The sequence below is a fragment of the Streptomyces sp. NPDC006283 genome (assembly GCF_040613325.1).
Classification (GTDB): Bacteria; Actinomycetota; Actinomycetes; order Streptomycetales; family Streptomycetaceae; genus Streptomyces.
The window spans coordinates 1-57,671 of sequence record NZ_JBEXRZ010000012.1 but is presented as its reverse complement, the minus strand read 5'-3'; the positions used below and the strand labels follow the sequence as shown (position 1 = coordinate 57,671).

Annotated in this window: 44 protein-coding genes and 1 pseudogene (1 of these 45 running past the window's edge); 24 read left to right on the top strand and 21 right to left on the bottom strand. The window is 70.6% G+C overall.

The window, feature by feature from the left end; genetic code table 11:
- The 4 genes from ABZ070_RS04805 to ABZ070_RS04790 all read left to right on the top strand — a co-directional run.
- Positions 1-1,958 carry the 3' portion of a hypothetical protein gene (locus ABZ070_RS04805; protein ID WP_356629934.1) on the top strand. It extends 211 nt beyond the left edge of the window, so 1,958 of the gene's 2,169 nt are visible here — the last part of the coding sequence; the start codon falls outside the window, past its left edge; the stop codon is at positions 1,956-1,958.
- Between the two features lie 48 nt (positions 1,959-2,006).
- Positions 2,007-3,572, top strand: a complete 1,566-nt coding sequence (locus ABZ070_RS04800; RefSeq protein ID WP_356629932.1) for a DUF6519 domain-containing protein — start codon at positions 2,007-2,009, stop codon at positions 3,570-3,572.
- Positions 3,573-3,597: 25 nt separating this feature from the next.
- Positions 3,598-4,470, top strand: coding sequence for a peptidoglycan-binding protein (locus tag ABZ070_RS04795; protein WP_356629930.1), 873 nt, complete (start codon positions 3,598-3,600; stop codon positions 4,468-4,470).
- A 121-nt stretch (positions 4,471-4,591) separates the two neighbouring features.
- Positions 4,592-5,410, top strand: coding sequence for an alpha/beta hydrolase (locus tag ABZ070_RS04790; protein WP_356629928.1), 819 nt, complete (start codon positions 4,592-4,594; stop codon positions 5,408-5,410).
- 24 nt (positions 5,411-5,434) lie between these two features.
- Here the strand turns inward: ABZ070_RS04790 and ABZ070_RS04785 are convergent, their stop codons facing one another.
- The 7 genes from ABZ070_RS04785 to ABZ070_RS04755 form a co-directional block, all read right to left on the bottom strand.
- Entirely contained in the window at positions 5,435-5,791 is a 357-nt protein-coding gene (locus ABZ070_RS04785; protein WP_356629926.1) for a hypothetical protein, read from the bottom strand.
- Between the two features lie 169 nt (positions 5,792-5,960).
- On the bottom strand, positions 5,961-6,884 hold the full coding sequence (locus ABZ070_RS04780) for an anti-sigma factor RsbA family regulatory protein (protein ID WP_356629924.1): 924 nt from the start codon (positions 6,882-6,884) through the stop codon (positions 5,961-5,963).
- On the bottom strand, positions 6,881-7,237 hold the full coding sequence (locus ABZ070_RS04775; protein ID WP_356629922.1) for an STAS domain-containing protein: 357 nt from the start codon (positions 7,235-7,237) through the stop codon (positions 6,881-6,883). The genes ABZ070_RS04780 and ABZ070_RS04775 overlap by 4 nt, the downstream gene beginning before the upstream one ends.
- Before the next feature lie 155 nt (positions 7,238-7,392).
- A complete protein-coding gene (locus ABZ070_RS04770; protein WP_356629920.1) occupies positions 7,393-7,929 on the bottom strand; it encodes an isochorismatase family cysteine hydrolase in 537 nt (178 codons plus the stop codon).
- Between the two features lie 9 nt (positions 7,930-7,938).
- Positions 7,939-8,904, bottom strand: coding sequence for an LLM class F420-dependent oxidoreductase (locus tag ABZ070_RS04765; RefSeq protein ID WP_356629918.1), 966 nt, complete (start codon positions 8,902-8,904; stop codon positions 7,939-7,941).
- Positions 8,905-8,915: 11 nt separating this feature from the next.
- Positions 8,916-10,310, bottom strand: a complete 1,395-nt coding sequence (locus ABZ070_RS04760; RefSeq protein ID WP_356629916.1) for an NADP-dependent succinic semialdehyde dehydrogenase — start codon at positions 10,308-10,310, stop codon at positions 8,916-8,918.
- Positions 10,311-10,399: 89 nt separating this feature from the next.
- The gene (locus ABZ070_RS04755) at positions 10,400-10,786 is read right to left on the bottom strand and encodes a hypothetical protein (protein ID WP_356629914.1); all 387 of its coding nucleotides are present in this window, start codon (positions 10,784-10,786) and stop codon (positions 10,400-10,402) included.
- 343 nt (positions 10,787-11,129) lie between these two features.
- Between ABZ070_RS04755 and ABZ070_RS04750 the strand changes: the two genes are divergently transcribed.
- The 6 genes from ABZ070_RS04750 to ABZ070_RS04725 all read left to right on the top strand — a co-directional run bounded on the left by ABZ070_RS04750 (position 11,130) and on the right by ABZ070_RS04725 (position 19,613).
- Positions 11,130-12,707 (top strand): MFS transporter, encoded by a 1,578-nt coding sequence (locus ABZ070_RS04750; protein ID WP_356629959.1) that lies wholly within the window; start codon positions 11,130-11,132, stop codon positions 12,705-12,707.
- 118 nt (positions 12,708-12,825) lie between these two features.
- On the top strand, positions 12,826-13,611 hold the full coding sequence (locus tag ABZ070_RS04745; RefSeq protein WP_356629912.1) for a gamma-glutamylcyclotransferase family protein: 786 nt from the start codon (positions 12,826-12,828) through the stop codon (positions 13,609-13,611).
- A gap of 227 nt (positions 13,612-13,838) precedes the next feature.
- Entirely contained in the window at positions 13,839-14,792 is a 954-nt protein-coding gene (locus ABZ070_RS04740) for a sensor histidine kinase (RefSeq protein WP_356629910.1), read from the top strand.
- Positions 14,789-15,454, top strand: a complete 666-nt coding sequence (locus tag ABZ070_RS04735; RefSeq protein WP_356629908.1) for a response regulator transcription factor — start codon at positions 14,789-14,791, stop codon at positions 15,452-15,454. Before ABZ070_RS04740 ends, ABZ070_RS04735 begins: the two co-directional genes overlap by 4 nt.
- Positions 15,455-16,074: 620 nt before the next feature.
- Positions 16,075-18,303: a protein translocase subunit SecD gene (secD, locus tag ABZ070_RS04730; protein WP_356629906.1), complete on the top strand. Its 2,229-nt coding sequence runs from the start codon at positions 16,075-16,077 to the stop codon at positions 18,301-18,303.
- Between the two features lie 224 nt (positions 18,304-18,527).
- On the top strand, positions 18,528-19,613 hold the full coding sequence (locus tag ABZ070_RS04725) for a PP2C family protein-serine/threonine phosphatase (RefSeq protein ID WP_356629904.1): 1,086 nt from the start codon (positions 18,528-18,530) through the stop codon (positions 19,611-19,613).
- A 121-nt stretch (positions 19,614-19,734) separates the two neighbouring features.
- Here the strand turns inward: ABZ070_RS04725 and ABZ070_RS04720 are convergent, their stop codons facing one another.
- On the bottom strand, positions 19,735-20,184 hold the full coding sequence (locus ABZ070_RS04720; protein ID WP_356629965.1) for a hypothetical protein: 450 nt from the start codon (positions 20,182-20,184) through the stop codon (positions 19,735-19,737).
- A 106-nt stretch (positions 20,185-20,290) separates the two neighbouring features.
- A pseudogene (locus ABZ070_RS04715) lies at positions 20,291-20,551 on the bottom strand (DUF6629 family protein); the annotation flags it as partial.
- Positions 20,552-21,273: 722 nt separating this feature from the next.
- On the opposite strand from ABZ070_RS04715, the gene ABZ070_RS04710 reads away from it, so the two are divergent.
- Entirely contained in the window at positions 21,274-22,191 is a 918-nt protein-coding gene (locus ABZ070_RS04710) for a S1 family peptidase (protein WP_356629902.1), read from the top strand.
- A 129-nt stretch (positions 22,192-22,320) separates the two neighbouring features.
- On the top strand, positions 22,321-22,554 hold the full coding sequence (locus tag ABZ070_RS04705) for a hypothetical protein (protein WP_356629900.1): 234 nt from the start codon (positions 22,321-22,323) through the stop codon (positions 22,552-22,554).
- A gap of 601 nt (positions 22,555-23,155) precedes the next feature.
- On the opposite strand, the gene ABZ070_RS04700 is transcribed toward ABZ070_RS04705, so the two are convergent.
- Entirely contained in the window at positions 23,156-23,668 is a 513-nt protein-coding gene (locus ABZ070_RS04700) for an ATP-binding protein (protein WP_356629898.1), read from the bottom strand.
- A gap of 216 nt (positions 23,669-23,884) precedes the next feature.
- Between ABZ070_RS04700 and ABZ070_RS04695 the strand changes: the two genes are divergently transcribed.
- Positions 23,885-26,284 (top strand): ATP-binding cassette domain-containing protein, encoded by a 2,400-nt coding sequence (locus ABZ070_RS04695; RefSeq protein WP_356629896.1) that lies wholly within the window; start codon positions 23,885-23,887, stop codon positions 26,282-26,284.
- A gap of 356 nt (positions 26,285-26,640) precedes the next feature.
- Here the strand turns inward: ABZ070_RS04695 and ABZ070_RS04690 are convergent, their stop codons facing one another.
- From ABZ070_RS04690 to ABZ070_RS04665, 6 genes are all read right to left on the bottom strand, one after another.
- On the bottom strand, positions 26,641-27,924 hold the full coding sequence (locus ABZ070_RS04690) for a streptophobe family protein (protein ID WP_356629895.1): 1,284 nt from the start codon (positions 27,922-27,924) through the stop codon (positions 26,641-26,643).
- A 154-nt stretch (positions 27,925-28,078) separates the two neighbouring features.
- The gene (locus tag ABZ070_RS04685; RefSeq protein WP_356629893.1) at positions 28,079-28,519 is read right to left on the bottom strand and encodes a hypothetical protein; all 441 of its coding nucleotides are present in this window, start codon (positions 28,517-28,519) and stop codon (positions 28,079-28,081) included.
- The gene (locus ABZ070_RS04680) at positions 28,516-29,196 is read right to left on the bottom strand and encodes a Rieske (2Fe-2S) protein (RefSeq protein ID WP_356629891.1); all 681 of its coding nucleotides are present in this window, start codon (positions 29,194-29,196) and stop codon (positions 28,516-28,518) included. The genes ABZ070_RS04685 and ABZ070_RS04680 overlap by 4 nt, the downstream gene beginning before the upstream one ends.
- Positions 29,193-29,807, bottom strand: a complete 615-nt coding sequence (locus ABZ070_RS04675; RefSeq protein WP_356629889.1) for a 4Fe-4S dicluster domain-containing protein — start codon at positions 29,805-29,807, stop codon at positions 29,193-29,195. The genes ABZ070_RS04680 and ABZ070_RS04675 overlap by 4 nt, the downstream gene beginning before the upstream one ends.
- A gap of 8 nt (positions 29,808-29,815) precedes the next feature.
- Positions 29,816-32,116 carry a molybdopterin oxidoreductase family protein gene (locus ABZ070_RS04670; protein WP_356629887.1) on the bottom strand — a complete coding sequence of 767 codons (2,301 nt, stop codon included), beginning with the start codon at positions 32,114-32,116 and terminating at the stop codon, positions 29,816-29,818.
- Positions 32,113-33,216 (bottom strand): MFS transporter, encoded by a 1,104-nt coding sequence (locus tag ABZ070_RS04665; RefSeq protein ID WP_356629885.1) that lies wholly within the window; start codon positions 33,214-33,216, stop codon positions 32,113-32,115. The genes ABZ070_RS04670 and ABZ070_RS04665 overlap by 4 nt, the downstream gene beginning before the upstream one ends.
- A gap of 450 nt (positions 33,217-33,666) precedes the next feature.
- Between ABZ070_RS04665 and ABZ070_RS04660 the strand changes: the two genes are divergently transcribed.
- Positions 33,667-34,857: a NarK/NasA family nitrate transporter gene (locus ABZ070_RS04660; protein WP_356629883.1), complete on the top strand. Its 1,191-nt coding sequence runs from the start codon at positions 33,667-33,669 to the stop codon at positions 34,855-34,857.
- A gap of 1 nt (position 34,858) precedes the next feature.
- Here the strand turns inward: ABZ070_RS04660 and ABZ070_RS04655 are convergent, their stop codons facing one another.
- Positions 34,859-35,323 (bottom strand): nuclear transport factor 2 family protein, encoded by a 465-nt coding sequence (locus ABZ070_RS04655; RefSeq protein WP_356629881.1) that lies wholly within the window; start codon positions 35,321-35,323, stop codon positions 34,859-34,861.
- Between the two features lie 259 nt (positions 35,324-35,582).
- Here ABZ070_RS04655 and ABZ070_RS04650 point away from each other — a divergent pair, with 259 nt between their 5' ends.
- The 5 genes from ABZ070_RS04650 (at position 35,583) to ABZ070_RS04630 (ending at position 45,823) form a co-directional block, all read left to right on the top strand.
- On the top strand, positions 35,583-36,173 hold the full coding sequence (locus ABZ070_RS04650) for a DinB family protein (RefSeq protein WP_356629879.1): 591 nt from the start codon (positions 35,583-35,585) through the stop codon (positions 36,171-36,173).
- Positions 36,174-36,487: 314 nt separating this feature from the next.
- Complete coding sequence (locus tag ABZ070_RS04645; protein WP_356629878.1) at positions 36,488-37,492, top strand: helix-turn-helix domain-containing protein; 1,005 nt, start codon at positions 36,488-36,490, stop codon at positions 37,490-37,492.
- A gap of 209 nt (positions 37,493-37,701) precedes the next feature.
- Positions 37,702-41,562: a S8 family serine peptidase gene (locus tag ABZ070_RS04640; RefSeq protein WP_356629877.1), complete on the top strand. Its 3,861-nt coding sequence runs from the start codon at positions 37,702-37,704 to the stop codon at positions 41,560-41,562.
- A gap of 467 nt (positions 41,563-42,029) precedes the next feature.
- Positions 42,030-43,814 carry an N-acetylglutaminylglutamine amidotransferase gene (locus tag ABZ070_RS04635; protein ID WP_356629957.1) on the top strand — a complete coding sequence of 595 codons (1,785 nt, stop codon included), beginning with the start codon at positions 42,030-42,032 and terminating at the stop codon, positions 43,812-43,814.
- Positions 43,787-45,823, top strand: a complete 2,037-nt coding sequence (locus ABZ070_RS04630; protein WP_356629875.1) for an alpha/beta fold hydrolase — start codon at positions 43,787-43,789, stop codon at positions 45,821-45,823. The genes ABZ070_RS04635 and ABZ070_RS04630 overlap by 28 nt, the downstream gene beginning before the upstream one ends.
- 305 nt (positions 45,824-46,128) lie before the next feature.
- Here ABZ070_RS04630 and ABZ070_RS04625 read toward each other — a convergent pair whose 3' ends face one another.
- From ABZ070_RS04625 to ABZ070_RS04615, 3 genes are all read right to left on the bottom strand, one after another.
- A complete protein-coding gene (locus ABZ070_RS04625; RefSeq protein WP_356629955.1) occupies positions 46,129-49,158 on the bottom strand; it encodes a glycoside hydrolase family 38 C-terminal domain-containing protein in 3,030 nt (1,009 codons plus the stop codon).
- 35 nt (positions 49,159-49,193) lie between these two features.
- A complete protein-coding gene (locus tag ABZ070_RS04620) occupies positions 49,194-49,484 on the bottom strand; it encodes a hypothetical protein (protein WP_356629963.1) in 291 nt (96 codons plus the stop codon).
- Between the two features lie 183 nt (positions 49,485-49,667).
- Complete coding sequence (locus tag ABZ070_RS04615; protein WP_356629873.1) at positions 49,668-51,125, bottom strand: cytosine permease; 1,458 nt, start codon at positions 51,123-51,125, stop codon at positions 49,668-49,670.
- A 69-nt stretch (positions 51,126-51,194) separates the two neighbouring features.
- Between ABZ070_RS04615 and ABZ070_RS04610 the strand changes: the two genes are divergently transcribed.
- On the top strand, positions 51,195-51,845 hold the full coding sequence (locus ABZ070_RS04610) for a TetR family transcriptional regulator (RefSeq protein WP_356629871.1): 651 nt from the start codon (positions 51,195-51,197) through the stop codon (positions 51,843-51,845).
- Between the two features lie 32 nt (positions 51,846-51,877).
- A complete protein-coding gene (locus ABZ070_RS04605) occupies positions 51,878-53,500 on the top strand; it encodes an amidohydrolase (protein WP_356629869.1) in 1,623 nt (540 codons plus the stop codon).
- Between the two features lie 223 nt (positions 53,501-53,723).
- Here the strand turns inward: ABZ070_RS04605 and ABZ070_RS04600 are convergent, their stop codons facing one another.
- The gene (locus ABZ070_RS04600; RefSeq protein WP_356629867.1) at positions 53,724-55,016 is read right to left on the bottom strand and encodes a wax ester/triacylglycerol synthase domain-containing protein; all 1,293 of its coding nucleotides are present in this window, start codon (positions 55,014-55,016) and stop codon (positions 53,724-53,726) included.
- A gap of 358 nt (positions 55,017-55,374) precedes the next feature.
- Between ABZ070_RS04600 and ABZ070_RS04595 the strand changes: the two genes are divergently transcribed.
- The 3 genes from ABZ070_RS04595 (at position 55,375) to ABZ070_RS04585 (ending at position 57,182) form a co-directional block, all read left to right on the top strand.
- Positions 55,375-55,629 (top strand): hypothetical protein, encoded by a 255-nt coding sequence (locus ABZ070_RS04595; protein WP_356629865.1) that lies wholly within the window; start codon positions 55,375-55,377, stop codon positions 55,627-55,629.
- A gap of 446 nt (positions 55,630-56,075) precedes the next feature.
- Complete coding sequence (locus tag ABZ070_RS04590) at positions 56,076-56,555, top strand: VOC family protein (protein ID WP_356629863.1); 480 nt, start codon at positions 56,076-56,078, stop codon at positions 56,553-56,555.
- Positions 56,556-56,717: 162 nt separating this feature from the next.
- Positions 56,718-57,182, top strand: coding sequence for a hypothetical protein (locus ABZ070_RS04585; RefSeq protein ID WP_356629861.1), 465 nt, complete (start codon positions 56,718-56,720; stop codon positions 57,180-57,182).
- The last annotated feature ends 489 nt before the right edge of the window (positions 57,183-57,671 follow it).

Genomic DNA, 57,671 nt, shown 5'->3' with positions numbered 1-57,671 from the left:
ACACGCCGCTGCCCGGCTACGAGCGGGTGCCGACGCAGGGGCTGGGGGACGCGGGCGAGGACGAGTCGCGCAGGCGGCTCGCCGAGGCTCTCGCGCCGCGCCGTGACGTCGCCCGGACCGTCGCCAACCGGCGGCGCAAGGGCACCCTGCATCTGCTGGAGGAGCTGGCGCAGGAGGTCGCGGGATGGCCGGCCCGCGCCGTCGAGTTCTCCCGGCTGCTGTCCCACCAGCAGCCGGTCAGGCTGTACGGGTCGGGCACGGCCGCGGCCGATGCACGCCGGCTGGGGCGCGGCCGGACGGCCGACGTACGGGACGGCTTCGGACTCGACCTGGCGGGCGGCCCGTTCGGCACGGCCGCCCGGTCGGTCGATGTGCGCAGGGCGGGCTCCGCCCGGCGTCGGGGCGGCTGGTCCCCCGCCGGCGTGGGGCTGTTCGTATGGCGGCTGAAGCCGTACCACGTCACGCGTGCGCCGGCGTACTGCATCGACCGGGCGCGGAGCCTGTACACGTTCTCGATCCTCGGCAACGACAGCCCGTTGGTGACCAGGCCGGTGCCGGAGCCGTCGGCGACGCACATCGCGACGATCGACAACGTGCCCGCGTACATCCGCCGCCGGCAGCTCGCCGAACGGCTCGCCGACCATTACGGGCCGGGCAAGAGCTTCACGATCTGGCGGGACGGCCAGGACGAGCCGGTGCCGATGTCGGACCTCGTCGTGGCGGACCTCTCCCAGTGGCGCTACCGGCCCCGGCGCGGTCAGGTGGCCGTCGACCCGGTGCTCGGGCGGATCGCCTTCGGTTCGCGCTCCGCGCCCCGGCAGGGGGTGTGGGTCACGTACCACTACGCGTCCGGCGACGACATCGGCGGCGGCGAGTACCCGCGCGAGCGGGACGCCTCGCCGGCGGCGGAGTTCTACCGGGTGGGCCCCGGGCAGCGTTTCCAGCGGATCATGGACGCGTACGAGCAGTGGCGCGGCGACCGGCGGGCCGGCCGCTGCGGTCCGGAAGGCGTCATCGAGATCACGCACAGCGGGGCCTACCAGGAGCAGCTGGACTTCGACCTGGAGCGCGGCGACCGGCTGGAGCTGCGGGCCGCCGAGGGCTGCCGCCCGGTGATCCGGCTGCTCGACTGGTACAGCAACCGGCCGGACGCCCTCAACATCCGTGCCCGCGAGGACGACTGCGGCCCCGGCCCCGACGCACCGCGGATCGTGCTGGACGGTCTGCTCGTCACCGGCCGGGGGCTCAACGTCAGCGGTCCGGTCGGCGCGGTGGTGCTGCGGCACTGCACGCTGGTGCCCGGCTGGTCGCTGGAGCCGGAGTGCGATCCGCACTCCCCCGAGGAGCCGAGCCTGGTCCTGGACCGCACCACGGCGTGCGTGCAGATCGAGCGCAGCATCCTCGGCACGATCGAGGTGATCGGCGACGAGGTGAACCACGATCCGCTGCCCGTCCACATCCGGGACAGCATCCTGGACGCCACGGGGCACGACCGCGCCGCGCTGTCGGCGCCCGACTGCCGGCACGCGCACGCGGTGCTGCACGCGTACCGCACCACGGTCATCGGCGAGGTGCACACGCACGCGGTCGAGATCGGCGAGAACAGCATCTTCACCGGCCGGATGCGGGTGGCCCGGCGGGGCGTCGGCGCTCTGCGCTTCTCGTACGTTCCGGCGGGCTCGCGCACTCCCCGCCGCCACCGTTGCCAACCGGATCTCGCGGGCGGCGGGGACGCGCCGCCGGTGCGGCCGCTGCTTGCCGGCGAACGGTACGGCACTCCCGACTACGGCCGGCTGTCGGACGGTTGCCCCGAGGAGATCCGGCGGGGCGCGGACGACGGTTCGCAGATGGGCGTCTTCCACGATCTGTACGAGCCGCAGCGCGAGGACAGCCTGCGGGCCCGGCTCGCCGAGTACACCCCGGCCGGGACGGACGCCGGGATCATCCCCGTCACCTGACACCACTTTCTTCCGACTGGCGAATCTCATCTAGGGGGACCCCTCCTCATGCACGCTGACATCTCCCGTGACACCTTCCGGCCGGACCGGCACTACTCGGCGGTGGTCGCGCAGCAGGGCCGTGTCCAGCTGGACGCGGACGCCAACGAGCAGGCGGCGATCCAGCTGCACCAGGCCCGTACCGTCGCGTCCGACCTGATCGGCGCGCACGGCGGCCCACGCGGCGCGGCCGGTTTCGAGGTGCGCTTCCTCGGCGGCAGCCGGGAGCTCGACGATCTGTCCATCGGCGGGGGCCGCTATTACGTCGACGGCATCCTCGTCGACGCGACCCGCCCCGCACCGGGCGTCCCCGTGGTCGACGACGACGGCAGGGACGAGACCGCCCCGAACACCCCGGAGCAGGCGGCCACTTGGACGTACTGGGACCAGCCCGACGCGCACCGCGACCCGGAGCGGCCGGGCGACCGGCTGCCCGTCCAGTTCCCGTATCTGGCCTGCCTCAAGGTGTGGGAACGGACGGTCACCGCGGCGGAGGACCCGCTGCTGCGTGAAGTGGCGCTCGGGTCCGCGATGCCGGACACGGCCGCCAGGCTGAAGGTGGTGTGGCAGGTGGTGCCCGTGCCCGCCTCGGAGCTGGACGTGGAGGACGGCGCCACGAAGGACCAGGTGCGCGAGGCGTTCGACAAGTGGGCGGCGGCGCAGGCTCCGACGGCCCGGCTGGCCGCACGCAGCGAGCGGCCGGACCACGCGGACGAGGACCCGTGCCTGGTGAAGCCGGACGCCCGCTACCGCGGCCCGGAGAACCAGCTGTACCGGGTGGAGGTCCATGAGGGCGGCGCGGCGAAGGACGCGACGTTCAAGTGGTCGAGGGAGAACGGCTCCGTGACCTTCCCGGTCGACGAACTGGACGGCACCTGGGCTGAATTGGCGTCGCTCGGGAGCGACGACAAACTCGATCTGAACGTGGGCGACTGGGTCGAGTTCGTCGACACCGCCTACACCAGCCGCCGGGAGCCCCTGCCGCTGCTGCGAATCGAGGAACTCGACCTGCCCGGACGCAGGGTTCGGCTGTCGGGTGAGCCGCACCCGACGGTGGGCCGCCGTCTTGAGCTGCACCCGTACCTCCGCCGCTGGGACCACCGCCCCGGTTCGCGCCCTGCGGGCTCCGGACGGTCCAAGGGCGGCGCGCCGAAGTCGCGGGGCGGTGCGCTGCGAATCGAGGAAGGCACGTGGCTACCCCTGGAGGACGGGGTGTTCGTGTACTTCGAGCCGGGACGCACATACCGCAGCGGTGACTTCTGGACGGTGCCGGCGCGGACGGCGACGGGCAGTGTCGAGTGGCCGACGGACGCCGCCCGGCGCCCGCTGCTGCGCTCCCCGCACGGTGTCCGGGTGCACCACGCACCGCTGGCGTGGGTGCTCGGCGAAGGGTCGGTGGCCGATCTCCGCCTGGTCTTCGGACCGTTGGCCGCGCCGATCCCCGCGGCGGACGCGGAGGCGCTCGCCGCGGAGGCGAGTGCGGAACAGGAGGCCGTCGCGGCGGAGCGTTCCGCCGCGGGGAGTTCGGCCGGGCCCGCCACCGGGCAAAACGATCAGGGACGGCCCGAGAACTGACCGTCTCCCGGGAAGGAGCACCACGATGGCAACGCCTCTGACCGCCGACAAACTACTCAGAGCCTTACGTAACGAGGGACTGCGTGTGGTCGAGCACCGCAGTTGGCGCACACACAACCGCAACCACAAGGGCCCCTGGGGCCCGGTGAACGGTGTGATGATCCATCACACCGTGACCTCGGGCACCTCGAGCTCCGTCGAGCTCTGCTACAACGGCCACTCGAGCCTGCCCGGCCCGCTGTGCCACGGGGTGATCGCCAAGGACGGCACGGTGTACCTCGTGGGCAACGGGCGCGCCAACCACGCGGGACTCGGTGACGACGACGTGCTGCGTGCCGTGATCAACGAGTCGGCGCTGCCCGCGGACAACGAGGCCAACACGGATGGCAACCGCCATTTCTACGGCTTCGAGTGCATCAACCTCGGCGACGGCAAGGACCCGTGGCCGGCGGCGCAGCTGGAGGCCGTCGAGAAGGCGGCGGCCGCGATCTGCCGGGCCCACGGCTGGACGCACCGCTCGGTGATCGGGCACAAGGAGTGGCAGCCGGGCAAGGTCGATCCGCGCGGGTTCACGATGGACTCGATGCGCAGCCGTATCAGTGAACGGCTCGGCGGCAAGCCGCCGGGGCCGACGAACCCGCCCGCTCCGACGTACGAGCCGTTTCCCGGTGCGGCGTTCTTCCAAGTGGGGCGGCGCAGCGCCATCATCACGGCGATGGGCAAGCGCCTGGTGGCCGAGGGCTGCGGCCGGTACGAGGTGGGCCCCGGACCCGACTGGTCCGAGGCCGACCGCAAGTCGTACGCCGCGTGGCAGCGCAAGCTCGGCTACTCGGGCAGCGACGCGGACGGCATTCCGGGCAGGACGAGCTGGGACAAGCTCAAGGTGCCCAACGTCTGACCGGCGGCCCCCCGCCGAACGGCCGGGCGACCCTGTGCGCTGTGCACGGGGCCGCCCGGCCGTCGCACGCCACGGCTCCCGGCCGTAGGCTTTCCACAGGAGAGCCGACACGAGACGCGCCATGATGAGAGCAGCGGACGGGCACACGGCCGAAGAGGGCCGCTTCACGCATCGCCGGGCCGAGCTGGTCTACGACGACTGCGGTGAGGGGCCGCTCGCCGTGTACGCACACGGCGGTTTCGTCAGTCAGGCCGCCGAGGACCGGATGGGGCTGTTCGAGTGGGCGCCGGTCCTCGAAGCGGGGCAGCGTCTGGTCCGTTACGACGCGCGGGGGCACGGCCGGTCGACCGGCGACCCCGTGGGCTCCGACTACACCTACCCGTCGCTCGCCGCCGACCTGCTGGCCCTGCTCGACCACCTGGCCGCCCCCGAACCTGTCAGCGCGATGGGCTCCTCGATGGGTTGCGGGACGGTACTGCACGCGGCTGTGCACGCACCGGACCGGTTCTGTCGCCTGGTCCTGCTCATCCCACCGACGGCGTGGACGACGCGGGAGGCCCATGCGCGGGCCGACCGTGAATCCGCCGACACCATCGAAGAACAGGGCCTGGACGCGTGGCTCGCCGCCAAGGCGCAGCAGCCCCGCCCCGCCGTCGTGGCGGACGTCCCCGAGGTCCCCCCGACGCCGACCGAGCGGACACTGCCCGCGGTCCTCCGCGGGCTGTCGGTGTCCGACCTGCCCTCCCCCGGCGCGATCGCCGCGCTGCGTCAGCCCACCCTGGTCCTCAGCTGGGTGGACGACCCGGGCCACCCCCTGTCGACCGCGGAAGCACTGGCCGGTCTGCTGCCCCACGCCGTCCTGCACGTGTCCGCGACACGCGCCGACATCCGGACGTGGGGCGCCCGCATCGCAGAGCATCTGACCCGTCCCAGGCCCTAGCGAACCTGCTCCCGGTGCGCGCGCTCAGCCCTTCGCGGCGGCCGGGCCCGACGGCTGGGTCTCGAAGTCCCAGGAGCCGCGCTTGAACGCGGGCCGGAAGTCGGGGTGGTCCTCCCAGTGCCGCGCGACAGCGACCAGCTGGTCCCAGTTGCAGGCGAGTGTCTGGTCCATGACCTTTCGGAGCTCCGTCTCGGCCGTGCTGCGCTGTTCGAGGATCCCCTTCACGGCCGCTGCGCTCGAAACCGTGCCGCGCAGGGCGCGCAGGGCCCGGGAGGTGTCGTCCATTCCGAAGCCGTGCTCGCTGCCGGTCTCGGCGTCGAAGAGCGGACGGAGCCGGTCCTCGACGAAGGAAGTGATCTTCTCGAAGTGCAGCTGGTCCATGACGGCTCCGTTTCCGCCGTGCCACCGAACAAGGCCCCGGCATGTCGGGTGGTTCACCCGTTGCCGGGCGTGCTGAACGCGCGTCGGCGCGCGCCCCACAGGATAGCCGCAGACTCCGTCACGTACGCCGCCACCTGGGTCTTCGCCCTGGGGCCGTCGCCGGGGGCCGTCAGGTCGTGAGGTGGAAACGGATCGCGGTGCCCTCGGGGCCGGTATGGACGCGTACCAGGTCCGAGAGGTAGTGGACCATCAGCAGGCCCCGGCCGCCGATCTGGTCGCGCACGGGCGGGCGCCGGCCGGCAAGTGGGTCGTTCAGCTGCCCGAAGTCCCGGACGTCGCACAGGATCTGGCCGTCCTCCGCCCACACCGCCACGGTGCCGGATCCGCCGCCGTGCACCACGCTGTTGGTGGTCAGCTCGGCGACGGCCAGGGCGAAGTCGTCGAGGCGTTCGCCGGCCAGGCCCAGGGCCTTCGCCTGGTCGACCGCGAAGTTCCGTGCGACGGGGAGGCGTTCGGCGTCGAACGTCAAGATGTCGGCGTGCGGCGGTCGGATCAGCGGCCGGTTGTAGGCGGCCACGACGCCGTCGGGGTCAAAGGTGCCGCTGCGCTCCTGTCTGCCTCCGTCGACGACGACGGGGTGCGTGGCGTACGCGTCGGCGAGGACCTCGGCATCGAGCTCCGCGGCGTCGTACGGGCAGAGGATGGTGACGCTCCTGCCATGGAAAGCGGCATTGATCAGCGCCTCGTGCTGAACACAGGCGGGGTATTCGACCGGCGTACGGCCGGGCCAGATCGGTTCACCGATGATGTGCACCCGCCCGTTCGGGTGGGCGTCCGCGAAGGCCCGGAGCACCCGGGGAATGATGCGCCCGGGGTTGCGGCCGGCGTCCTCCATGTCGACGAGGTGCACGGCATCGGCGTCCGCCCCCAGCTCGGCCCTCAGCAGTGCCAGCTTGTGGCCGGGGACCGCCACGGCCACCGGCTCGCCCGCGGCGAGCCCGTCCTGGATGAACGGCACCGTCCCGGCCAGATACTCCTCGGTACCCCGGTAGAACAGCGCGGGGTGGACGAACGAATCGGCGACGCGGGTCATCGCGTCACCTCGATCACCGACAGATCCGGCCAGAACATCTCCAGCGCGCGGCGCAGTGCACGCGGCGGCCTCTGCAGGACCATGCGTCGTCCCGTGCCGAGGTGCTGGGCCGCGACGGCCACCGCGGACGCGCCCGCGACGTCCACGAACGTCACACTGGACAGGTCCAGGTGGACGTCGCCGTCCCCTGCGACCAGGTCCTCGAGGGCATGCTCCCACGCGTCGTGCGTGGTCAGGACGACCTCACCGGTCACATGCATTCCCGGCGGGTCCGTCATCCGGCGGATCTTCAATGCGGCCACCCTTTGGGGCAACGGTGCTTCCTGCGGGTCCACGTCGTACGAGTCAGTCACCCGCGGACCTCCGAGACCATGGGGTACCGGGGCATCATCGCACGGCACAGGCCGGGCCGGCGCGGGTATCCGTGTCCTCGGCGGGCGGCTCACGGTCCGGCGGGCACGGCCGGGCGAGTTGCTGCCGCGTCGCCCGGCAGTACCCAACACGGTGTTCAGAACCGGACGGTGTCGACGGTGACGATCTCGGCGCCCATGTTGCGCCGCATCATCCGCAACGCGGCGTCCGCCAGGTCCTGGTGGATGTGGGCGACGGCGTCCCGGGGAACGCTGACGTCCAGGTGGCGGATGTGGGCGTCGAGGGCGGAGTACAGGATGCACTGTTCGGTCACCTGACCGCAGAGCACGACGTGCCGTACGTCCAGCTGACCCAGCAGATAGGCAAGCGGCGTCTCGTAGAAGATCGAGTGGCGGGCCTTGACGACGAAGAGCGAGTTCTCGTCGGGCTGCACGGGCTCGACGAGGTGCGCGTGGTCGCCGGACAGGGCGGTCCGCAGGATCTCGCCGTGGTGGGAGCGCCACTCGCCGAAGTTGTCGTTGACGTAGATGACCGGCACGCCTTGGCCGCGCGCGGTCTCCAGCAGCCGCACGACGGCGGGTACCGCCTTCTCGGCGGAGGGCAGCAGCAGGTCGGCGTCGGCATGGTCATAGGTGTTGATCATGTCGATGACGATGACCGCGCTGCCGCCCATTTCACCGACTCACAGTGCGCGCAGTGCGGGCAGCAGTTTGCTCTGCGCCCAGTCCAGGAAGGGCTGTTGCTGGTCGCCGCCGATCTGGACTAGGGCGACCTCGTCGAAGCCCGCTTCGACATAGGGGCGCACGGCCTCGGTGAAGACGCCGATGTCGTCGCCGCAGGGGATCGCCTCGGCCACGTCGTCCGGCGTGACCAGTGAGGTGGCCTGTTCGAACGAGGGGGGTCCCGGGAGCTCCGCGTTGACCCGCCAGCCGCCGAGGGCCCAGCGGAACTGGTCGTGCGCCCTTTTCACCGCGGCGTCGCGGTCGGTGTCGTATGCGACGGGCAGCTGTCCGATGCGAGGCTTGCCGGAGCCGCCGTACTGGTCGAAGGCCTCGAGGAGTTCCCGCTTCGGTTCGGTGGCGATGGCCAGGTCCGCCGTCCGGCCGGCGACCGCGCAGGACTTGTCGCCCGACACGGCGACTCCGATCGGCACCCGCTCCTCGGGCACGTCCCAGAGCTTGGCGTCGACGACGTCGAAGTGCGCGCCGTGGTGGGTGACGTGCTCGCCGTCGAGGAGCCTGCGGATGATGCCGGCCGCCTCGTCGAGCATCTCGAGGCGCACATGCGCGGCCGGCCAGTCGGCGCCGACGACATGCTCGTTGAGGTTCTCGCCGGAGCCGAGCCCGAGCCGGAAGCGCCCCTCGGACAGCAGTTGCACCGTCGCCGCCTTCTGGGCGACGACCGCCGGGTGGTAGCGGATGGTCGGGCAGGTCACGAAGGTCATCAGCGGGATGCGCGAGGTGGCCTGGGCGGCCGCTCCGAGGACGCTCCAGGCATACGGCGCGTGGCCCTGCGAGGCCAGCCACGGGAAGTAGTGGTCGGAGATGACGGAGAAGTCGAAGCCCGCCTTCTCCGCGGCGACCACATGGCCCACGAGCTCCCGCGGGCCGGCCTGCTCGGTCATCATCGTGTATCCGAACCGCACCATGCTCAGTCTCCTTACTGCGCGCCGTGCCACAGGGTCGTGACGTTGCAGAACTCGCGGATGCCGTGACCGGACAACTCGCGCCCGTAGCCGGACCGTTTGACTCCGCCGAACGGCAGCGCCGGGTGGGACGCGGTCATCCCGTTGAAGAACACACCGCCCGCCTCGAGATCCCGGGCGAACCGCTCCACCTCGGCCTCGTCGCGGGTCCACGCGTTCGAGCTGAGGCCGAAGGGGCTGTCGTTGGCGACGGCGACGGCCTCGCCGACACCGGAAACCCGGTAGACGGAGGCGACCGGACCGAAGGCCTCCTCGTGATGGATGCGCATCTCTTGGGAGATACCGGTCAGCACGGTGGGCTCGTAGTACCAGCCGCGGTCGAAGTTGCTCGGCCGGCGGCCTCCGCACCGTGCCGTCGCCCCGCGGTTCACGGCGTCGTCGACGAGCTCCTCGAGATCCTGTCGGCCCTGCTCACTGGCCAACGGGCCGACATCCGTGGCCTCGTCCATCGGGTCGCCGACGGTGAGTCCCTCCATGGCGGCCGAGAAGCGGTCGCAGAAGTCGTCGTACACGTCGGTGTGCACGATGAACCGTTTGGCGGCGATGCAGGACTGACCGTTGTTCTGGACGCGGGCCGTCACCGCGGTGCTCACCGCGCGCCCGAGGTCCGCGGAGGGCATGACGACGAAGGCGTCGCTGCCTCCGAGCTCCAGCACGGTCTTCTTGACCTCGTCCCCCGCCACGGTGGCGACGGCCCGGCCGGCGCCCTCGCTGCCGGTGAGTGTCGCGGCGGCCACCCGGGGATCGCGCAGGACGGACTCGATCGCGCCGGAGCCGACGAGCAGAGTCTGGAAGCAGCCCTGCGGGTATCCGGCGCGGCTGAACAGGTCCTCCAGGTACAGCGCGGTCTGGGGCACGTTCGACGCGTGCTTGAGCAGGCCCACGTTGCCGGCCATCAGGGCGGGCGCCGCGAAGCGGACGACCTGCCAGAGCGGGAAGTTCCACGGCATGACGGCGAGTACCACGCCGAGCGGCCGGTAGCGGACGGTGGCCCGTGCGGCTCCGGAGTCCTCGACGTCGTCGGCCGGCGGATGTTCGTCGGCCAGCAGCTGTTCGGCACGGTCGGCGTACCACCGCATGGCCTTGACGCACTTGGCCGCCTCCGCGCGGGCGGCGCCGATCGGCTTGCCCATCTCCGTGGTCATCACCCGGGCGATGTTCTGCTGGTCCTCTTCCAGCAGGTCGGCGGCCCGGTTCAGCAGGGCCGCCCGGTCGCTGAAGGGCAGGGTGCGGTGGTGCTCGAAGGCGGACCGGGCCAGGGCGAGACGTCGCTCGATCTCCTCGGGGCCCAGCGCTTCGAAGGTCTTGAGAGTCTCGCCGGTCGCGGGGTTGACGGTGGCGATGGGCATGAGCGGTCCTCCTCTTGCTGCTGTGCCGGGCGGGTCCTGTGCCGTGCCGGGGCGCGCTCGTGCTGAGCGGGCGCGCCGGGGCGCGACCGTCAGATCTCGTCCTGGTGGACGCCGCTGCAGAGCCGCAACTGGACGTCCTTCTCCTGGTCACCCGCGGCCATGCCCTCCTCCAGCAGGTCGAAGGCCGCGGCCAGCGTCGCCTGCATCCGGTCCACGGCCCAGTAGCCGCCCTGCAACTCCGCCGTCACCGGCGCCGCGAGCCGCACCGGCTCCGCGTCGCCGTGCGGCTTGGCCACGTCGAAGATCGAGGACCACACGGTCATGTGGCCCTCCGACACGTACTGGGGGGTGTCACCCGCCTCACGCTCCGAGTCGAACGACCGGCTCAGGGCTCGGAAGACGGCGTCGGCGTCCTCCCTGGAGCAGCCGCTGAGCGTCACAGCGACGGACGTCGCGGATTCCTGTGCACTGTTCACCGTGTTTCCTGCCTCTCGGATGTCGTCCCCGCGTGTCCTGCTCCTGCTTCCCGGCACGCCGCCGCGCAGTCTCCGCAACCACTCCAGCCTGACCCGGCGGCCTTCCGGGTGCGAGCGGACCGGGGCCGGATGCCCGAGGCGGACCGCGGGGACCGTCGGGTACCCACGCGCCCTCCGGCCGGAACATGGAGAAAGGTGTAGCCGCCCGGAATATCTACGAGCCGTACGAACGTTCAAGGTTCATGTACTTTCGGCGGGCGGCATCAGCCGCCTGCCCTTGCTGACGAGCGCCGGGCCGATCGCCCGGCGCTCCTTCACGTCCGCCGCCCCGGAGGCCGCCCGCATGCAGCAGTCGACGACCGAACCGCCCGCGCGGAGTCCCGGGGACGTGCCGGTTGATCCGCCGGAGCACAGAACCAGGGGCGTCGTGCCCGTCCTGGCCTTCGCGGGAATCGCTGTCGCCGTGATGCAGACCCTCCTGGTCCCGGTCATCAAGGACCTGCCGACGCTCCTGGCCGCGTCGGCCGCCGACGCGACGTGGGTGCTGACGGCCACGCTGCTCGCGGGTGCTGTCGCGACCCCAGTCATGGGACGGCTCGGCGACCTGTACGGCAAGCGCCGGATGCTGCTCACGAGCCTCGCGGTGATGGTGTTCGGTTCCCTCGTCTGCGGCTTCACCGACAACCTGCTGATCATGATCGTCGGGCGTGCGCTGCAGGGCTTCGCCATGGGTGCGATACCGCTCGGCATCGGCATCATGCGCGATCTCCTGCCGCCGCGGCGGCTCGGGGCCGCGATGGGGCTGATGAGCTCGTCGATCGGGGTCGGCGGCGGACTGGCGCTCCCCGCCGCGGCACTCGTGGCCCAGCACGCCGACTGGCACGCACTGTTCTTCGCCTCCGCCGGCCTGGGCCTCCTCTCGATGCTGCTGACCGTTCTTGTCGTCCCGGAGTCGCCGCTGCGCGCGCCGGGCCGCTTCGACCGGCTCGGCGCGCTCGGGCTCAGCGCCGGACTCGTGTGTCTGCTGCTGCCGGTCACCAAGGGCACCGACTGGGGCTGGACGTCGCCGACCACCCTCGGCCTGTTCGGCGGAGCCGCGGTGCTCCTGCTCCTGTGGGGCCTGTGGGAGCTGCGCAGTTCGACGCCGCTGGTCGACCTGCGGACGTCCGCGAGGCGGGAGGTGCTCCTGACCAACCTCGCCTCGATCATGGTGGGAGTCGCCTTCTACGCGATCTCCCTGGTGCTCCCCCAGCTGCTGCAGCTGCCCCGGTCGACCGGCTACGGCCTGGGCATGTCGATGGTCGTCGCGGGTCTGTGCGTCGCCCCGCTCGGCATCACGATGATGTTCGTGGCCCCGCTGTACGCGCGGATCTCGACTCGGCGCGGACCGAAGGTCTCGCTGATGCTCGGTCTGCTGGTCATCGCGATCGGTTACGGCGCGGGTCTCGGGCTGATGAGCGCGGCCTGGCAGACGGTGGTTGTCTCCGTGGTGGTGGGCGCCGGTATCGGCCTTGCGTACTCGTCGCTGCCGACGCTGATCATCGGCGCCGTCGACCCGTCGGAGACCGGGGCGGCCAACGGGCTGAACACGCTGATGCGTTCCATCGGCACGTCCGTGTCGAGCGCGGTCATCGGCATGGTGCTCGCGCACACCTCCGTGCGCGTCGGCGCGGCGGAGGTGCCGAGCATGCAGGGCTTCCGCATCGCGTTCCTGATCGCCACGGCCGCCGTGCTCGTCGGGTTCGTACTGGCCGCCTTCCTGCCCGCCCGCAAGAACGTGGAGCAGCCGTGGCTGGTTGCCTCGGGGCCGGACGACACGGCGGACTCGGACCGTCGTCCGGAGCGCTCGGCGGCGGGCCCGGAGGGGTCGGCGCCGGTGCCGCTCAGGAGAAATGCCACATCGCGGACCTGGCGACCGTAGGTCGAACTCAACGCGTGTCACATCGCATCCCCTTTATGGCGAACGTGATGATGGCTGCACAGGTCGAGGCGGACTCCGACAGGACCCCTCTCCTGCACCGTGCAACCTGGAGACACAGATGAACCTTGAGTGCGCAATCGAACGGCGCAAAGCGATTCAACTGGGAGGGATGATTGCCCTCGGGGCGGGCGGTGTATTCGTGGGCGCCTGCAACGATACGGGCCCCCCGAAGCCCAGCCCGACGGGAAATCCTGAACCGTTGCCGTCACTGACGGAGCGCAACTATATCTTCGGGTACGGGTCCCTGATTCAGCGAGAATCGCGGACCACCACCTGGCTCAAGGCGGAAGAAGCCGTGCCGGCGGTAGTTAGGGGAATCAGCCGCGGCTGGTACGACCGGGTGGACACGGCCAGCTGGGGCCCTACGTATGTGGGGGCCGTCCCCAAAAGGGACGCCAGATGCAATGGCGTCATCTTCGCTGTCGCCCCGGAGGAACTCAGGGCCTTCGCGCGACGTGAATCCGGGTACCGGCTTACTCGGATCCCGTCACGCGACATTTCCATGCTGGATGGCAGCAAAAGTCCTCCAGTCGGCACCGTGTGGTATTTCGCAAACGTCGCCCGACGTTATCCGAGCGAGCGCTTCCCCATCGTGCAGTCCTATGTGGACGCGTGTCTGGACGGCTGCCTGGAAAACGAGGTCAGCTATCCAGAAGCCCGAGAAGCTCAATTCGCCAAAGAATTCATGAGAACGACAACCGACTGGCAGACGCCATGGTTCAACGACCGGATCCACCCCTGGCGGCCCTTCGTGTACGTTCCTCGCGCCAACGCCATCGACTCACTGATTCGTCACGAACTCGGAGAGGACCTCTTCGACAGCATTACGCTCCCCCGTCGTTGACCTGCTCGGTTGCACGCGCGCCAGGGCCGCCTTGGGCAAGAGACGGAGGCCGGGCGGGCGGGCGGGGTCGGAAATGGGCATTGGTGCCCATGGCATGAACCGCCCGGCCGCGGGAGGCTGGCAGCAAGCCGGTCCACAGCAGCCGCGGCTCATGCCCGGGGTATGCGATGTCTTGCGACGGCTGAGAACGACAACAGCCGTGTCACGGAAAGAGGAAGGTCGTCGCGGTGTCCCTGTTCTGGCGGATCTTCGCCCTCAACGCGGTGGTGCTGGGGGCGGCGACCGCGCTGCTGCTGTGGGCTCCGGTGACCGTTTCCGTGCCGGTCGTGCTGACCGAGGCGGTCATCCTGGTGGCCGGCCTGGTGGTCATGCTCATCGCCAACGCGGCCCTGCTGCGGATCGGACTCGCCCCCTTGGACCGGCTCACCAGGTTGATGACCACCGTCGATCTGCTGCGGCCGGGACAGAGGCTGCCGGAGCACGGCCGAGGGGAGGCCGCCGAGCTGATCCGCACCTTCAACGCCATGCTGGAGAGGCTGGAGCACGAACGGGCCACCAGCAGCGCCCGCGCGCTGCTCGCGCAGGAGGCCGAACGGCGCCGCATCGCCCAGGAACTCCACGACGAGGTGGGCCAGAGCATGACCGCGATCCTGCTGACACTGAAACGAGCGGCGGACGAGGCGGAGGAGCCCCTGCGCGGTGAGCTGCACCAGGCGCAGGAGATCACCCGCGAGAGCCTGGACGAGGTCCGCCGCCTGGTGCGCCGGCTGCGGCCCGGCGTTCTGGAGGATCTCGGACTGGTCAGCGCCCTGACCTCCCTGACCACCGAGTTCGCCACCCACACCGGGCTGCGCGTGGTGCGCCGCTTCGATGCCGGCCTGCCCGAACTCGACCAGGAAACCGAACTGGTGCTGTACCGGGTCGCGCAGGAGGCCCTGACCAACGTGGCCCGCCACGCCGAGGCCGGCCATGTGGAGGTGAGTCTGCGCCATACCGACGGCACGGTGGTGCTCGCCGTCGCGGACGACGGCCGCGGGACAGGCATCGCCCAGGAAGGCGCGGGAATTCGCGGGATGCGCGAGCGGGCGCTGCTCATCGGGGCCACGCTGGATGTCACCTCCCAGCCGCAGGCCGGTACCCAGGTCCTGCTGACCGTGCCCGGCCCCAGGATGCAGCCATGACCGCAAGCGACACGCGCGTGATCCGTATCCTCCTCGCCGACGACCACGCGCTGGTCCGGCGCGGGGTGCGGCTCATCCTCGACCGGGAGCCGGACCTTCGGGTCGTCGCCGAGGCCGGGGACGGCGCGGAGGCCATCGCCCTGGCCCGCAGTCACGAAGTCGACCTGGCGGTACTGGACATCGCCATGCCGCGGATGACCGGCCTGCAGGCCGCACGCGAGTTGCTCGCGCTGAATCCCGACCTGCGCGTGCTGATCCTGACCATGCACGACAACGAGCAGTACTTCTTCCAGGCGCTGAAGGCCGGCGCCAGCGGGTACGTGCTGAAGTCGGTTGCCGACCGCGACCTCGTCGCCGCCTGCCGGGCCTCCATGCGCGACGAGCCCTTCCTCTACCCGGGCGCGGTCACCGCCCTCATCCGCAACTACCTCGACCGCGTCCGCCACGGCGAGGAACCCCCCGAACAGGTCCTCACCCCCCGGGAAGAGGAGGTGCTCAAGCTCGTGGCCGAGGGCCACTCCTCCAAGGAGATCGCCGAGATGCTCTTCATCAGCATCAAGACCGTCCACCGGCACCGGGCCAACGTGCTGCAGAAACTCGGCCTGCGCGACCGCCTGGAGCTCACCCGCTACGCCATCCGCGCCGGCCTCATCGAACCCTGACCCTGCTCCGCCCCGATGACTGCCTCAAGGTTCCGGCTGCCACTCCCCGGCCAGGGCCTTGAGGCCCATGTGCGACCCGCTCCGCCCAGCCACCACTGAGACGCGAGAAGGCTCCGCCCAGCCACTACCGAGACACGAGAAGGGGACGGTGCATGACACGCTCGGTGCACACCGTCCCCCGCCCGGGCGGCCTCAGCCGGGCCGCGATGACCGCTGTCCTGCTGGCCGTCCTCACCGCCCTGCTCCATCCCCCGTCGTACGGCAGCCTCGCGCCCCACATGCCGGCCGGCCCGGCGCCGGCCTCCGGGGCGGTGCAGGCAGGCAGCGGCCCCCGGGCGGATGACGGCCACGCCGCCGTCCGCACCACCCTGGTCCGAAGCCCTCGCGATCTGACCGGCGAGCGGCCGAGCACCGCCGCCCCCACCTCATACTGCAAGCCCTCCGGCCCGCCGTCGTCCACGCGCGTGGCCTTGCCGGCAGCGAGCCCACCCGTCCGTCCGCTTTCGGTGGACCGACACCAAGGGCGAGCACCACCTCCAGTCCCAGGCACCTGAACTCTCCCTTTTTTCCGTTGACCGCCGCCACTGCCCTGGCCGCGGTGTGCCTGCCGGAGGCTTCCGTTGACCCGCGCCTCGCGCATCCGAGCGCTGCTCGCCCTCGCCGCTGTCGCCCTGTCGCTGTACGTCGCTCTCACCGTGCCCGTCCATCTGGGACTCGATCTGCGCGGCGGCACGCAGATCGTGCTGGAAACCCGCCCCACGGCCGACTCCGACGCAGACGGCGATGCCACCGACCGCACCCTGGAGGTGCTGCGCGGCCGCATCGACGCGCTCGGCGTCGCTGAACCCACCCTCGTCCGCTCCGGCAGCAACCGCATCGTCGTCGAACTGCCCGGCGTACAGGACCCCGCCCAGGCCGCGAACGTACTCGGCCGCACCGCCCAGCTCACCTTCCACCAGGTGATCGACACGGCCACCCGTGCCGATGACGCCGCCGAACCGCTGCCGAAACGGCCTCGTGAGCTGGTGCTCGCCGACGAGTCCGGCCGGCACCTGCGCCTGGCGGCGGCCGCGCTGACCGGCAAGGGCGTCAAGGAGGCCGCCGCCCGGTTCGACCAACAGGGCGGTGCCGGATGGCACGTCACCGTCGACTTCGAGGGATCCGGCGGCGACGGCTGGGCCCGCCTGACCGGCGAGGCCGCCTGCCACCCGGCAGGTGACCCGTCCCGAAGGGTCGCCATCGTCCTGGACGACAAGATCATCTCCTCGCCTCAGGTCGACCCCTCGGTCGGCTGCGGCTCGGGCATCAGCGGCGGCTCCACGCAGATCACCGGATCCTTCAGCGCCGACGAAGCCAAGGAACTGGCCCTGCTCGTCAACGGCGGCGCCCTGCCCGTACCCGTCGAAACCGTCGAGCAGCGCACCGTCGGCCCCACCTTGGGCGCGCAGGCCATCGCCGCCGGCGCCTGGGCTGCCGTCGTGGGCACCGCGCTGACGGCGTTGTTCATCACCGCCGTCTACCGGATCCTCGGAGCTCTGGCCACCGTGGCGCTGGCCTGCTACGGCCTGATCTCCTACGCCGTCCTGGCCGCCCTGGGCGCCACCCTCACCCTCCCGGGCCTCGCCGGGTTCGTGCTGGCCATCGGCATGGCCGTCGACGCGAACGTCCTCGTCTTCGAACGCGCCCGCGAAGAGTACGCCTCTCGCAACCGGCCCAGCCCCCGCTCCTCGCTGACCGCAGGATTCCGCGGCGCGTTCAGCGCGATCGCCGACTCCAACATCACCACCCTCATCGCCGCCGGCCTGCTGTTCTTCCTCGCCTCCGGGCCCGTCCGCGGCTTCGGCGTCACCCTGGGCATCGGCGTCCTCGCGTCCATGCTCAGCGCCCTGGTCATCACCCGCGCCCTCGCCGACCACGCCCTGTCCAGGCGCCGGCTGCACCGCCGCCCCCGCCTGACAGGCATCGCCCACACCGGCAGCGTCCGCGACCGCCTCACCCGCACAAGCCCCCACCTGATGCGCCGCCCCCGGCGGTGGCTGGCCGTCTCCGCCATCGTCCTGGCCCTGTCAGCCTCCGGGATCGCCGTACGGGGCCTGGACTTCGGCATCGACTTCACCGGGGGCCGCCTCATCGAATACACCACAGCCACGCCCGTCGACCCCGACCGGGCCCGCACCGCACTCGCCGACGCCGGATTTCCCCGCGCTGTCGTCCAGACCTCCGGCGACAGCCGGCTCACCGTCCGCACCGAGCGGCTGACCAACGCCCAAGCGGCAACCGTCACCGAAACGATCAGCACGCTGACCGGCCAGGCCGACAAGCTCCGTGACGAAACGATCGGCCCCAGCCTCGGCAAGGAACTGCGCCAGGGCGCCCTGATCGCCCTGGCCGTCGCCCTCGGCGCCCAGCTGCTCTACCTCGCGGCACGTTTCCGCTGGCTGTTCGGCACCTCAGCGGTCGCCGCCCTCGCTCACGACGTGGTGATCCTCGTCGGCATCTTCGCCTGGCTCGGCAAACCCATCGACGGCGTCTTCCTCGCCGCGCTGCTGACCGTCATCGGCTACTCGGTCAACGACTCCGTCGTCGTCTTCGACCGCATCAGGGAGCTGAGCCGGCGCGACCGCACGGCACCCTTCGCGGCCATCGCCAACCGGGCGCTCGTGCAGACCCTGCCCCGCACCGTCAACACCGGCATGGGCGCCGCATTCATCCTCACCGCCCTGGCCGTCCTCGGCAGCGGCTCCCTCACCGACTTCGCCCTCGCCCTGCTCCTCGGCCTCGCCGTCGGCACGTACTCCTCCATGTTCACCGCCACCCCTTTGGCCATCGAACTCCACCAACGCACGTAGGGCCTCGTGGCCTGCCCCTGCGCGCTCCGGCTGCCTGGTCCGCGAACAGCTCCCGGCGGAGCTCGCGGCGCCCGGAGGCCGCCCGCGGCATCGGCGCACAGGGGCGTTGAGTGGAGTGTTCAACCTCAGCGAGGGAGGCTGTACGCATGAATCTGCTCCACCGCTCACCTCCTCGACCAGGGGCGGGCGGTCATGGCCGAATCATCTTCACGCCGGCGCAGTGTGTGCCGTTCGCGCTCGCGCTGGCCGTGCTGGTCATCGAACTGACGCCTGCACACTTCGTGTACACGGGTCCCTTTCTCGTCGCGACGCCTGCGCTGGCCGCGGTGACGATGGGCCCGAAGGGCACCCTGTCGGCGGCGGCTCTCGCGTTGGCGATCAGCGCGACCACCGCCACCTTCAACCAGGCCTGGGGCACCCTGCAGGTCTATACCAACTTGCTGGCTCTCGCCATGGTGTCCCTGGCCGGATTCATCACGAGCAGCGCCGTACAGGCGCGCAGGCAGAGTGAGCTCGATCAGGTGCGCCGGATCGCCGTAGCGGCTCAGAAGGTCATCCTGCGCCCCGTCCCCGAGCAACTGGGCCACGTGCGTGCGGCCAGCCTGGGCCTCGCCGCTGGGACGGGCGCACAGATCGGCGGCGACCTCTACGCCGCCGCCAAGACGCCCTACGGCGACCGGCTGATCGTGGGCGACGTCCGAGGCAAAGGACTGGCCGCCGTGCATGCGGTGGCGGTCGCACTGGGCGCGTTCCGAGAGTTCGCGCACTACGAGGACGACCTGGTGGAGGTCATGAACCGCTGCACGGCTGCTCTGCGACGGGAGGCCGCCGTGCCCGGTGCCTTCGACCAGGAAGCCCTGATGGAGGGATTCACCACCGCGCTCCTCGCCCAGGTGCCCGACGAGCACGTGGTGCAACTGGTCAACCGTGGTCATCCGCCTCCGCTGAAGCTGCACCAGGGCAGGATTGAAACCCTGATGCCCGCCTCGCCACTGCCGCCTCTTGGCCTGGAAGACCTCTTCACCTGCCCTCCCGCCAAGCCCGAGAGCTATCCGCTTTCCCCCGGTGACCGCTTGCTGCTGTACACCGACGGCGTGATCGAGGCCCGCGACCGCGACAACCACTTCTTCGCCCTGGCACAAGCCATGGAAGAGATTCCCGCAAGCACCAGTCCGTCCGAGTTCCTGGAAGAACTGCACCAGGCACTGCTCCGCCACACCGACGGCCACCTGGCGGACGACGTGGCGATGATCCTCGTTGACCGTCTCGACGAAGAAGGCGGCAGACATCCCGGTGCAGTCCCCGCCTGATCATGCGACGAGCCGCATGCCGACCACTGAGCCGGCACAACAGACGCCCCCACGCCCCCCCCCGTTGAGGATCGCCCCGCCCACGGCGACGAGGAGTAGACCCAGAGCAAGGAGGGACCGGTCAGCAGCTCACCGAGGTCTCCGACGTACGGATGGCGCTCAGCAGCTTGTCGACCTGAGGCTTGACCTGCTGGATCGCCTCGCCTGCCGTGGTGTCGCCGGCGAGGCCGTCCACCGTGCTCTTCAGGTCGTCGTACGCCTGGGAGATCTCGTCGGCCTTGGCCTCACCGATTCCCTTGGCGTCCTCCTTCACGTCCTGGAACGCGTCCGAGACATCCGAGCGCGCGGCCTTGATGTCATCGAGGGTGGACGTCGACCGGTCCATGGATGCCAGCTTCTGCGCGTCGGTTTTCATATCTCGTAGTGAATCGCACAGGGCCTGGGTGTTCTTGGTCTGTTCCTCCTGCGGCGTGCTGTCGTCCGAGCAACCGGAGGTCATCAGGCAGGCGGCGGCGAGGAGGGCACCACAGACGGCGGTGCGGCGTCGGCCGCGAAGGATGGAAGGTCTCATGCTGCCATGCAACGGACAGCGACACGGTGCCCGCCTGTTCGAGACGACCGGACGGGTGACGCCGGGCCGGCCGGAGCGACGAGCCTGCCGTGCAGGGACGGGATACGGCGAGAAGCACCCCGAGCGGCACCCGAACGGCGAGCACCGGCAGGGCGATGACCGCCCGGAGGGTGGTGGCGGGACTGGCCCCGCCGCCCAAACGCCGTACCACCGACTCGACGATCTGGTGTGCTCCGAGCAGCACCGGTAGCGCGGCGAGGGGCAGATCCCTGGGCCGGCGACGGCGGACGGTGGCTGCCGCGCAGGCCACGCCGACGGCCGTGATGCCCGTGCCGGCCGTGAGATCGGCCGTCGCGCTCCAGCACATGGCGTCACCGTACGACGGTCGACATTCGGCCACCCGTTCACGCCGGTCGAACAGGAGTGATTGAGGCATAAAGGTGTGACGTCCGGGGGCCCAGGGGCGGGTGATGCGCGGTCGCCGTCGCGGCCGAGATGCGTCGGCACGCCGGGGGCGGTGGCACGCGTGGCGCCTTCTCGCGGCCTCGGCGCAGAGGCCGACCCGGCACAGCAGATGTGCGGGAGCCACTGCAACGGGGTCGGCGGCCACCCGCCGACGCCGGGGCGGGCAATCGCGAGGGACACCAAGGCGGGGCTCACTGCCCGGTCAGCCCTTGTCGACGCTGAGCAGCAAAAACAGAAAGCGGCATTCCGTTTGCTGACCCCGAGGGCGTGCGCGAAGGCGGCCCCGCCTCCTGACGGACCGATCGACTGACTACCCATCAGCAAACGATCCATGGGCTTTGCTCCGCCGTCACCGACGACCGCCTCCGGGCGGGAGGCTCCGCCGCACACCTGAGGCCGTGGAGCGGACATCACCCCCGCCGTCGGCGCGCTGTCAGCCCCTGGGCCGATGGACGCGCGTAGAGCGGCCGAAAGGCAATCTTGTCGAGGAACGGGCGGGAGCCCAGGATTCGTTGCGCAGCGGTTGTCAGGATCATGACGCAGTACCTCCCGTCTTGTTCCCGCAGCCGGTGTTTGACGGGCCCGACCACCCAGCGGGCCCCGGATCCCCCACCGGAGGATGTAGTGAACATCAAGCGCCTGTCCCCCCTCGGCAACGTATCGAGAGGCGCACGGCTGATCGCCGTCGCTTCCGCACTCGTGGCCGCATCCGCGCTTGCAGTGCCGTCCGCCATGGCCGAACCGGCCGACTCTGCGCGGGCCACCACCGCCCAGCTCGCCCAGGCGAGTGATGCCGTGCTCGGTGCCGATGTGCCCGGCACCGCCTGGTACACCGACAAGGAGAGCGGCAAGCTCGTCGTCACGGCGGACTCGACCGTCTCGGCCGGCGAGATCGCCCAGATCAAGAAGGCGGCGGGCGACCGCGCAGGCGCCTTGGAGATCAAGCGCACACCCGGCACGTTCAACAAGCTCATCGCGGGCGGCCAGGCCATCTACGCGGGTGGCGGACGCTGCTCGCTCGGCTTCAACGTCCGCAGCGGCAGCACCTACTACGCCCTGACGGCCGGTCACTGCACCAACATCGGCAGCACCTGGTACACCAACTCCGCGAACACGACGGTGCTCGGAACCCGGGCCGGTTCCAGCTTCCCGAACAACGACTACGGCATCATCCGCCACTCCAACGCCTCGGCGGCGGACGGCCGTGTCTACCTCTACAACGGCAGCTACCGCGACATCACCGGCGCCGGCAACGCGTACGTCGGCCAGTCCGTCCAGCGCAGCGGTTCCACCACCGGCCTGCACGGCGGTACCGTCACCGGACTGAACGCGACCGTCAACTACGGCGGCGGCGACATCGTCTACGGCCTGATCCAGACCAACGTCTGCGCCGAGCCCGGCGACAGCGGCGGCGCGCTGTTCTCCGGCAGCACGGCCCTCGGTCTGACCTCCGGCGGCAGCGGCAACTGCTCCTCGGGCGGCACCACGTTCTTCCAGCCCGTCACCGAGGCGCTCAGCGTCTACGGCGTGAGCGTCTTCTAGTTTTCAAGGCGTCGAGCCGGCGGTCCGCCATCCCTGGGCGAGCCGCCGGCTTCGCCGTTGCCGAAGGCCCGTTGTCAGTGGCTCGGGAGATGCTTGACGAACCGACACCTTGACGAGGGGAACAGCGAGATGAACGACCCCGAGCTCGCCGCCGCCCAGGCGTACGTGCGACTGCTGCAGACCACCAGGGCCGTGCTGGCCGATCCGCAGCGGGAGCCGATCGCGGTGCCGCTGCTGGCCGCGCCGATGGCGGACGCGGACGAGGCACTGCGCGCAGCGGGCCTCGTGGGCAACGAGGCGGACTTCTTCCGACTGCTCGCGACGGTGCCCCGTGCAGAGCGGCAGGACAGAAGGGCGGCATGAAGACCCGCGGCCGTCGCCTGAGTACGCGTATTCAGGCGACGGTCCGGTGCCGGGCCTCGTCCCGCCCGCCGACACAGCCACCAGAAGCGGAGCAGCTCGCCGCGCGACGGCCCTTCTCGGCCAGGCCCGCGAAGCCGATCGGCCCCCCGAAGCCGATCCGGTCCGGACCGCACCGCCGGCGTGGCGACCGGCGTGCGGCCGCCGGGGCCATGGTCCTCGCTGTCGCCCTGCCGGCTGCGGTGCCGAGGCACACGCTCCCTCACCGGTGAGAGACGACTCCGCCGCGCCCTCTGCGCAACGGGGCCGGGCGGAGACCGACAAGGCGGCATCGGCGCAGCACGGCCGTATGTTCGAGGTTGCGGCAGCGCTTTGCCGTGCAGAGGCGAGGGCGACGCAGACCTGACAGTCCGGGCACTCGACACCGCCAAAGGCTCTGCCGCACCGAGTGCCGTCAGGTCACCGGGGCGCTCGTCGGCCACTGCTCCATCGAGGAGAATGTGCAGGTGTCGAGCCGACGGGCCGGGTGCACTTCACGGTGACGGTCGAGGAGGCAGGCCGGTGCGTCACGGGGGACATCGTCGCGGGTGAGGACATCGACGTGTCACCGCACGGCTTCGACGTGGAGGGCGGGTGCGTCGAACCGGTCGGCGGGCACTGATTCCAGCGGAATCGGCCTGAACTCACGGACCGGCGGCTTGGGCACCTGGGGACCACACAGGACGCGCTGGGTTTCCTTGACCCGGCGGCTGAACCAGATCACCTTGCCCACGTCCGTCGCACACGTGCCCCAGCTGTCGCTGAGCATCGCGACCTTGGCGAGCCCACCCTTGGTGGGTGACGAGGTGTGCAGCCTCGGCAGGGTGCGATCCAGGTCGGAGACGGACGCGTTGAGATGACGGCCCGTCCAGCGCAGCTCCACCACGCACGTCTTGTCTCCGTCGACGTGATGGACGACATTGTCGACAAGTTCGTCGACAGCGCTGCAGACCGGTGTGACATGGGTATCGAGGCCCCAGTACCGCAGATGCGCGGCGAGGATACGCCGTATCCGGGGAATGCGCTCTGGGGAGGCCGGCACTTCGATTCTGTAGTGGCAGGCAACCTGGACGTTCATGACCGTGGCTCCTCACCGCGACGGCCCGTCGTTCGTATGCGGCCCCCGAGTACGAAGAGTGAGCCTGTGTCGCTTCTGGGTAAGCATCAGGGTGCCCCGGAGACCCGTTTCCCGCAACCCGCGGCACCGACTCGGCCACTCCCCGTGCCAGTTGGGAGCTGCGGCCGCGACCCGCTCCCCCGGGCGGCAGGGTGTACACATCGCTAGAATTCGAACATGGCAGAGCGGTCCGGCACGCCGACCGCGCCCGAACTCGTCGTGGAGACCGACGGCGGCTCCACAGTGATCGATCCGGCCCGGGCGTACCACGTCGGTCGTGACCCCCTGAGCGACATCGTCATCGATGACGCACGCGTCTCCTGGCACCATGCGGTGTTCCGCACCGTCGCCGGCCGCTGGACCCTCGAGGACGAGGACAGCACCAACGGCACGTACGCCGAAGGGCGTCGGATACGGGCGTGGGGCATCCGCCCCGGTACGGAGATCCGGTTCGGGAGCGCTTCTGACGGCCCGCGAGCCGTGGTGACGGACCACGCCCGACCGGAGCCCGCCCCGCCGCCCCGCTCGAAACCCGTCCCGCCACCCCTCCCGCCGGAGCGCGCCCCCGAGCGTCCGTCCCCCGTCTCCGTGCCTTCCGCGACCGGCGCCTTCCGCAGGCCGACCAGCGTGCGGCCGCTTCCGACCCGCACCCTGCACATCGGCAGGGCGCTGGACAACGAGCTGATCGTCGACGACCTGGTCGTCTCACGCCACCACGCCGAACTGCGCTCGCTGCCCGGCGGCACGTACGAGATCGTCGACCTCCACAGCCACAACAGCACCTACCTCAACGGTCTGCCCGTCGACCACGCCCCGGTGACGGCCGGCGACATCGTCGGCATCGGCCACTCGGCGTTCGCTCTGGTCGGCGGCCAGCTCCAGGAGTTCGTGGACACCGGCGAGGTCTGCCTGGACGTGCAGGGGCTGGCCGTGTCGGTGGACCAGGGACGCAGGACGCTTCTCGACCATGTCTCGTTCCCCGTCGGCGAGAAATGCCTGCTCGCGGTGGTCGGGCCGAGCGGGGCGGGCAAGTCCACACTGCTGAACGCCCTCACCGGGCTGCGCCCCGCCGAGCACGGCACGGTCCTCTACGACGGCCGCGATCTGTACCACGACTACGCGGAGCTGCGCCGACGCATCGGGCTGGTCCCGCAGGACGACATCCTGCACGCTCAGCTCACCGTGCACCGCGCCCTTGGCTACGCGGCCGAACTGCGCTTCCCCCAGGACACCGCGCCGGCGGAACGGGACGCCCGGGTGGCCGAGGTGATCCGCGAACTGGGCCTCGAACAGCGCGCCGGCCAAACGATCCACAGCCTCTCCGGCGGCCAGCGCAAGCGGGTCAGCGTGGCGCTGGAGCTGCTGACGAAGCCGTCCCTGCTCTTCCTCGACGAGCCGACGTCCGGTCTCGACCCGGGCATGGACCGGTCGGTCATGCATATGCTCCGCGACCTGGCCGACGACGGGCACACGGTCGTCGTGGTCACCCACAGCGTGCTCAGCCTGGATGTCTGCGACCGGCTGCTGGTCCTCGCGCCGGGCGGCAGGATCGCCTACTACGGCCCGCCCGACGAGGCTCTCCGCTTCTTCGGGTTCGCTCAGTGGCCGGAGGCGTTCGAGGCCTTCGAGAACGATCGCGACCGCGACTGGGCGGGGGCATACCGCGAGTCCCGCTTCAACCGGCAATACATCGTGGGTGCCACGTCCCAGCCGGGTCAGGCGGAGGACGCGGCCGTGGGGCCGGTGCCGGAGCCGTCGAAGACGCAGAGCTGGGGTGCCCAGCTGCGCACACTGGTGCGGCGGTACACGGCCGTGCTCGGCGCCGACCGGACATTCCTCGTCATCATGATCGCGCTGCCGTTCGTGATGGGGGCCATGGCCCGCGCGCTGGCCGGCGGCCGGCTCGACCAGGAGACGGCGCTGAACACCCTGCTCATCCTCTGCGTCGGCGGCGTGCTCACGGGCGCGGCGAACGCGGTACGTGAACTCGTCAAGGAGCGCGCCGTCTACCAGCGTGAACGCGCCGTCGGCCTGTCCAGATCCGCGTATCTGATGTCCAAGGCCGTGGTGCTGGGGACGATCACGGTGCTGCAGGCGGTCGTGCTGACCCTGGTCGCCCTGGTCGGCGTCGACCTCAACGCGCCGGGCGGCCAGGGCGTGCTGCTGCCGCCGCTCCTCGAGATCACGGCGGCCGTCGCACTGCTGGCGTTCACGGCGATGATGCTGGGCCTCCTGATCTCCGCCGTGGTGCGCAAGGAAGAGGCCACCATGCCGCTGCTGGTGCTCCTCGCCATCGTCCAGGTGGTCTTCTGTGGCGCCCTGCTCAAGCTCGACGGCGTGGTGGTCGTCGAGCAGTTGGCGTGGCTGGTCCCGTCCCGATGGGCGCTCGGCGCGATGGCGGGCACGATCGACCTCGGTCGCATCGTCCCCGGCAGTTTGACCGCCGACCCGCTCTTCGAACACGCGGCGGGGGTGTGGCTGCTCGGCATGGGGATGCTGGTGGTGCTGTCGGTGGTGTTCGGCTACCTGGTGGCCCGGCTGCTGCGCCGGCACGAGCCCGCCATCATGCGGAAATAGGCGTGGACCACCCTGGACACCTGGGACTTCCGCGCCACACATGTCGTGCCGCAGATCGGGCAAGTCCTCCTGGGAGTCGCCGGACCTGTCCGGCCCACGACTCCGCTCGACCCGCTGCTGCCGGTCCCGCCGGCCGAGCGGCGCGGCGACCGGGGGCCGATCGTGTGCGCGGACGGCTGGTCCGCGTGGGTCGACGCGTGCGTGCCGGACACGGGCGGTCGTCGGGCGACGGTGGCGGCGGAGCACGGCGCGACGCCGCCCGGGAAAGCGGGCCCTGTGCCCGAGCCGCCACGCTGGGCGCTTGTGGTGTTCACCGGTCAGGCACGCCGGCGTCGGCAGGAAGGGGCGAACGGCCGTCACTGACGAGGCGCGGCGACCTCGCCGCGCCGGCGGACCCGCGAGGCGAGGAGCCCACCGAGGAATCCGGTGACGAGTCCCCATGCGGCCGCAAGACCCAGCGCCGTCCAGAGGTGCGGCCGCAGTGCCACTTCCCCGGCGAGGTCGCCGCCGAGGTCCCCGATGCCCAGCAGCGACAGGCTGTAATGCGCGAAGAACCGTACGAGCAGACAGATGGTCAGCACGGTGAGGACGAGGGCGACGGCCATGTGCAGGGCGTGCTGCCAGGGGCGCACACGGGCCGGCGACCGGACCGCCATCAGGAACGCGGCTGCCGACAGGAGCACCGCGGCGACCGGAAGGAGCCACCAGGCGCGCCCGTCGCGTTCGGCGAGGGTCGACAGATTCAGGGTGGCCATGTCGCCGGTGCGGAGTACCTCGTCGAGGATCCTCGGAACGGGGAGGCCGAAGGGCCCCTCGACCTTGCCGTCCCAGGTGGCGCCGAGGCCGAGGGTGAGCGCGAGCCAGACAAGATTCGGCAGGCCCAGGAGGAGCACGGCGAAGGTCTCCGCGGTCCGCTCTCGGGTCGCCGCGACGACGAGGCCGATCACCGCCCCGATCGCCACGCAGGTGAGCAGCAGCGTCACCATGGCGAACGCGGCGGGGCGCACACTCTCCTGGAAGCGCAGCAGACGTGCGGGGAGCGGGGCTCCGCGGGAGACGAGGACGGCGAGGGCGAGTACGGCGGCCAGCCAGAGCAGCCCGAACAGGACGGTGAGCGGCAGGTCGGTGCGGAAGCCGACGCGGGGGGTGACGTCCAGCAGGTCCTCGATGAGGCCGCCGGTCGGGTCCTCGACAGGGATGGTGAAGGTGTGGCGGGCCAGGGCCGCGAGGCCGACGAGCGCGAGCACCCAGAGCACGGCCAGCCGGGCGGCCCAGCCCGCCAGTTCCCCGGCGGAGGCCACGGCGCGGTGCCGCAGAGGCCGCAGGAAGCCGGCGGCGATCGTCAAGGCTCCGACGAGTGTCACGGAGAGCGGCAGGACGGTGAGTCCGGCGCTCGTCTCCACGATCGCTCCGGCGTCTCCGGCGACCTCCACGGATCCGAAGACCGCCATCACGACGACGGCCGCGACAACCGGCAGGAAGCCGCCCTCCGGCAGGTCCGCCGCACCGGCTGCCCACAGTCCGAGGGCTGCGGTGACGATCATGGTCACGAGGCCGGCGAGCACCGCGCCGAGCGCCTGAAGCCAGCCGTGGGCCGGGCGGATCGCTCCGTCCGGGCGGTTCGATGCCTGATGACTCACGCTGCCACGCTATGCACGGCCGGTGCACCCCGCCCCTTGGGCGGGGCCGACCGCGTCGACTTGCGACCGGCGCGGAGGCCGGGCGCACAGTGGGCAAGGACCGGTCATGGAGCCGTGCGCGGCCCGGGTCATGAAGCCGTGCGCGCAGACATGGTCACCGGTCCTCCGGGTCGACCAGCCACAGCCCCAGGACCACGAGAAACGAGAGCACCAGGAATCCGGCGCCCCACCATGCGGTGCCCGTGTCCCCTTGCATCCACTCGTCGACGATCACGGTCAGGCCCCAGAGTTGGCCGACGATCACGGTGAGCGCGAGGGTGAGACGGGCGGTGAGCTTCGAGGAGCGCTCGGGCTGCTGCTCGCTGCCGGCGCCAGGACCAGGGCCGGTGTGCCGGATCCGGGGGTCTCCGTAGCCGCTGGTGGGACGGATCTGCGGGTAGCGCTCACGGACCGGCCTGTTCAGCCGGGCTTCTGCGCTTCCGGGCCGGTACTGAGGCCGCGGTGGAAGCACGGCGCCGCCGCTGCTGCCGGCACTCGTGGGAAGTTCGGGCGACGGCTGCCCGGCGTCGTCGGGCGGTGGGGAGGACGTGCTCATGGACGCCTGCCCTTCTCCGTCGCTCCGGGGCCTCCGCCGTCCGTCGCTCCGGGGCTCGTGCCTGGGCAGCCGAGCCTCGCGGCCGTCTGAGGCCGGTCCTCACCGAACTGCCGGCAGAACGCGTCCCGGACCGTCTCGCCGGAGCGTGTGGCGCCGACCGCCCAGACGCTGCCGTCCCTCTCCTCGACGACAAGCACCTTGGGCAGCGGCCGGGGCGGCGGGCCCGCAGTCACCTCCCCGGTACGGGGGTCGAAGACGCCCTCGTGGCACGGGCAGTACAGCTGGCCCTCGCTTCCTCTGTCCTCGCGCCACAGAACACCGCAGGCGAGATGGGTGCAGACGGCGGAGTAGCCGACGAGGGTGCCGTCCCCGAGGCGGACGGCGACGGCGCGGTCGTCCTCCCCGGGGTAGCGGAATGCGATGGACCGGCCGGGCGGCAGGCCGTCGGCGATCCTCTTCGGCTCGGGGGCTCCCTCGCTGTCGCCGTGCCGGTGCAGTACGCCGGCGGCAACGCCGATGCCGCCGGCGGCGAGCCCGCCGGAGACGGTGGCCACGAGCCGGAGGTAGTCGCGGCGGGTGGTGAGCGAGTCGGCGGCGATCCGGTCGTGGAGCTCCTCCCGCGCGGTGTCCGGCTGTTGTGGTTCCCCCGCGGGCGGCCGCTGTTCGGTGACGCTCATCGGACGTCGGCTCCGTTCACCTCGACCACAGGCAACTGGGTTCCGGGCAGCCCGCCGGGCAGCGGCCACTGCATCTTGTCCGCGGGGACGACCATGGCGACTCCGGTGGTCACGGTCGAGCCGCCGAAGACGAACGAGTCGGCGACCTGGACGCCGGGGCGTTCGGCCTGAAGTTCCTCGACCGTGCCGTAGAAGAGGGCGCCAGTGGGACAGACCGTGGCGCACATGGGGGCGAGGCCGTAGGCGGTGCGGTCGTAGCAGAGGTTGCACTTCATCTGCAGTTTCGCCTGAAGGTCGATCTTCGGGACACCGAAGGGGCAGGCGTTGACACAGTTGGCGCAGCCGATGCAGCGGGTGGTGTCGGCCTGCTGCACCACGCCGTCAGCGGTGACAAGGATCGCGTCGGCGGGGCAGACCTCGGCGCAGGGGGCGACCGGGTCCTCGCAGTGCATGCAGACCGTGGGAAGGGACGCGACGGAGTGCCCTTCGTCGGGGTAGTCCAGATGGATCATCGATTTGCCGCGGTGCGAGTCGCATTCTCGGCAGGCGGAGACGCACGCCTGGCAGCCGATGCAGCGTCCCGGGTCGATGAAGATCGTTCTGCCCATCATCGCTGTCGTCAACTCCTCTCCGCGGTGCCGCGGCCCTGAGGAGACGTGGGCGGCAGGGGGTCGGTACGGGAGACCTGGGCCGCCGGATACGCCTCGTGGCCGGGGGCCGTGGGGGGTGCGGGAACTTCGTCGATGTGTTCAGCGCGTTCGATGCGGCAGGCGCAGACCTTGTACTCGGGGATCTTGGAGCGGGGGTCGAGCGCGTCGATGGTGAGGGCGTTGGCCGCGGTGGGGAACGGCCAGTGGTACGGGACGAAGAAGGTGTCGGGGCGGATGGCCTCGGTGACCAGGGCGGGGAAGACCGCGCTGCCGCGGCGGGTGACGACGCGGACCGGATCGCCGTTGGCGAAACCGTGGGAGGGGTGAATCTCGATCCAGGGGCGCGGAGTCTGTTCGACGAGGCCACCGAGCCGGCGGGTCTGGTTGCCGGACAGGAAGTGGGCGACCGTGCGGCCGGTGGTCAGCGACATGGGGTACTCGTCGTTGTACGGGTCCACCGGCGGGCGCCACTCCACCGCCTGCAGGTGGATCTTGCCATCGGGGTGGTAGGTGCGACCGTCCTCGAAGAGGCGGGGGGTGCCGGGATGGTCCGTGGAGGGGCACGGCCAGGCGATTCCGCCGGTCTCCTCCAGGCGTTCGTACGTGATGCCGTAGTAGTCGTTGACCGTTCCGGCGGAGGCGACGCGCAGCTCCTCGAAGACGTCGCGGGAGCCGGTGAAGTCGAACTTGTCACCGGCACCGAGGCGTTGGGCGAGTTGGCGGATGACCCAGGTGTCGGTCCGTACGCCCGGTGGCGGCTCCTGGGCCTTGTTGTGCTTGATGACGCGGGCCTCGGCGTTGGCCATGACGCCTTCGTCCTCGGCCCAGGTGGTCACGGGGAAGACGACATGGGCGTTCTCCGCCGTCTCGGAGAGGAAGAAGTCGAACTGTGCGTGGAACTCCAAGGTGTCGTACCCGTCCTTCACCACCTCGTAGTTGGGCAGGGAAACGAACGGGTTGTTGCAGATGCCGATCAGTCCGCGGATCTCGCGGTGCTGCATCTGCCAGACCATCTCCATCATGGAGGTTCCGGCGGGCGGGAGTTCGGCCTCGTCGATGCCCCAGATCTCGCAGATCTGGCGCCGGTGCTCGGGGTCGTTGATCGAGCGGCCGCCGGGCAGGAGGTCGGACTTCTGCCCGTGCTCACGGCCTCCCTGCCCGTTGCCCTGGCCGGTGATGGTGCCGTACCCGGCGCCCGGCCTGCCGATGTTTCCGGTGGCGACGCAAAGATTGACGACCGAGAGGCAGTTCTCCACGCCCTGGGAGTGGTGCTCGATGCCCCGGGCGTGCCAGGCCATGGCCCTGGGGGCGCGGGCGAAAGCGCGGGCGACCTGCACGATCTGCTGCTCGGGGATGCCGCAGATCTCGGCGGCCCTCTCCGGGGGGTACTGCCCGACCGTGTCGCGTACGTCCTCCCAGCCGGTGGCGTGGCGGGTGACAAAGCTCTTGTCGTCGAGATCCTCGCGGATGACGACGTGGAGGACGGCGTTGAAGAACGCGGAGTCGGTGCCTGGCTTGAGGGCCACGTGGATGTCGGCGGTGCGGGCGATCGCGGTCTCGCGCGGGTCGACGACGATCAGCGTCGCGCCCCGGTCCCGGGCTCCCCACACGTACTGGGTCATGACGGGGAAGCACTCGCCGACATTGGAGCCGGCGATCAGGAGACAGTCGGTCTGGAGGATGTCGGCGAAAGGGTTGCCGGCCCGGTCGATCCCGAAGGCGAGCTTGTTGGCGCCCGCGGCACTGACCATGCAGAGCCGGCCGTTGTAGTCGACGTGCCGGGTCTTCAGCGCGACCCGTGCGAACTTGCCGACGAGATACGTCTTCTCCGAGGAGAGGCTGGCACCGCCCAGCACGCCGAAGGCGTCGTTGCCGTAGGCGGCCTGGATGCGCTGCATCTCGGCGGCGGTGAAGTCGAGGGCCTCGTCCCAGGAGGTCTTGCTGAAGGGCTCGTCGCGGGAGCGGCGCATCAGCGGAGCGGTGAGCCGGTCCGGGTGGTTGACCTGCTGATATGCATTGATTCCCTTGGGGCACAGCCGCATCCGATTGATGTCGTGGTTGCGTGGCTCGACGCCGAAGACCTTGCCGCGCGCGTTGACACGCAGATACATGCCGCACTGGACGCCGCAGAAGCAGCAGTGGGTGGGGACGAGCGTCTCGCCCTCCTGGTCGGCATGCCAGCGGTCGGCGGGAATGCCGCCCGCGTCGCGGAACTGGCGGGTGCCCGGCGGTGCGAGGGAAGGGTCCAGCGGGACGGGCGGCTCTGTCACTTGAAGCCCTTCTTGACGTGGGCGAGGTAGGCACCGCCGCGCAGCACCCGCTTGCAGCGCGGGCAGTACTCCGCCCACTCCTCGAAGCCGAGCTGCAGATCGCGCATGGTGCCCTGGAGGTTCTCGACGTAGGGGGTGGTGTCGATCGGCTCCCCGCAGCGGCGGCAGGCGAAGACATGCTCGTCCTGCCGGGCCGTGTACTTGAACAGCTGCATCCCGACCGCAGCCGGGCGTTGGACGATGTGGAAGAACTTCCCGAAGGGCAGGTAGATGAGGGTGAGGACCACCGCCGCCATGTGGAGGATCGCGAGGAACTCGTAACCGCCGCCGTGCAGGAAGACCGCCGAGAAAGTAAGGAGAAGCCCGGTCACGGAGATGACGATCAAAGCGATCAACGGGATCAGGTCGTAGGCGAACCGCTGGCCGGTGATCGCGCCGCGGTCCTTCATCCGCCGCCACAAGAAGTAGACGGCTCCGGCGATGACGAGGACGGCCGCGAGGTCGAGGCCGTGGAACATGGCCCAGCCGAAAAGGCTGAGTGCGTCGAAGCCGAGGACCTTGAAGCCCCAGACGCGCATCTCGTAGCCGGGTCCGGAGCCTGTGGGCGAGGTGAAGGTGAACCAGCCCCAGGTGAGCGGGAACGTGATCAGGGCCGCGAGGACGCAGCCCCAGAAGATCAGCTGATGTGCGGCCCAGCGGGCGCGGGAGCGGGCGCCGAGGAATTTCTGGAAGCCGAGGTAAGTGGCGATCATCCTCGGCAGGGCGGTGGGAGCCTTTCGGAAGTTCTCGACCGAGAAGAAGCTGCGCCAGCCCTGCCGGAAAAGGCGGCGGGCGCCGGGTGAGGAGATCCAGACGGTGTAGCGGTAGGTGAGGCCGAAGGCGAGGAACACGCTGGCGACGGCATATGGGACGAGGGCGGAGTCGAAGTCGCGCAGGAACCGGCTGCCCAGGACGATCGCAATGATCACCAACAGCGCCACGACGGTCCCGGCGAGGGCGGCGCGCCGGGTGACGGATCTCCCGGTGGCGGGCCGCTGGGACCGAGGCTGCCCGGCGTCGGGCGGGGACGACTCGCTTGCGGGCGGGCAGGGATCAGTCACGTCGCCACGCTAAATGATGTGTCCCGATTCTTCCGGATACGCGACCTGGTGGGCTGTCATGCGGGTGACGATCGCAGAGGCCGCAAGCCAGGGGTGACGGCTGAGCCTTGTCCTCATGCGCATGGGGCGGGGCGACGAGACCGCGTGACGGAGGCTCAGACGTGTGTCATGACTGCGGGTGCCGCGAGACGCCTCTGAGGCGCGAGGCGCATCCCGGTCTCCGGGCACGACCCCCGAAGGGCGCAGCCCGATCGGCCCAGACCACCGCGCCCCGGCCGTCGGGCCCCGGCAGTCTGGTCGGGCATGCCTGTACGGCGGTCGCTGGGAGGACGCGATGCACGACACCTCGTGGGACCCCAGCGCGCGCCTGCTGAAGGGCAGGCGCTGCCCACGCTGCGGCGTCGATGTCCAGGCCCGCGCGCAGCGGCCCGGACGGAGGCCGACCGAGCGATGACCACACCGCAGCGCGCATCCGCGCTTGCCTACAGCAACCTCGCGATCGTCACGGTCGGCTTCGCTCTGACCTTCTGGGCCTGGAACCTCATCGCACCGCTCGCCGGAACCTTCCGGGAAGACCTCGGACTCAACGACTTCCAGCAGTCGGTGCTCGTGGCGGTGCCGGTGCTGGTGGGCTCGCTCGGCCGCATCGCGGCAGGCGCTCTCACCGACCGGTACGGCGCCCGCCTGATGTTCCCACTCGTCGCGGCACTGACCATCGTGCCGGTCCTGCTCGTCATGGTCGTACGGGACAACTTCGCCGCGTTGCTGGTCGTGGCGTTCCTCCTCGGAGTCGGCGGGACCACGTTCGCCATCGGCGTCCCGCTTGTCAACTCCTGGTTTCCGCCCGCCCAGCGCGGGCTCGCGCTCGGCATCTTCGGCATGGGCACCGGAGGCGTCGCGCTGTCGGGTTTCTTCACCCCGCGCATCCACCAACGCGGGGAGAACCTGCCGTTCATCGCCGTCGCCGTGGCGCTCGCGATCATGGTGGTCGTCTCCGCGCTGCTCCTGCGCGACCGGCCCGACCGCGCGGTGCCCACCACGAGCCTGGGGCACCGCCTGGGGCAGGCCGGCCGGCTGCGGGTCACCTGGGAGCTGTCCGCTCTGTATGCGATCGCGTTCGGCGGCTTTGTCGCGTTCGGTGTGTACCTGCCCACCGACCTGACGACCCTGTACCACCTCACACCGACCGACGCGGGCACCAAGGCTGCCGGGTTCGCCCTGCTCGCCGTCCTCTGCCGTCCGTTGGGCGGCTGGCTCGGCGACAGGACCCACCCCGCTGTCGTCACCGCCTGGGCCCTCGCCGTCGTCGCGGTCTTCGCCATCGTCGAGGCCTTCGACCCACCGTTGTTCTGGACCGGCACCATCGCCTTCCTCGCGATGGCGGCCGGCCTCGGCACCGCGAGCGGCGCCGTCTTCGCCCTCCTTTCCCGAGTCACGCCGCAGGCGCAGGTCGGCAGCGTCACCGGCATCGTCGGCGCGATGGGCGGACTCGGCGGCTTCCTGCCGCCCCTGATCATGGGGGCCGTCTACAGCACCAAGGGGTCCTATGCGATCGGGCTGATGCTCCTGTCCGACCTGGCGTTCGCCGGCTGCGTCTACGCCTACGTGCGGATGCGCACCGCGGGCAGGAGCCCCGCCTGATTCAGGTCTCGAGGCCCTCGTGGGGGTGGGAGAAGAGGATGCGCGCGTTCTCGTTCATGCCGGCGAAACCCTCGACGATTTGTGCCGCCACGCGCCAGGACGGTGCTTCCTCCAGGACCCATGTGTGCCAGGCGAGGCCGGTGAACTCCTCGCTCACCGCGGCCCCGGGACTCAGGCGCCGCAGGAAGAACGACAGCCGGGTGCGGCACGTCCACCGGCCGTCGGCTTCGCGTTCCGGCACCGACATCTGATGGATGGTGTGCCTTTCGTCGAAGAAGACGGAGCGGGCCGCCAGGAAGTCCCGCAGTCCGTCGGGTCCTTCCCAGGTCAAGCCGCCCGTGAAGCCGGTACGGAAGTCCGGCGTCAGGATCTCTCTCAGCATCACGTCCGCCTCGGCGTGCGCCTGGAGCAGGTCGAAGTAGCGCTCGACGGTGTCCCAGACGGCGGCCTCGGTTCCCACGCTCATCGCTGCTCCCGGTGGAACGTGTTCTTCCTTCTCTTCAGGGTGCGCCCGATCCGCGAGGACTGCATCCGAACCAATGCCCCCGTCGGGATGTCCGATCAGCCGGCCCATGCGTTTGCCGGAGTGGCGGGTGCGCACCTCTGATGCGCCGCAAGGGGCCGAAGAGGCCGGTCGACGGTCCCGTGGACCTCGCGGCGGGTGTGCCGGGAGCCGGTCGGGAACGCGGGCCGCCTCGACAGCCGACCACTTGAGGTTCGTCACCATGGTGGCGGCCTTCGCCGCCGGGGTGCGCACAACACATGTGGATCTCGAAAAGGGGTCTGAGCATCATATTGTTGCGGGCATGGTCTTCCATCCGTCGGCGGAACCCGCCATCTTCCACGCAGCTCTCCGCGATCAGTTCGAGGCATTTCTCGATGAGCATCGATCCGCACTGCACGACAGCCTGAACGGGCTGACCGAGGAGCAGGCACGCCGGTCGCTGGTCACGTCCAAGACCACGCTGCTCGGTCTGGTCAAACACGCCGCATTCGTCGAGAAGGTCTGGTTCGACGAGGCGATCACATGCCGGTCCCGTACCGAGATCGGCATACCCGACTCACCCGACGAGTCGTTCGACCTCCACGACGGTGACACCATCGCCTCGGTCCAAGGCGCCTACCGGCAGGCATGCGCGGCGTCCCGTCGAAGCACGGCGACGCTGACGCTGGACGACGTCGTGCGGGGCAACCGCCGCGGCCCGCTGCCGCTGCGTTGGGTCTACCTCCACACACTGCGCGAACTGGCACAGCACTGCGGCCACGCCGACATCCTTCGCGAGCAGATCCTCAGCGGCACAACACACCGCGGCTGAGCGTGGACTGTCCGTCCCACCACCGGTGGCGATGAGGCCCTGGTTGCCGCCGGCGGCGAGGCGGTGCCGGACCACCCGTGGAGGGACGAGGGTGCACGCGTCGGTCACTCTTGCCGCCGAACTCCGGCCGGCCGCCGGCACCGGTCCCGAGCTCGAGGCTGCCCTGCTGCCGGCGGATCGGCGAGGAGCTGCTGCTGGGCCGGAGCGCTTCCCGGCCACCCGGCCGGAAGGCGTGCTCATCCGCCGAGTCCGACACACAGTACGAACGCAAACGGTGCCCGCGGGTCTGCGTAGCCCGTGAGGAAAGGACACACATGCTGGAGGCTCTGGGCCTGAGCACGGCCGAGTCGCAGGTGTACCAGATACTGGTCGGGTCCGGGCGCTGTCAGGTGGACCGGCTGGAGCAGCGGACCGGTCTGACCGGCGCCCAGCTCGAACAGGCGGTCGCGGCCCTGGCAGCGAAGGGGCTGGTCGCCGTCACCGACGACCTGCCGGGGCAGCTGATCCCCGCGCCGCCGGACATCGCCGGGGAGACGCTGCTCCTTGCACGCATGAACGAACTGCATTCCGCCAAAGGCCTCCTGAATCGACTCACCAAGCAGTACCGTGAGGCGCTGCGGCCGGCGGCCCTGGAGGAAATCGCCGAGATCGTGCCGGCCGAGACGCTGTCGCACCGTTACGAGCAGCTCCAACTCCGCGCCCGCCACGAAGTGCTGCGCTTCGACGCCCCGCCCTATCTGCTGGTCGACGAGTTCAACGCCGCCGAGTTGGAGCAGCTCGCAGCGGGTGTGCGCTTCCGGACGGTGTACGACCGGGCCGCGATCGACGGGTACGCGGCGCAGCTGGAGATCCGCCGGTACATGGAAGCCGGTGAACAGGCTCGCGTGCTGGCCAGGCTCCCCGTCAAGTTGATCATCGTCGATCGGTCCACGGCGATGCTGGCGGTGCGGACGGACGACGGGCAAGCACCGGGCGCCGTCGTGCAGATCCACCAGGGGCCCCTGCTCGACGCCCTCCTCGCCTTGTTCGAGCTGGTGTGGGTCACGGCGCTCCCCCTGGACCCTTCGCCCGGCGAGACGCACCGGGGCGAACTATCCGGCTCGGACGCTCATTTGTTGCTCCTGCTCCTGTCCGGCCTCACCGACGACGCGATCGCCCGCCTCATGGGGATCGGCAAGCGGACGGTCAACCGCCGGGTACGCGCTCTGATGGATCTCGCCGGCGCTGCGAGCCGGATGCAGTTGGGGTGGCAGGCCTGCGAGCGCGGCTGGATCACGGCTCAGGACCTGGACGGACTTCAGCCGCAGGGCGTCGCCTAGGGTCTTTCGGCCGGTCGGCGCCCACATCGCGGACCCGCGTGGCGGGCACGCGCCATGTGGCGCGCATCCGCCGCACAGCCTCTGGAAGACGCCGCGTCCGGAGAGCTAGGTTCCGGGCGGCGCGCGGAGTCGGCCGGACGTTCGGTCGGTCCCCCTCGGCATCAGTTGCCCCGCTGCGCCCACCAGTTGAGCCCGTGAAAGGACAACCGATGCGAAGAGCCCGCCTCAGACGGAGGCGCAATGCCCTCGTCAGCGGGATCGCGGTGACAGTCGCCCTGTCGCTGACGAGCCAGCTCCCCACCGCGACAGCGGCCACCACCCCCGCACCCCAGGACGTGGACGCCCGGCCGACGTCGCAGAAGCGGGCGGCGACGACCGCGACGGTGACTCTGATCACCGGCGACAAGGTCTCGCTGACCACCGGGCCCGACGGCAGGCAGGCGGTCTCCGTCCTCTCCGGGGCGGGGACATCCAAGACGTTCGAAACCGTCAGCGGACAGAACGGCGACCTGTACGTCTATCCGGACGACACCACCGCCGCGGTCGCTTCGGGCACGGTGGACCGTGAGCTGTTCAACGTCAGCCGGATGGTCCGCGACGGGTACGGCGACGCCAGGACCGACGAGATACCCGCCATCGTCGACTTCCAGGGCACGCCGTCGGCCACCGTGCTGAAGCAGAAGGCCGAGGATCTGCCGAGCAGCCGGAGCAAGCGCGTCATGCCCAGGCTGGGGCTGTCCTCCGTCCACGTCGACAAGAACGGTACGAAGGGCTTCTGGCACGCCGTCAAGCCGACGACGGCCAGCTCCCGCGGCGGTGAGGGCACCGTGGTGCCGGGTGGCGCCGGGGTGGCCAAGCTCTGGTACGACGGCATGGCGAAGGTCACCCTGGACAAGAGCGTGCCGCAGATCGGCGCCCCGGAGGCATGGGCCGCGGGCTACGACGGCAAGGGGGTCAAGGTCGCCGTCCTGGACTCCGGCGCGGACCTGAACAACGCCGACATCGCGTCCGAGATCACCGCGAGCCAGAGCTTCATCACCGGCCAGTCTGTCCAGGACGGCCACGGCCACGGCACCCATGTCGCCGCCACCATCGCGGGCAGCGGCGCCAACTCCGGCGGTACGCACAAGGGTGTCGCTCCCGGCGCGGACCTGCTGGTCGGCAAGGTGCTCGGCAACAGTGGGCAGGGCCCGGCCTCCAGCATCATCGCCGGCATGGAGTGGGCGGTCGCCCAGGGCGCCGATGTCGTCAGCATGAGCCTCGGCGGCGAAGACGCTCCGGGTGAAGACCCGCTGACCATGGCGGTCGACTCACTCAGCGCCTCGTCGGACACCCTGTTCGTCATCGCTGCGGGCAACGACGGTCCCGGCGACAGCACACTCGGCACCCCCGGCGCCGCCGACGCGGCCCTCACCGTCGGCGCCGTCGACAAGTCCGACGTGATCGCCCCGTTCTCCAGCCGCGGCCCGCGTCTCGGCGACATGGCGATGAAACCGGAGATCACCGCACCGGGTGTGGGCATCGTCGCCGCCCGCGCGGCCGGCACCACGATGGGCACGCCGGTCGACGACAACTACACCGCGGCCAACGGCACCTCGATGGCCACGCCGCACGTCGCCGGCGCCGCCGCGATCCTCAAGCAGCGCCACCCGGACTGGACAGGGCGGCGCATCAAGGAGGCTCTGACGGCGCACGCCGAGCCCGCCGCCGAACTGACCTCGTACCAGCAGGGCTACGGCCGGGTCGACATCCCCGCCGCGCTCGACCCGTCGCTGGAGCTCTCCGGGACAGCGGACTTCCGCGTGATCCCCTGGCAGAAGGGCACCTACGAGAAGCGGACCCGCACTCTCACCTTCCGCAACAACGCCACGACCGACACCGTCGTGACCCTGGCCGCGTCGGCCGAGGACGCGAGCGGCGCCGAGGTACCCGCCGGCACGGTGTCTCTCTCGGGAGCCGCCCTGTCCGACGGCCGGCTCACCGTCCCCGCCGGCTCCACCGCCGAGGTCTCCGTCACCCTCGACCCCAACGGTCTGAAGACCGGGCGCTACAGCGGCTCCGTCACCGCGACCGCCGCGAGCGGCGAGTCGCTGCACGCCGCGATCGGCTTCGTCAAGGCCGTCGAACAGCACGACGTCACCCTGAACGTCACCGACCGCTTCGGAAAGACCCCCAGTGCGATGAGGTTCACCCTGCACGGGCTGGACAACACCGTCTGGGAGACCCAGACCCTGTACGACACGGGCACGGTCACCGTGTCCGTCCCCCTCGGCCAGTACTCCATCGAGGGCTCGGTCTACACGGCGGGCCCCACCGGCGGCGCCGTCTCCTACGCGGCGGACGTCTTCGCCGTGCCCAACGTCGACGTGGCCGACCGCGACCAGACCTTCACCGTCGACGGCACCACCGCCACCGACGCCAGTGTGAAGATCGACGGCGAGAAGCGGCCGCTGGAGACCGGCGCGGTGGCACTGCAGATCGTCCGCGACGACGGCACGATCAACAGCCACTCCAACTTCACCGGCGTCAGCGCGACCGCCAACAGGAGCGACACCAAGGTCGGGGGCATCCCCAGCGCGGGCGCCGCCACCGGCGCACTGCGGTTCGAGACGTTCGTGACCCGGCGCGAGCCGCTGGTACGGCTGGACGTCACCAGCCCCGAGCGCATCAGCATCCCGCTGAAGACGTCCGTTCTCGCGAAGCGGTTCGAGGGCACGCAGCGCACCGAGCTGGTCGATCTGGGCGCGGGCGCCGAGGCGGACTTCGCCGGTGCCGACGTCAAGGGCAAGACCGTCCTGGTCTCCGTGGCCGACGTCACGAAGGCCGGCGACCAGGCCGCCAGAGCGGCGGCGGCCGGTGCCTTCGCGGTGATCGTGGCTCCCGCGAACCCGGGCCCCAGCGGCAGCGGCGTCCCCGCGGGCCAGACCGTGCCGGTCGCCCACGCCACGTACGACAACGCCGCCGCGCTCAAGGCCCTGGTGGCCAAGGGCACCGTCCGGATCACCCTGAACGGCGTCCTGGAGTCGCGCTACAGCTACGCGCCGCACTTCACCGACGACCGGGTCCCCGCCGACCTCGCCAAGAGCGCCGGCGTCGGAACGTTCGCCAAGGTCAGGAACACCTACCGCTCCGACGGCGCGCGTCGCCTGGGCGCCGAGTACCTCCCGGCCTGGGGCCCCAAGCAGTGGACCGCGATCAGCAACGGCGACCCCCTCTACCAGGGCACCACCCGCGACGACTACTTCACGGCGGGCGCCGGGGTCTCCTACATGCCGCGGATCTCCGCCAACTTCTACACCTTCACCTGGTCGATGTCCGATCAGCGCACCACGTACGAGACACCGGGCAAGTTCTACACCCGCAGCTGGTTCGCCGGCCCGATGCGCCCGTCACCGTACGAGTTCGCACCGTGTGTGTTCTGCCGTACCGACGTCTGGCAGAAGCTGCCCGGCAGCAGCGGTGGCGACAACGAGCCCACCCACACGCTGTCGGGTCTGACCGGCACCTGGAGCTTCTACCGCAACGGGCAGCCGATCACCGGCTTCCATCAGTTGGTGCCGGAGAAGGCGGACTACCGGTACGTGCTCGACCAGAAGCTGACCACCGACGTCCCGGGCGTCGAGCTGGGCAAGCAGGTCCGCACGGAGTGGAACTTCAGCCAGGCGGCACCGACCACGATGGCCATCAAGGACTGCGACACCGCGTTCATCCCCACCCCCAAGGTCTGCGAGCCCATGCCGGTCGTCCTGCTCGACTACGACCTGCCGCTGAACGAGCTCAACCAGGCGCGGGCCGGCCTGCCGTTCACCTTCACCGTGGACGGCACCAGGGCCAAGGGCTGGACCGGCTCCACCGCGATGGCCGGCGCCAAGGTCTCGGTCTCGTACGACGACGGCGCCACCTGGAAGCAGACCAAGGTCCTGCGCAAGGACAGCAACTCCTTCCAGGCGCTGCTGTGGCACCCGAAGCTCGCGGCCACCAACGGATTCGTGACCCTGCGGACCGAGGCCTGGGACGCGGAAGGCAATCGCACAACGCAGACGATCACCCGGGCCTACGCCCTCAAGTGAGGATCTGAAAGGCCCTTGCGAGCGCCCCGTACCGGTTCGAGATGACCGGCACGGGGCGCTCCCCCTTCCCTGCTCGTCCCCGAGCCGCTCGGCGACGCTCAGGGAGCATCGGCGTCGGCACAGGCGATTCCAGGAGGCCAAGGGGCCGGTGTGGCCGGACGCATCCGCACGGTCACGTTGTACTGCCGTGGTGCGACAACCGCTGCGGGGCGTCAGCATGAGGTCACGCGGTACCGGCCCACGAGGTGCCACTTCCCCGGCGCGTAGACGGTCGCGATCCGGGCACCCGCCCTGTCAGGCGACGCGTCGGCCGACCGTGCGACGCCGGTGAGCGCTCACGGCTCGGCGGCCTCTCGCCCGCAGGAGGAATCCCTTATGTTCACCAGCACCACCCCACCTCTCCCCCGCCGTGCACCCGAGCCGAAGACCACATGCGCACCAGGACTCGAACCGAGCGGGGGCGCGGCATGTGCGGTCTGAGCGGTGAGATCCGGTTCGACGGGGGGCACCCTGATCTGGCAGCGGTGGAGCGGATGACCGATCGGCTCGCGCCCCGCGGTCCGGACGGTCGGGGCATGTGGTCACAGAGTGCCGTGGCTCTCGGCCATCGCCGCCTCAAGATCATCGACTTGTCCGAACGCGGCGCGCAGCCCATGACCGACGCGGAAGGAAGACTGACAGGCGTCTTCAACGGCTGTGTCTACAACTACCGCGAATTGCGGACGGAACTGCAACGGCGGGGCCACCGGTTCTTCAGTACGTCGGACACCGAGGTGATACTCAAGGCCTACCAGCACTGGGGGCCCGGCTTCGTGGATCATCTCGTCGGCATGTTCGCCATCGTGATCGTGGAAGGCGACACCGGCCGTGTGATCCTCGCGCGCGACCGGCTCGGCATCAAGCCGCTCTACCTCGCACGGACACCTGGCCGGCTGAGATTCGCCTCAACCCTGCCCGCCCTGCTGGCAGGCGGCTCGGTGAACACCTCGCTCGACTCCGTCGCGGTGCACCAGTACCTGAGCTGGCAGGCCACCGTGGCAGCCCCGCGCACCGTGCTGGCCGGGGTGCGCAAGCTCCCTCCGGCCACCGTGCGCGTGGTGGAACCGGACGGCACACACCATGACCGCACGTACTGGCAGCCGTCCTACACCCGGCGTGACGAGTTCGCGGGCATGGACGCCGGTGACTGGCGTGACGCGGTGCTCGACGCGCTGCGCACGGCGGTACGGCGACGGATGGTGGCCGATGTGCCCGTCGGCGTGCTGCTGTCCGGGGGTCTGGACTCGAGCCTGATCGTGGCGCTCCTGGCCGAGCAGGGGCAGAGGGACGTCGCGACATTCAGTGTCGGCTTCGAGTCCGAGGGCGGTGAGGAGGGCGACGAGTTCGCCTACTCCGAACTGGTGGCCCGGCGGTTCGACACCGATCACCACCAGCTGCTGGTGCCCTCCGACCGGGTGTCAACCGCCTTGGACGGTGCCGTTGCCGCCATGAGCGAGCCCATGACCAGCCATGACGTCGTGGCCTTCCATCTGCTGTCGGAGCTCGTGGCCAAAGAGGTGAGCGTCGTCCAGAGCGGCCAGGGCGCGGACGAGGTGTTCGCCGGCTACGGGTGGTACCCGGCCATCGCCTGCGTCGCACGCGAACAGGCACCGCAGAGGTACGCGGAGGTGTACTTCGACCGGCCCCACGCCGATCTCGCCCGGATCGTGCGACCGCACATGATCCCCGATCACGACGTGTCCACCGCGTTCGTCGAAGAACACATGGCCCCGCCAGGCGCCGCGACGGCCCTGGACGCGGCGCTGCGGCTGGACACGCACGTCATGCTCGTCGACGACCCGGTCAAGCGGGTCGACAACATGACCATGGACTGGGGCCTGGAGGCCAGGGTGCCGTTCCTGGACCAAGAGCTCGTGGAGCTGGCCGCGGCCTGCCCGCCGGAACTGAAGCTCGCGCACGGCGGCAAGGGCGTCCTCAAGGAGGCCGGACGCACGCTCCTGCCCCGCGAGATCACCGACCGGCCCAAGGGCTACTTCCCCGTGCCGGCCGTCCGCCACATGGCAGGGCCCGTGCAGGCACGCGTCAAGGACGCCATGTCCGCGCCCGAGGCGCGGTCCCGTGGGCTGTACAGGGACGACTACATTGCCGAGTTGTTGAGCGCGCCCGACGACCACCGCACACACCGTGGGGCGAACGCCCTGTGGCAGGTGGCGCTGCTGGAGATATGGCTGCAGACGCACGGGATCCGATGACCTCGGCCGCGTCCGCCGCTCCCGTACCCGCCTTGCTGGCCGACACGGCGGGTGGCCGGGACATGCCGGTGCCGAGGACGCACGGGTGCTGGTACCCGTCGGCCGACCCGCTCGGTCAGCAGGTCGCGTTCATCTGTGATCGTGGCGGCGTCCCCCAGTTGTGGGCCGGACCGGTCGGCTCGAAGGACGTCCGCCCACTCGACACGGGCCCCGATCCGGTCACCGAGGTGTCATGGTCGCCGGACGGCCGCTGGATCGCGTACACCCTCGCCCCCGGCGGCAGTGGTCACACCCGGGTCCTGTGTGTACGCCCGGACGGCTCCGGCCGCAGGGAGGTGGCCGGCGCGGACCCCGGAAGCTCGGCCTACCTGGGCTGCTGGGCCCGCGACGGTTCGGCTCTGGCGGTCACGGTTGCGGAGCCCACCGGACCTCGGGCCGCCGTGGCACCGGGTGCGGACGAAGGCCTCGGGCGCCCCGGCAACTGGGCCCGGCGCGACGGTCCTGCCGTACTCCTGGACGGCGCGCACGACGGCGCAGGAAGGAGGCATGCCGCTGCGGACCTGTTGAGCGCCTATCTGATCGATCCGGACGAAGTCCGATCTCCCGTACTGCTGGCAACGGAGACGGAGGCCGCCACCTTGCGGGTGTGCGACCTCAGCCCCGACGGCCGTCTCGTCCTGCTGCGGCGGGGCCCGCGCGGGCGCAGGCAGGCGGTGGTTTTCCGCGCGGCGGAAGCCCGCCCCGCCGGGACACTGCCCGTCGCCGACGGTGACCCGTGGATCGGCCGCTTCTCGCCCGACGGTCGCACCGTGTGGTTGCGCAGCGATCATGAACGTGAGTTTCCGGCGTTGCTGGCCATGAGCCTGGACGAACAGGGCGAACGTGCCGGCCTGTCCGTGGTCGCGGAACGCGAGAACGCCGGTGTCGACCTGCTGGCGTTCCTGGAGGCGGGTCGGCGAGCGGCCCTGTCCTGGAACGTCGCCGGTGTGAGCGACCTCGAGACGCTGCCGCTGACCGTCGAGGGCCCGGCCCGCAGGGCGGAGCTGCAGCACGAGGTGGTCACACGCGTCGGCCCGGCGGGACCGTCCGGGATGCTGGTGGCGGTCTCGGGCTCTCAGCGACGCCCGGGAGTGTGGCGGGTGACCGACACGGCTCCGCCTGCCCGTACCCGGTGGTCGTCCCGGGACGAGGACGCGGTCGCCCCGGGACGACCACCGGTGCGGCCCTCGCCCCTGCGACCGCGTGCGCGCGACGGACTGCTGCTGGGCGGCTGGTACTACCGGGCGCCGGGCCGTGTGCCCGGGGACCTGGCGCCCTGCGTCGTTCATCTGCACGGCGGCCCGGAGGAACAGGAACGGCCCGTCTTCGACCCGCTCTACCACGAACTGCTGGGCCGGGGCATCGACGTGTTCGCCCCGGACGTACGCGGGTCCGGGGGCTGGGGCCGGTCGTTCGTCGACGCGGACCTGGGCATCAAGCGCTTCGCCGCCATCACCGATGTCGCCGACTGCGCGGCACACGCCGTCACAACCGGACTCGCCGACCCCACCCGGCTCGCTGTGATGGGCCACTCCTATGGCGGCTACCTCACCCTGGCCTCGCTCGTGTGGCATCCGGACCTGTTCCGCACGGGCATCACGGTCTGCGGCATGTCCGACCTCGGTACCTTCTTCGAAGGTACCGAACCGTGGCTCGCCGAGTCCGCCGCCCACAAGTACGGCCACCCGGAGCGGGACCGGGAGTTGCTGCAGGCCCTCTCCCCCATGAGCCGCATCGACGCGCTACGGGTGCCGCTGCTGGCCATCCACGGGGAGCACGACACGAACGTGCCACCGGGGGAATCCGAGCAGATCGTCCGTGCGGCACAACAACGCGGCCTGGCCGCCGAGTTGCTCATGCTCCCCGACGAAGGCCACGACTTCCGGCACGCCCACACCCGCCGGCTCTTCCGGCGCACCGCCGTCGCCTGGATGGAACGGCATCTGACCGGTGGCGTCGGCGGACGCTGACGGCCGCATGCCACGCCTTTCACGGGAGCGGACCCACGCCGGTCGCATGGTGACGGGCGTGGGCTCCCGCAAACCCCTGTCGGCGCCCTCGCGCCCGACGGCGACCGCGAGGACGGACGGACATGGGCTCCTCGGACGCGATCCGCAGCCTTCGCCGTCTGCCCGGCTTCGACAGTCCTCCCGAGGCCCGGACAACGCCGGCGGCGGCCGCGCCCCGGTGCTGCAGATCCTGTCCCGGGCAGCGCGGGGGCAACGAGGGTTCCCGGTCCCGGGGTATGTCCTCCGCAGAGCGACCGCCGCTTCCGTCAGGACGTGCGGGCCAGCCGCAGGGTGACCATCTCGAACGGGCGCAGGGCCACCTCGAGGGAACCATCGTGCAGTTCGGGCTGTGCCACGTCCGTGAGGGGACGCTCCAGCAGGTCCGTCGCGGCCACCGCGCCGGCGGGGAAGCCCGGGACCACCCGGGCCCGCGCCCGGCCTCCCGTGGACTCGTAGAGGCGCACCACCACGTCGCCGCTCCCGTCGTCGGCGAGCTTCACCGCGCTGACGACCACCGCGTCGTTGTCGACGGTGACCAGCGGTGCGACGTCCGTGTCACCGCCGACGCGGCGCTCGGGCAGGTTGATGCGGTAACCCTCCCGCACCGCGTCGCCGATCGAGGCGCCGGGCACGAGCGCGTGGCGGAAGCGGTGCACGCCCTGGTCGGTCTCCGGGTCGGGGAAACGCGGTGCGCGGAGCAGGGACACCCGCAGGGTGGTGGTGGTGCCGGAGTCGGCCGCCCGTACGGTGCGTGTGACGTCATGCCCGTAGGTCGAGTCGTTGACGAGGGCGACGCCCCAGACGGGCTCCTCCATGTGGACGAAGCGGTGGTTGCAGGCCTCGAACTTGGCCGCTTCCCAGCTGGTGTTGGTGTGGGTGGCCCGGTGGAAGTGACCGAACTGGGTCTCCGAGGCGTACCGCTCGGCGTGGATGTCCAGCGGGAAGGACGCCTTGAGGAACTTCTCCGTCTCGTGCCAGTCGACCTCGGTGTCGATGTCGAGTCGCTTGGCGCCGGCGGGGAGGGTGAGCACCTGGGTGACCCTCGAGTCTCCGAAGCTGCGCACCACGCGCACCGCTGCGGGGGCCGAGCCGACGGCGGTGACCTCGTCGGCGTCGGTGAGGTCGGTGACGGTGTTGCGGTAGAACTCGTCGACGTCCCAGGCGTCCCACATGTTGGGGAAGTCGGGGTGGATCTGGAGCAGGTTGGCGGCCCTCCCGGGGGCGACGGCCTCGCGTTCGGCGCCGATGTCGTACACCGAGACGACCAGGCCTCGGGCGTCGATCTCGACCTGGAGCAGTCCGTTGTCGAGGAGAAAACCGCCGGCCGCGCGTGCGGACAGCTGGGCACTGCCGCCGGGGGCGGCGACGGCCGCCGCGCCGGCCGCCACGCCGTGACGCTCGTGCGGGGCGGAGTTGAACACCAGCTCGCCACCGGAGGCCGGGTCACCGGCGAGAGCGCGCTGCGCGGCGTCGATGACCCCGTTGAGTTCACCGGCGACGGCCGCGTAGGTCTTCTCGGCCTCGCGGTGTACCCATGCGATGGACGAGCCGGGCAGGATGTCGTGGAACTGGTGCAGCAGCACCGTCTTCCAGATCCGGTCCAACTGTCCGTACGGGTAGTCCGCTCCGGTCCGTACGGCGGCGGTCGCCGCCCACAGTTCCGCCTCGCGCAGCAGGTGCTCGCTGCGCCGGTTGCCCTGCTTGGTCTTCGCCTGGCTGGTGAGGGTCGCGCGGTGCAGCTCAAGGTAGAGCTCGCCGACCCACACGGGCGGGTTCGGGTACTCGGCCTGCGCCTTGGTGAAGAACTCCCCCGGCGTCTCCCACTTCACGGTCGCGGACCCCTCGAGGTCCCGAAGGCGCGCCGCCTTGGCGACCATCTCGCGGGTGGTGCCGCCGCCTCCGTCGCCCCAGCCGGTGGGGGCGAGCGAGTGCCTGGCGACGCCCTTGTCCTTGAAGTTCCTCGCCGCGTGGGCGATCTGGCTCCCCTTCATGGAGCAGTTGTAGGTGTCGACGGGCGGGAAGTGGGTGAAGATCCGGGTGCCGTCGATACCTTCCCACTGGAAGGTGTGGTGGGGGAACTTGTTCGTCTGCGACCACGAGATCTTCTGTGTCAGAAGCCACTTGGAACCGGCGGCCTTGATGATCTGAGGCAGCCCGGCGGCGAACCCGAAGGTGTCGGGCAGCCATGCCTCGTCGTTCTCGATGCCGAACTCGTCGAGGAAGAACCGCTTGCCGTGCACGAACTGACGGGCCATCGCCTCCGAGCCGGGCATGTTGGTGTCGGACTCCACCCACATGCCGCCCGACGGAACGAACCTGCCGTCGGTCACCGCCTTCTTCACCTTGGCCCAGACCTCGGGCCGGTGGTCCTTGATCCAGGCGAACTGCTGGGCCTGGGACATCGCGAAGACGAAGTCGGGTTCGTCCTCCAGCAGGGCCGTCATGTTGGAGGTCGTACGGGCGACCTTGCGCACTGTCTCGCGCAGCGGCCACAGCCAGGCCGAGTCGATGTGGGCGTGGCCGACGGCGCTGATGTGGTGCGCGGAGGGCTGGGCGGGGGTGGCGAGGACGTCGGTGAGCTGTGCGCGGGCGGCGGCGGCTGTGCCGTTGACGTCCTGCAGGTCGACGTGGTCGAGGGCACGGCCGACGGCGCGCAGGATGTCGTGACGGCGGGCGCCGTCGGCGGGCAGTTCGTGCATCAGCTCGCCGAGCACCTCGAGGTCGAGGACGAGCTGCCACACGGTCTCGTCGAAGACGGCGAGATCCATGCGGGTGAGCTTGTACTGCGGGTCGCTGCCCGCGGTCTCCTTGTCGCCGAGTCGCGTCGGCACGAAGGGGTGGTAGTCGAGGATCACGGGGTTGGACGCCGCCTCGATGTGCAGCCGTACCGCTTCGCCGCCTGCCACCGGTGCACCGATGCGGACCCACTGGTTGCGCGGGTTGAGGCCCTTCACCGGGGTGCCGTCGGGGCGGTAAACGAGTCCTTCGCACTGGAAGCCGGGCATGTTCTCGTCGAAGCCGAGGTCGAGGAGCGCCTCGACCGTCCGGCCCGCCCACTCGTCGGGCACCGTGCCGGTGACGGTGAACCAGCTGGTGCCCCACGGGGCGCCCCACATGTCGCCCACCGCGACCGGCTCCGGCACGGCGGCGAGCCCTTCCGCGACCGGTACGGGCTCGCCGGGCGCGTTCCACACGGCGACGTCCAGCGGCACGGACTCGGGATACACGGCGGGGCGGATGCGTTCGTCGAGGACACGCTTGAGGCGGGCTTCGACGAGGGCGCGGTCGTCATGCATGACGGGCACTCCGGGATTCTCGGGGGTCGGTGCTACTAGGGGTGGACGGCTGTCGCGGCGGTGGACGCGGTGTAGAGCTCCCCCACGGCGCGCACTTCCAATCGCGCCGAGGGTTCGCCCTGTTCGGGCGCGAGACCCGCTGCCCAGAAGGCCCGCCGGCAGGTCGCGCCGAGGACGCGCCGCGAGTCCGGGTACCAGCAGGAGGCGTACGGCGCGCCGAGCGCGTTCTTCCTCGCGGCAACGGACGTCCCCGGTACGAGGACCGGGGTGAGGGCCGCCGCGGCGGATGCCATGAGGACGGCAGGTCTGCTTGGTCGGGAGGCCATGACGTGTGCTCCGTATCGTGTCGCGGACGGCCTACGGTGCGGTGCGGGCGGCCGGTTCTCCGCGCAGACCGGCCTGTTCGGGGGTGACGATCTCGGTGATGCCACGCGCGGCACGACCGTCGCCGCCCCCGTGGTCGGATCGCCGCCCGCCCCGCTCCGTGACACGCCCGCGGGCGCACCGGCTTACGCCCGCACCACCGCGCCGACGCCGCCGCCGAAGCGCCGCATCAGGGTCGCGTAGGTGGCCGAGGCGACGACGATGCCGACGGGCAGGGCGAGGTCCACGCCGCCCAGAGCGCGCGCGACCGGGCCCGTGTACAAGGTGTTCACACACAGGGCGGCCGCCGTGGTGCCTGCCGTGAGCGCCAGCGCACCCGACCAGTTGACGCCGGCGGCGAACCAGAAGGGGCTGCCAGGGGTCTCGTCGGTCAGCGCGAGGCCGTCGTAGCGATTGCGCCGCAGCAGGATGTCGGTGGCGTAGACGGCCGTGGCCGGTCCGAGCAGGACGACGGTCAGTTGGAGGACGTTGCTGACGGTGTCGAGGAAGTTGGACACGAGCAGCGCGTACAGCGTCAGGGAGACGGCTACGGCCCCGTCGACGATCACGCTGAACGCACGGCGGATGCGGATGCCGACGGCTTGGAGGGCCAGGCCTGCACTGTAGGCGGTGAGCGCGTTGATGGAGATCGTGCCGAGGACCAGGGCAAGCAGGAAGACGGGCGTGAACCAGCCGGGGAGGATCTCCTCCAGCGCGCTCTGCGGGTCGGTCATGTCGATCGCGGTCGCGGCGAACGCGCCCAGGGAGCAGACGATGACACTCGGGAGGAACGCCCCGGCAGCGGTCCAGCCCACGACCGCCTTCGGGGACGTCGTGCCGGGCAGGTAGCGGGAGAAGTCGGCGCTGGTGGTGTACGACAGCGGGCCGGCGGCGATGAGGGTGACACCGGCGGCAAGAGCCGCCCACAGGTCGGTGCCGGCCGGCGGCTCGGCGGGGGCGTACCCGAAGTCGGTGTGCCCGACCACGCTGAAGGCGACGACGCCGAAGACCGCGGTGAGAGCCAGGGTGATCGGGAGATAGAGCTTCACGATCACGGCGTGCCCGTAGACGCTGATGGTGAGGGTGAGCGCGGAGATCACCAGCACGACGGCGACCTTGACGCCGGTGTTCGCCGTGATACCGGCACGTTCGACGAGGGAGAACGCGGCGGTCGCGGCGGCGGCCAGGTTGAGGGCGAAGTAGCAGACGGAGATCATCCAGCCGGTGACGGCGTTGTTCACCCTGTTGCCGCGGATGCCGTAGACGGCTCGCGTGATCACTTCGCTCGGCGTTCCTGAAGCGGGACCGGAGACCGCGAGCAGCCCGGTGAGCACCCAGAACAGGTTGCCCACGACGATCACTGCGAGAGCCTGCCACAGACTCAGGCCCATCAGGATCAGCGCGCCACCGATCACCAGACTCAGGTAGTTGACGTTCGCCGCCGCCCAGACGGCGAACAGGTCCCGGGGGCGGCCGTGGCGCTCCTCGTCGGGAATGCGGTCGATGCCGTGCGCCTCGATGCCGCCCGGCCGGTCCGAGGCCGGCGGGGCCGCCTCGGGCGCACTTCGCGTGCCCGGGTGCGGGTCGGGGATCGTGGACGCCATAGGGCCCTCCGGGTGCTGTTCATGCCCACTCGCTTGCTTATTGGTCGCACACTCAATAGCATCCCGGTTATGTCGTCAAGCGTTCAGCGCAAGCGAATCCGTAAAGATCCGGCCGCCCGACGTGCGGAAATCGTCGAAGCGGCCGCCACCGTGGCCCTGACCGAGGGGCTGGAGTGCGTCACGCTGCGGCGGATCGCCGAAGAGCTCGACGTCCGTCCCGGACTGATCAGCCACTACTTCCCCTCGGCGGAGGATCTGGTCGCGGAGGCTTTCAGCAAGGCCGCCACCGGCGAGCTCGACGCCCTGCTGCCCGCCGACAGATCCGAGGGGACTCCCACGTTCTACCTCGCGCGCTACTTCGCCCTGTCGGCCGGAGAGGCGTACGACGACATCAGCCGGCTCTGGATCAACGCCCGGCACCTCAGCCGTTACCGGCCCGTCCTGCGCGACCGGGTCGCCGAGCAGGAGCTCGCGTCCGACGAAAGGCTGGAGGGGCTGATCCGCGACGGCGTCGAGCAGGGGGAATTCCGTACGGACGACCCACGCACGGCGGCCATCCAGATCCTGGTCGTGCTCGACGGCCTCGGCGCGCACGCCAACACCGACCGAAGCAACCGCCCGGAAGCCGTGACCCGCATGGCCGTCACGACAGCGGAACGCGAACTCGGCCTGCCCAGCGGCTCCCTCACGGACGCGGGCACACCGACCACCACCAACTGACCCTCTCTCCCAGGTCTCTTCGAGGAGCTCCAGTGCGCACCCGTCTCGTCCTGCTCTCCGCCCGTCTGCTCGACCCGGTCACCGGCGCGTTCTTGCCGGAGACCGCGCTGGCCGCGTCCGAAGGGCGCATCTCGGCCCTGGGCGACAACCGCTCGATACGCGCACTGGCGGACTCCTCGACGACGGTGATCGACCTGAAGGGGGCCGTTGTGACCCCGGGCCTGGTCGACGGGCATCTCCACCCCCTCTCCGGTGCGGAACTCACCCACGGCCTGGACCTGTCCGGCTGCGCCGACCTGGACGCGGTGCGCGAGACGCTGGCCCGCCGGGTCCGGGCCCTCGCCCCCGGCGCGTGGCTGCACGCCTGGGGCCTCGACCCGAACGTCTTCGGTGACCGGCCCGTCGAGGCCGCCGCCCTCGCCCGCGTCCTCGACGGCGTACCGGCTCTCCTCCAGCTCTTCGACGCCCACTCCATGCTCGCCAGCCCGCGCGCACTCGAACTCGCCGGTGTCGACGGGCCGCGGAGCTTCGCCCAGGCGGCCGAGGTCGTCTGCGACAACGCCGGCCGACCCACCGGGCTGCTCCTTGAGGACGCCGCCTGCGAACTCGTCGAACGCGCCGCCCCGCAGCCCACGCACGCAGAGCGACGGGACCGGCTCGCCGCCGCTCTACGCGGCATGGCCGCCACCGGACTCACCGGCGGGCACGCCATGGATGCAGGCGGCGACAGTCTCTCCCTGTACGCGGAGCTCGACGCGGCCGGAGCCCTGCCGGTGCGGCTGCGGGTGGCGCCCTGGTGCCAGCCCGGCACCGACACCGACGCCCTGCGCGCGCTCATCGAGCAGCAGGGCACCGGCGGCGCGCTGTGGCGGACCGAGGGCGTCAAGCTCTTCATGGACGGCACCATCGACAACGGAACGGCATGGCTGGAACGGCCGGACTGCCACGGCGAGTCCACACACGCCTTCTGGCCCGACCCCGAGGCGTACACCCATATCGTCGCCGAACTCCACCGGGCCCACGTGCCTACCGCGACCCACGCCATCGGGGACGCAGCCGTACGGCACGCCCTTGACGCGGTGGAGAAGGCCCAGAGCGGCGGCGATCGAGCGGTCAGGCACCGGATCGAGCACATCGAGACCGTGCCCGACGACACCCTGCGCCGCTTCGCCGAACTCGACGTCGTCGCGTCGATGCAGCCCACCCACTGCTGCGACTTCACCCGGGCCGACCACACCGACAACTGGTCGCGCCGCCTCGGCGAGGAGCGCGCCTCCCGCGGCTGGCGCTGCCGCGACTTGTGGGATTCCGGAGCAACCGTCGTCCTCGGCTCCGACTGGCCCATCGCCCCCTACCCGCCGCTGGGCGTCATGGCGGGCGCTCGTCACCGTCGACCGAGCCGCGATCTCACCCGCCCTCCGCACGGCCCCGAGCAGGCGCTCACCGCGCTGGAGGCCCTCCAGGGCATGACGGTCAACGCCGCCCACGCGGCCGGCGAGGAGCGCACGGCAGGCCGGCTCGCCGTCGGCCACCGCGCCGACCTCACCGTCCTTGCCGACAACCCGCTCACCACCGCGGCCACCGACCTGCCGGACCTTCCCGTCCTGCTCACGGTCCTCGACGGCCGCCCCACCCACCGCGACGAAAGCCTGTGACCTGCCGGAGGAACGAGGCTGGATCAGGACCGAGGAAGCCGTCCGACATCCCCCTCGTCGATGCGCACAACACCCAGAACGGTCCTGTCGGTGCTCGCCGCCCTCGTGCGGCGTGCGCGGGTGCCGACCCGGCGCACAGTGCACGACAGGGCGGCTTCGGCCCGGCCACGATCCGCCGCCAGGAGCCGGGTCGCCCGAGCTCGGCGGACACGCCGCGCGGACGTCATCCGATCGCCGCTTGCCGCAGCTCGGCGATCGAGCGGCCGATCGCGTCGGCGAGTTCGGAGATCCCCGGCAGCGCCTCGGGATCGGTGCAGACACCGATGCCGACCGTTCCCGCGTAGGAGATCGCCGAGACCCGGAGAACGTGGCGCTGTGCCGGTTCGGCGACCGAGTACAGTCCCTCGACCGGTCGGCCGATCACCGTGAGTGCCGCACGCGGGCCCGGCACGTTGGAGATCGCGAGGCTGAACTCGTGGGGCCCGGCGGCGATGTGCTCGACGGCGCGCCCGAGTGGCGGACAGCGGGCGAGCGCATGGAAGAGGTCATAGAGCTCCTGGGCGTCGCCCGCGGCCTTGCAGGCGGCGGTCTCACCGCTGATCCGGTCGAGGCGGGCCAGCGGATCGGACTCGGCGAGGGGCAGGTCGACGTTCAGGAACGCATCGCGGTTGCTGAGCTCGGCCGGATCCTCGTCGCGGTGGTGGAGACTGACGGGCACTTGGGCGCGGAGCCTGCCGACGCGCTCGCCGGTGGCCACCAGCCAGGCACGCAGGCCGCCCGCGACCGAGGCGAGCAGGACGTCGTTGACCGTGGCCCGGCCCGGACGCGAAGCACCGATCGCCTTCAGCTCGGCAAGCGGCGCGGTGGTGAACGCGAGCTCGCGCGAGGCGCCGATCCTGTGGTCGAAGACCGAGCCCCGCGCCCGATGTCCGAGTTCGCGCATCAGCGTCGCCGGAAGCCGGCGCAGTTCGTGACCGCGCGAGCCGGCCACCGCGGGCACCGCAGCGCCACCAGGCGGGGACGGCGCACAGCCGGAAGGCTCCCACAGAACCTCGTCGAGGAACCGCAGGCAGCTGATCCCGTCGGCCATCGCGTGGTGAATGCGCGAGACCACAGCCTCGCGGCCGTCGGCCAGCGGCCCGACGACGTCGAGTGCCCACAGCGGGCGGCGGTGATCGAGGCGCTCGGACATCAACTCGCCCGCCGCTGCCCACGCACCACGCTCGTCGATCCCGGCGGTGCCATCGCGGCGGCGGACGTGGGCGGTCACGTCGAACTCGTCGTCCCTGACCCAGTGGGGGTCGGGGAGCGCCACCCGCTCGCGGCCGCGTGATCCGGCCGCGATCCTCGCGCCGACGCTTTCACGCAGCCGGTCGATGTCGAGTGGGTCGTGGCTCGGCCCGAGCACGACCATCTTCAGCGTATGACCGGCGATCGCTGCCGACTCGAGCGCGAGGAGCCGTACGTCGTCGGCGCTGAGCCGCTTCGGGCCGTCCCTACGCCGTGATCCCTCCACGCGCCGACCTTACGCCTCGGCGCGTCGAAAGGTCCACTTTGTCGCGATTTCAAGGGGACGGCGGTCGTCAAAAGCTCACCGTCCCGGCACCTCTTGCACATCATTCTCCGTCCGGAAAGCACGAAGCCCGGCGCGCGTCGACGTCACCGGAAACGAGGAATCCCATGCCACTGAGGCAGGAGAGCGGCTGTGCGGGAGAAGGTGGCCGCCATTCGGGCCACCGGCCGGTCCCTTCCGGTGATTGCCGCCCAACTTCCGAGCGGAACCCGGGGTGCAGGGGTACGGCGTGGGCAGCGCAAGCCCCCCGGACTCGTTGAGGAGATCAGCCGTGTACGCAGCCGTCAGAAGGTACTCAGGAGTGACCGACCCGGCCGAGGCAGGTCGTCGCGTGAACGAGGGGTTCGTGCCGCTCATGCGGGAGATTCCCGGCCTTCGGGCCTACTACTGGGTCGACGCCGGCAACGGAGTCATGGTCTCGACCAGCGTCTTCGAGGACGAGGCGGGGGCCGAGGAATCGATCCGGAAGGCGGCGGACTTCGTGCGGGACAACCTCGCGTCACTGCTTCCCAACCCTCCCGAGGTCAGCGCCGGCCACGTCGTGGCTTCCGTCTAGCGCAGGCGCCCTCCGAACTAAGCCGGCAGAAGAACTCACGGCCCGTCACGGAAGGTCGGGATCAGCACGTTTACGGATTCTCGACGTCCGGGTGGGCTGGTGCCACCGCTCCTACGAAGTCCAGACCCCCGGCGGTGCAGCCACGGGACGCACCCCGGAGTTCTTCCCGGGTGCATCGTGCATCCCATCGGTCTAACGTGGAGGTCTAGGTGGCACGGGGTCGACACTGCAACGAGCTGCCCAGGAACGGGCACTTCGCCGCCTGGGAGCAGCCGGAACTCCTCGTGGAAGTTGCGCACGCCCCTTCCGCTGTCTCCGGTCAACCGTGCCCGACCGACGACACATGCCCTCGCTCGGCGGGCTGTCACAACCGAGCTGCCCGGCCGCCCAGAGCTGCGGCCAGATCGTCCTCATAAATTTCTGGGCATCGGGCGCAGGAGAACGAAATGAGCACTCAAGAGCAGGACGGCGCACAGGGCGGCGTGAAAGAGCCGACCGTGGACATGAAGCTCGAGGTCCACATTGTCCCGGTCGCCGACGTCGACCGTGCCCTGGGCTTCTACCAGAGCCTGGGATGGCGCCTCGATGCGGACTTCGAGGCCGGCCCAGAGTTCCGGATCGTTCAGCTGACGCCGCCTGGGTCGGAATGTTCGATCATCTTCGGCCGCGGGGTCATCTCCGCGGCGCCTGGATCCGCAGAAGGCTACCTCGTGGTCTCCGACCTCGACCAAGCCCGCGCCGACCTCGCCGGCCGCGGTGTTGAGGTAAGCGAGATCTTCCACAAGGTCTACGACACCGGCGCGGAAGTACAGGTCGACGGCCGCGATCCGGACGGCCGCAGCTACGCCTCCTACGCCTCATTCAGCGACCCGGACGGAAACGGGTGGGTGCTGCAAGAGGTGCAGGAGAGACTACCTGGACGGTGACAACTCAGGAGGCCGTTGCCGTCGACGTCGCCGCATTGGCAGAACGTTTACGCAAGCCGTCCCTTTGAGGCGCCCTCCAGGCGGCCGCACGTCGTCCGTGATCCGAGTGGTCCGGTGCCGGTGGCTGTTTGGGTGCGGGCAGCGGCGGGGACTGCGTGGATCATGATCCGAACCATTGTGCGTGGCTGCGCAGCGGGGGCCGCGGGGACGACAGCGTTGAACGCCGTGTCCTATGCCGACATGGCTTTGCGCGGCAGGCCCGCCAGCAGCGTCCCGGAAACTCTGGTGGACACGATCGCCACCCGGTTGGGGCTTCCGCTCCGGGAGTCGGCAGAGAAGGGCAACCGGCTCATCGGTCTCGCAGCCGTGACGGGCGTCGCCGTGGGATGCGGGGCGGGCGCCGCTGCATCGCTGATCCACGAGGCAGGCGCTCGGATGCCCCTGTGGTTGGGCGGTGCCCTTACCGGAGCATTGGTGATGGTTGCCGCCGACGTGCCGATTGCCCGTCTCGGGGTCAGCGATCCTCGCACCTGGTCAGTCGGCGACTGGGCCTCGGACGTGGTACCGCACCTTGTTTTCGGCCTGGTCACCTACGGCCTGGTGACCGCATGGGATCAGCAGCCGTGAACCTCGCCGCCACCATCTGACCCGCTGGGTGGGTCGGTGAGGTTCTGCTGCCCGTCGACGAAGCAGCTCCCACGCGTGGAGTGCTTTCAGGCCCGGATGTGGGCATAGGAGCTGCGGGGCTTCGCAGCCCCGCAGCGCCACCAGCAGGCCATGCATGCCGGAGCCCGTTCAGCGGGCAACGCTCGCACCGGACGCCGGTGAAGAGGATTCGTACTGCACCTTTCGGTCATCCGAAGCCCTCGGTCCGATCCGCGTTTGCGGGCACGCCACTGCCGGCCACCGGGATAGGCGGATCGCTGCCCACCCCCAGACGACCGAGTCACCCGGCGGAGGCCAGGAGCGCCCGGCATGCCGGCCGGAGCATGCTCAGCCGCGGTAGGTCTCCAGCAGCCGCAGCCAGATTTCGCCGAGGGTGGGGAAGGCGGGGACGGCGTGCCAGAGCCGGTCGAGGGGTACCTCGCCGGCGACCGCGATGGTGGCAGAGTGCAC

Excerpts from the sequence above, each read along its gene's own strand:
- ABZ070_RS04790 (WP_356629928.1), top strand. The coding sequence starts at position 4,592 with ATGATGAGAGCAGCGGACGGGCACACGGCCGAAGAGGGCCGCTTCACG.
- ABZ070_RS04680 (WP_356629891.1), bottom strand. The coding sequence starts at position 29,196 with ATGAGCGTCACCGAACAGCGGCCGCCCGCGGGGGAACCACAACAGCCG.
- ABZ070_RS04650 (WP_356629879.1), top strand. The coding sequence starts at position 35,583 with ATGGTGGCGGCCTTCGCCGCCGGGGTGCGCACAACACATGTGGATCTC.
- ABZ070_RS04615 (WP_356629873.1), bottom strand. The coding sequence starts at position 51,125 with ATGGCGTCCACGATCCCCGACCCGCACCCGGGCACGCGAAGTGCGCCC.
- ABZ070_RS04585 (WP_356629861.1), top strand. The coding sequence starts at position 56,718 with ATGATCCGAACCATTGTGCGTGGCTGCGCAGCGGGGGCCGCGGGGACG.
- ABZ070_RS04700 (WP_356629898.1), bottom strand. The coding sequence starts at position 23,668 with ATGAACGTCCAGGTTGCCTGCCACTACAGAATCGAAGTGCCGGCCTCC.
- ABZ070_RS04705 (WP_356629900.1), top strand. The coding sequence starts at position 22,321 with ATGAACGACCCCGAGCTCGCCGCCGCCCAGGCGTACGTGCGACTGCTG.
- ABZ070_RS04785 (WP_356629926.1), bottom strand. The coding sequence starts at position 5,791 with ATGGACCAGCTGCACTTCGAGAAGATCACTTCCTTCGTCGAGGACCGG.
- ABZ070_RS04795 (WP_356629930.1), top strand. The coding sequence starts at position 3,598 with ATGGCAACGCCTCTGACCGCCGACAAACTACTCAGAGCCTTACGTAAC.
- ABZ070_RS04610 (WP_356629871.1), top strand. The coding sequence starts at position 51,195 with ATGTCGTCAAGCGTTCAGCGCAAGCGAATCCGTAAAGATCCGGCCGCC.
- ABZ070_RS04770 (WP_356629920.1), bottom strand. The coding sequence starts at position 7,929 with ATGGGCGGCAGCGCGGTCATCGTCATCGACATGATCAACACCTATGAC.
- ABZ070_RS04780 (WP_356629924.1), bottom strand. The coding sequence starts at position 6,884 with ATGACCCGCGTCGCCGATTCGTTCGTCCACCCCGCGCTGTTCTACCGG.
- ABZ070_RS04625 (WP_356629955.1), bottom strand. The coding sequence starts at position 49,158 with ATGCATGACGACCGCGCCCTCGTCGAAGCCCGCCTCAAGCGTGTCCTC.
- ABZ070_RS04760 (WP_356629916.1), bottom strand. The coding sequence starts at position 10,310 with ATGCCCATCGCCACCGTCAACCCCGCGACCGGCGAGACTCTCAAGACC.
- ABZ070_RS04590 (WP_356629863.1), top strand. The coding sequence starts at position 56,076 with ATGAGCACTCAAGAGCAGGACGGCGCACAGGGCGGCGTGAAAGAGCCG.
- ABZ070_RS04635 (WP_356629957.1), top strand. The coding sequence starts at position 42,030 with ATGTGCGGTCTGAGCGGTGAGATCCGGTTCGACGGGGGGCACCCTGAT.
- ABZ070_RS04735 (WP_356629908.1), top strand. The coding sequence starts at position 14,789 with ATGACCGCAAGCGACACGCGCGTGATCCGTATCCTCCTCGCCGACGAC.
- ABZ070_RS04620 (WP_356629963.1), bottom strand. The coding sequence starts at position 49,484 with ATGGCCTCCCGACCAAGCAGACCTGCCGTCCTCATGGCATCCGCCGCG.
- ABZ070_RS04675 (WP_356629889.1), bottom strand. The coding sequence starts at position 29,807 with ATGATGGGCAGAACGATCTTCATCGACCCGGGACGCTGCATCGGCTGC.
- ABZ070_RS04720 (WP_356629965.1), bottom strand. The coding sequence starts at position 20,184 with ATGAGACCTTCCATCCTTCGCGGCCGACGCCGCACCGCCGTCTGTGGT.
- ABZ070_RS04630 (WP_356629875.1), top strand. The coding sequence starts at position 43,787 with ATGGCTGCAGACGCACGGGATCCGATGACCTCGGCCGCGTCCGCCGCT.
- ABZ070_RS04685 (WP_356629893.1), bottom strand. The coding sequence starts at position 28,519 with ATGAGCACGTCCTCCCCACCGCCCGACGACGCCGGGCAGCCGTCGCCC.
- ABZ070_RS04695 (WP_356629896.1), top strand. The coding sequence starts at position 23,885 with ATGGCAGAGCGGTCCGGCACGCCGACCGCGCCCGAACTCGTCGTGGAG.
- ABZ070_RS04745 (WP_356629912.1), top strand. The coding sequence starts at position 12,826 with ATGAACCTTGAGTGCGCAATCGAACGGCGCAAAGCGATTCAACTGGGA.
- ABZ070_RS04645 (WP_356629878.1), top strand. The coding sequence starts at position 36,488 with ATGCTGGAGGCTCTGGGCCTGAGCACGGCCGAGTCGCAGGTGTACCAG.
- ABZ070_RS04765 (WP_356629918.1), bottom strand. The coding sequence starts at position 8,904 with ATGGTGCGGTTCGGATACACGATGATGACCGAGCAGGCCGGCCCGCGG.
- ABZ070_RS04655 (WP_356629881.1), bottom strand. The coding sequence starts at position 35,323 with ATGAGCGTGGGAACCGAGGCCGCCGTCTGGGACACCGTCGAGCGCTAC.
- ABZ070_RS04750 (WP_356629959.1), top strand. The coding sequence starts at position 11,130 with ATGCAGCAGTCGACGACCGAACCGCCCGCGCGGAGTCCCGGGGACGTG.
- ABZ070_RS04660 (WP_356629883.1), top strand. The coding sequence starts at position 33,667 with ATGACCACACCGCAGCGCGCATCCGCGCTTGCCTACAGCAACCTCGCG.
- ABZ070_RS04640 (WP_356629877.1), top strand. The coding sequence starts at position 37,702 with ATGCGAAGAGCCCGCCTCAGACGGAGGCGCAATGCCCTCGTCAGCGGG.
- ABZ070_RS04800 (WP_356629932.1), top strand. The coding sequence starts at position 2,007 with ATGCACGCTGACATCTCCCGTGACACCTTCCGGCCGGACCGGCACTAC.